50 protein-coding genes, 1 tRNA gene and 3 rRNA genes (1 of these 54 cut by a window edge) are annotated in these 57,671 nt (G+C 55.7%); 34 read left to right on the plus strand and 20 right to left on the minus strand.

Annotation, left to right across the window (positions count from 1 at the left end; translation table 11 throughout):
* A protein-coding gene (gene hemN, locus K7H94_RS18380; RefSeq protein WP_222951448.1) for an oxygen-independent coproporphyrinogen III oxidase crosses the window boundary here: on the minus strand, positions 1-169 show its beginning. The gene continues 1,205 nt to the left of window position 1, outside the view; only the first 169 of its 1,374 coding nucleotides appear in the window; the start codon lies at positions 167-169; the stop codon falls past the left edge of the window.
* A 237-nt stretch (positions 170-406) separates the two neighbouring features.
* Positions 407-925, minus strand: a complete 519-nt coding sequence (gene yihI / locus K7H94_RS18385) for a Der GTPase-activating protein YihI (RefSeq protein WP_222951449.1) — start codon at positions 923-925, stop codon at positions 407-409.
* A 555-nt stretch (positions 926-1,480) separates the two neighbouring features.
* On the opposite strand from yihI, the gene yihA reads away from it, so the two are divergent.
* A complete protein-coding gene (gene yihA / locus K7H94_RS18390; RefSeq protein ID WP_222951450.1) occupies positions 1,481-2,122 on the plus strand; it encodes a ribosome biogenesis GTP-binding protein YihA/YsxC in 642 nt (213 codons plus the stop codon).
* Between the two features lie 87 nt (positions 2,123-2,209).
* On the opposite strand, the gene spfP is transcribed toward yihA, so the two are convergent.
* The 5 genes from spfP to K7H94_RS18410 all read right to left on the minus strand — a co-directional run bounded on the left by spfP (position 2,210) and on the right by K7H94_RS18410 (position 7,710).
* Positions 2,210-2,257: a small protein SpfP gene (gene spfP, locus K7H94_RS23365; RefSeq protein ID WP_071892919.1), complete on the minus strand. Its 48-nt coding sequence runs from the start codon at positions 2,255-2,257 to the stop codon at positions 2,210-2,212.
* Between the two features lie 275 nt (positions 2,258-2,532).
* Positions 2,533-5,322 (minus strand): DNA polymerase I, encoded by a 2,790-nt coding sequence (polA, locus tag K7H94_RS18395; RefSeq protein WP_059011683.1) that lies wholly within the window; start codon positions 5,320-5,322, stop codon positions 2,533-2,535.
* Between the two features lie 423 nt (positions 5,323-5,745).
* Complete coding sequence (gene dsbA, locus K7H94_RS18400; RefSeq protein WP_021507125.1) at positions 5,746-6,375, minus strand: thiol:disulfide interchange protein DsbA; 630 nt, start codon at positions 6,373-6,375, stop codon at positions 5,746-5,748.
* Between the two features lie 26 nt (positions 6,376-6,401).
* Positions 6,402-7,388, minus strand: coding sequence for a serine/threonine protein kinase (locus K7H94_RS18405; RefSeq protein ID WP_222952067.1), 987 nt, complete (start codon positions 7,386-7,388; stop codon positions 6,402-6,404).
* Positions 7,389-7,434: 46 nt separating this feature from the next.
* Entirely contained in the window at positions 7,435-7,710 is a 276-nt protein-coding gene (locus K7H94_RS18410; protein WP_021313943.1) for a YihD family protein, read from the minus strand.
* 71 nt (positions 7,711-7,781) lie between these two features.
* Between K7H94_RS18410 and mobA the strand changes: the two genes are divergently transcribed.
* Both mobA and mobB read left to right on the plus strand, forming a co-directional pair.
* Positions 7,782-8,354, plus strand: coding sequence for a molybdenum cofactor guanylyltransferase MobA (gene mobA, locus K7H94_RS18415; RefSeq protein WP_021507127.1), 573 nt, complete (start codon positions 7,782-7,784; stop codon positions 8,352-8,354).
* Complete coding sequence (mobB, locus tag K7H94_RS18420) at positions 8,354-8,857, plus strand: molybdopterin-guanine dinucleotide biosynthesis protein MobB (protein ID WP_222951451.1); 504 nt, start codon at positions 8,354-8,356, stop codon at positions 8,855-8,857. Before mobA ends, mobB begins: the two co-directional genes overlap by 1 nt.
* Before the next feature lie 86 nt (positions 8,858-8,943).
* Here the strand turns inward: mobB and rrf are convergent.
* The 4 genes from rrf to K7H94_RS18440 all read right to left on the minus strand — a co-directional run bounded on the left by rrf (position 8,944) and on the right by K7H94_RS18440 (position 14,081).
* Positions 8,944-9,059: ribosomal RNA gene (gene rrf / locus K7H94_RS18425) — 5S ribosomal RNA — on the minus strand.
* Between the two features lie 197 nt (positions 9,060-9,256).
* A 23S ribosomal RNA gene (locus K7H94_RS18430) occupies positions 9,257-12,162 on the minus strand.
* A 214-nt stretch (positions 12,163-12,376) separates the two neighbouring features.
* Positions 12,377-12,451: transfer RNA gene (locus tag K7H94_RS18435), tRNA-Glu, on the minus strand.
* 88 nt (positions 12,452-12,539) lie between these two features.
* Positions 12,540-14,081, minus strand: a 16S ribosomal RNA gene (locus tag K7H94_RS18440).
* The 16S, 23S and 5S rRNA genes sit together here with 1 tRNA gene alongside, the layout of an rRNA operon.
* Before the next feature lie 545 nt (positions 14,082-14,626).
* Here K7H94_RS18440 and mdtD point away from each other — a divergent pair.
* Positions 14,627-16,030 (plus strand): multidrug transporter subunit MdtD, encoded by a 1,404-nt coding sequence (gene mdtD / locus K7H94_RS18445; protein ID WP_021508168.1) that lies wholly within the window; start codon positions 14,627-14,629, stop codon positions 16,028-16,030.
* Here mdtD and rbsR read toward each other — a convergent pair.
* The 7 genes from rbsR to K7H94_RS18480 form a co-directional block, all read right to left on the minus strand.
* Positions 16,027-17,019: a ribose operon transcriptional repressor RbsR gene (rbsR, locus tag K7H94_RS18450; protein ID WP_369597187.1), complete on the minus strand. Its 993-nt coding sequence runs from the start codon at positions 17,017-17,019 to the stop codon at positions 16,027-16,029. The two genes, mdtD and rbsR, sit on opposite strands and share 4 nt — an antisense overlap.
* Positions 17,020-17,023: 4 nt before the next feature.
* Entirely contained in the window at positions 17,024-17,953 is a 930-nt protein-coding gene (rbsK, locus tag K7H94_RS18455) for a ribokinase (RefSeq protein ID WP_058770712.1), read from the minus strand.
* 64 nt (positions 17,954-18,017) lie between these two features.
* The gene (rbsB, locus tag K7H94_RS18460; protein WP_021508171.1) at positions 18,018-18,893 is read right to left on the minus strand and encodes a ribose ABC transporter substrate-binding protein RbsB; all 876 of its coding nucleotides are present in this window, start codon (positions 18,891-18,893) and stop codon (positions 18,018-18,020) included.
* A 27-nt stretch (positions 18,894-18,920) separates the two neighbouring features.
* Complete coding sequence (gene rbsC, locus K7H94_RS18465) at positions 18,921-19,892, minus strand: ribose ABC transporter permease (RefSeq protein WP_222951452.1); 972 nt, start codon at positions 19,890-19,892, stop codon at positions 18,921-18,923.
* Positions 19,889-21,397, minus strand: a complete 1,509-nt coding sequence (rbsA, locus tag K7H94_RS18470) for a ribose ABC transporter ATP-binding protein RbsA (RefSeq protein ID WP_058758228.1) — start codon at positions 21,395-21,397, stop codon at positions 19,889-19,891. The genes rbsC and rbsA overlap by 4 nt, the downstream gene beginning before the upstream one ends.
* Positions 21,398-21,404: 7 nt before the next feature.
* Positions 21,405-21,824, minus strand: a complete 420-nt coding sequence (rbsD, locus tag K7H94_RS18475) for a D-ribose pyranase (protein ID WP_021313542.1) — start codon at positions 21,822-21,824, stop codon at positions 21,405-21,407.
* Positions 21,825-21,996: 172 nt separating this feature from the next.
* Entirely contained in the window at positions 21,997-22,392 is a 396-nt protein-coding gene (locus tag K7H94_RS18480; RefSeq protein WP_058758226.1) for a YgiW/YdeI family stress tolerance OB fold protein, read from the minus strand.
* 170 nt (positions 22,393-22,562) lie between these two features.
* Here K7H94_RS18480 and qseB point away from each other — a divergent pair, with 170 nt between their 5' ends.
* Positions 22,563-23,225, plus strand: coding sequence for a quorum sensing response regulator transcription factor QseB (gene qseB, locus K7H94_RS18485; protein WP_222951453.1), 663 nt, complete (start codon positions 22,563-22,565; stop codon positions 23,223-23,225).
* Entirely contained in the window at positions 23,222-24,553 is a 1,332-nt protein-coding gene (gene qseC / locus K7H94_RS18490; RefSeq protein WP_222951454.1) for a quorum sensing histidine kinase QseC, read from the plus strand. The genes qseB and qseC overlap by 4 nt, the downstream gene beginning before the upstream one ends.
* An 11-nt stretch (positions 24,554-24,564) precedes the next feature.
* Here qseC and kup read toward each other — a convergent pair whose 3' ends face one another.
* Positions 24,565-26,433, minus strand: coding sequence for a low affinity potassium transporter Kup (kup, locus tag K7H94_RS18495; RefSeq protein ID WP_021508177.1), 1,869 nt, complete (start codon positions 26,431-26,433; stop codon positions 24,565-24,567).
* Positions 26,434-26,732: 299 nt separating this feature from the next.
* Between kup and ravA the strand changes: the two genes are divergently transcribed.
* The 19 genes from ravA to K7H94_RS18590 all read left to right on the plus strand — a co-directional run bounded on the left by ravA (position 26,733) and on the right by K7H94_RS18590 (position 48,934).
* Positions 26,733-28,229, plus strand: coding sequence for an ATPase RavA (gene ravA, locus K7H94_RS18500; RefSeq protein WP_058758223.1), 1,497 nt, complete (start codon positions 26,733-26,735; stop codon positions 28,227-28,229).
* Positions 28,226-29,686, plus strand: a complete 1,461-nt coding sequence (gene viaA, locus K7H94_RS18505; protein ID WP_058770715.1) for an ATPase RavA stimulator ViaA — start codon at positions 28,226-28,228, stop codon at positions 29,684-29,686. Before ravA ends, viaA begins: the two co-directional genes overlap by 4 nt.
* 71 nt (positions 29,687-29,757) lie before the next feature.
* Positions 29,758-31,896: a 5-histidylcysteine sulfoxide synthase gene (ovoA, locus tag K7H94_RS18510; RefSeq protein ID WP_245001383.1), complete on the plus strand. Its 2,139-nt coding sequence runs from the start codon at positions 29,758-29,760 to the stop codon at positions 31,894-31,896.
* A gap of 105 nt (positions 31,897-32,001) precedes the next feature.
* Positions 32,002-32,463 (plus strand): transcriptional regulator AsnC, encoded by a 462-nt coding sequence (gene asnC, locus K7H94_RS18515; RefSeq protein WP_007893613.1) that lies wholly within the window; start codon positions 32,002-32,004, stop codon positions 32,461-32,463.
* 154 nt (positions 32,464-32,617) lie between these two features.
* Positions 32,618-33,058 (plus strand): FMN-binding protein MioC, encoded by a 441-nt coding sequence (gene mioC / locus K7H94_RS18520; protein ID WP_021508182.1) that lies wholly within the window; start codon positions 32,618-32,620, stop codon positions 33,056-33,058.
* Positions 33,059-33,499: 441 nt separating this feature from the next.
* Entirely contained in the window at positions 33,500-35,389 is a 1,890-nt protein-coding gene (mnmG, locus tag K7H94_RS18525; protein ID WP_058758220.1) for a tRNA uridine-5-carboxymethylaminomethyl(34) synthesis enzyme MnmG, read from the plus strand.
* A 48-nt stretch (positions 35,390-35,437) separates the two neighbouring features.
* The gene (rsmG, locus tag K7H94_RS18530) at positions 35,438-36,055 is read left to right on the plus strand and encodes a 16S rRNA (guanine(527)-N(7))-methyltransferase RsmG (protein ID WP_021508184.1); all 618 of its coding nucleotides are present in this window, start codon (positions 35,438-35,440) and stop codon (positions 36,053-36,055) included.
* Positions 36,056-36,768: 713 nt separating this feature from the next.
* The gene (atpI, locus tag K7H94_RS18535) at positions 36,769-37,149 is read left to right on the plus strand and encodes a F0F1 ATP synthase subunit I (RefSeq protein WP_021508185.1); all 381 of its coding nucleotides are present in this window, start codon (positions 36,769-36,771) and stop codon (positions 37,147-37,149) included.
* An 8-nt stretch (positions 37,150-37,157) separates the two neighbouring features.
* Positions 37,158-37,976: a F0F1 ATP synthase subunit A gene (gene atpB / locus K7H94_RS18540; RefSeq protein ID WP_031279833.1), complete on the plus strand. Its 819-nt coding sequence runs from the start codon at positions 37,158-37,160 to the stop codon at positions 37,974-37,976.
* A gap of 49 nt (positions 37,977-38,025) precedes the next feature.
* The gene (gene atpE, locus K7H94_RS18545; protein ID WP_003849523.1) at positions 38,026-38,265 is read left to right on the plus strand and encodes a F0F1 ATP synthase subunit C; all 240 of its coding nucleotides are present in this window, start codon (positions 38,026-38,028) and stop codon (positions 38,263-38,265) included.
* 108 nt (positions 38,266-38,373) lie between these two features.
* Positions 38,374-38,844 carry a F0F1 ATP synthase subunit B gene (gene atpF / locus K7H94_RS18550; RefSeq protein ID WP_021313757.1) on the plus strand — a complete coding sequence of 157 codons (471 nt, stop codon included), beginning with the start codon at positions 38,374-38,376 and terminating at the stop codon, positions 38,842-38,844.
* A gap of 14 nt (positions 38,845-38,858) precedes the next feature.
* Positions 38,859-39,392: a F0F1 ATP synthase subunit delta gene (atpH, locus tag K7H94_RS18555; protein WP_021508187.1), complete on the plus strand. Its 534-nt coding sequence runs from the start codon at positions 38,859-38,861 to the stop codon at positions 39,390-39,392.
* 14 nt (positions 39,393-39,406) lie between these two features.
* The gene (gene atpA, locus K7H94_RS18560) at positions 39,407-40,948 is read left to right on the plus strand and encodes a F0F1 ATP synthase subunit alpha (RefSeq protein ID WP_021508188.1); all 1,542 of its coding nucleotides are present in this window, start codon (positions 39,407-39,409) and stop codon (positions 40,946-40,948) included.
* A gap of 52 nt (positions 40,949-41,000) precedes the next feature.
* A complete protein-coding gene (gene atpG / locus K7H94_RS18565; RefSeq protein ID WP_021508189.1) occupies positions 41,001-41,867 on the plus strand; it encodes a F0F1 ATP synthase subunit gamma in 867 nt (288 codons plus the stop codon).
* A gap of 63 nt (positions 41,868-41,930) precedes the next feature.
* The gene (atpD, locus tag K7H94_RS18570) at positions 41,931-43,328 is read left to right on the plus strand and encodes a F0F1 ATP synthase subunit beta (RefSeq protein ID WP_021508190.1); all 1,398 of its coding nucleotides are present in this window, start codon (positions 41,931-41,933) and stop codon (positions 43,326-43,328) included.
* Between the two features lie 24 nt (positions 43,329-43,352).
* A complete protein-coding gene (locus K7H94_RS18575; RefSeq protein WP_021508191.1) occupies positions 43,353-43,772 on the plus strand; it encodes a F0F1 ATP synthase subunit epsilon in 420 nt (139 codons plus the stop codon).
* 514 nt (positions 43,773-44,286) lie between these two features.
* On the plus strand, positions 44,287-45,657 hold the full coding sequence (gene glmU, locus K7H94_RS18580) for a bifunctional UDP-N-acetylglucosamine diphosphorylase/glucosamine-1-phosphate N-acetyltransferase GlmU (protein ID WP_031279605.1): 1,371 nt from the start codon (positions 44,287-44,289) through the stop codon (positions 45,655-45,657).
* Positions 45,658-45,837: 180 nt separating this feature from the next.
* On the plus strand, positions 45,838-47,667 hold the full coding sequence (glmS, locus tag K7H94_RS18585; protein WP_215800516.1) for a glutamine--fructose-6-phosphate transaminase (isomerizing): 1,830 nt from the start codon (positions 45,838-45,840) through the stop codon (positions 47,665-47,667).
* A 448-nt stretch (positions 47,668-48,115) separates the two neighbouring features.
* Complete coding sequence (locus K7H94_RS18590; protein ID WP_058758215.1) at positions 48,116-48,934, plus strand: winged helix-turn-helix domain-containing protein; 819 nt, start codon at positions 48,116-48,118, stop codon at positions 48,932-48,934.
* A 49-nt stretch (positions 48,935-48,983) separates the two neighbouring features.
* Here the strand turns inward: K7H94_RS18590 and K7H94_RS18595 are convergent, their stop codons facing one another.
* Positions 48,984-49,634, minus strand: coding sequence for a LuxR C-terminal-related transcriptional regulator (locus K7H94_RS18595; RefSeq protein WP_058758214.1), 651 nt, complete (start codon positions 49,632-49,634; stop codon positions 48,984-48,986).
* 591 nt (positions 49,635-50,225) lie between these two features.
* Between K7H94_RS18595 and K7H94_RS18600 the strand changes: the two genes are divergently transcribed.
* From K7H94_RS18600 to K7H94_RS18640, 9 genes are all read left to right on the plus strand, one after another.
* The gene (locus K7H94_RS18600; RefSeq protein ID WP_058758213.1) at positions 50,226-50,759 is read left to right on the plus strand and encodes a fimbrial protein; all 534 of its coding nucleotides are present in this window, start codon (positions 50,226-50,228) and stop codon (positions 50,757-50,759) included.
* A 66-nt stretch (positions 50,760-50,825) separates the two neighbouring features.
* On the plus strand, positions 50,826-51,350 hold the full coding sequence (locus tag K7H94_RS18605) for a fimbrial protein (protein ID WP_058758212.1): 525 nt from the start codon (positions 50,826-50,828) through the stop codon (positions 51,348-51,350).
* On the plus strand, positions 51,350-53,869 hold the full coding sequence (locus K7H94_RS18610; protein WP_222951456.1) for an outer membrane usher protein: 2,520 nt from the start codon (positions 51,350-51,352) through the stop codon (positions 53,867-53,869). Before K7H94_RS18605 ends, K7H94_RS18610 begins: the two co-directional genes overlap by 1 nt.
* A 24-nt stretch (positions 53,870-53,893) precedes the next feature.
* Positions 53,894-54,640, plus strand: coding sequence for a fimbria/pilus periplasmic chaperone (locus K7H94_RS18615; protein WP_222951457.1), 747 nt, complete (start codon positions 53,894-53,896; stop codon positions 54,638-54,640).
* 56 nt (positions 54,641-54,696) lie between these two features.
* Positions 54,697-55,200, plus strand: coding sequence for a fimbrial protein (locus K7H94_RS18620; RefSeq protein WP_222951458.1), 504 nt, complete (start codon positions 54,697-54,699; stop codon positions 55,198-55,200).
* Positions 55,201-55,220: 20 nt separating this feature from the next.
* Positions 55,221-55,709, plus strand: a complete 489-nt coding sequence (locus K7H94_RS18625) for a fimbrial protein (protein WP_072209954.1) — start codon at positions 55,221-55,223, stop codon at positions 55,707-55,709.
* 1 nt (position 55,710) lies between these two features.
* A complete protein-coding gene (locus K7H94_RS18630) occupies positions 55,711-56,193 on the plus strand; it encodes a fimbrial protein (protein ID WP_141496839.1) in 483 nt (160 codons plus the stop codon).
* On the plus strand, positions 56,193-56,714 hold the full coding sequence (locus tag K7H94_RS18635) for a fimbrial protein (protein ID WP_222951459.1): 522 nt from the start codon (positions 56,193-56,195) through the stop codon (positions 56,712-56,714). The genes K7H94_RS18630 and K7H94_RS18635 overlap by 1 nt, the downstream gene beginning before the upstream one ends.
* Positions 56,715-56,729: 15 nt before the next feature.
* On the plus strand, positions 56,730-57,560 hold the full coding sequence (locus tag K7H94_RS18640; protein ID WP_222951460.1) for a hypothetical protein: 831 nt from the start codon (positions 56,730-56,732) through the stop codon (positions 57,558-57,560).
* The last annotated feature ends 111 nt before the right edge of the window (positions 57,561-57,671 follow it).

Here is a 57,671-nt window from a genome sequence, read left to right on the forward strand (position 1 = left end):
CATACAGCGACAGGGCGCGCTCGGGATAGCGCTCAACCGCGCGCTGAAAATCGCACGCGCCAAAGCTTTCACTGAATTCCAGCGCGGTGGGATAGGAGGTGTAACGCGGACCGGCGTAATTGTATTTTTCGATAAGCCGCTGATCCCACTCAATCTGCTGCGATGACATGCTCACTCCTTACGGTGACGTCGTCTGAGGGCGGGTCGCGTGGCAGAAGAGGAGACGAAGCGCTGGGCGGAACGCCGCCGTAAGCGCGATTTCAGCCGCGACAGGCGGCGTAGTTTAAACAATAACCACAGCAGATAACATGTCAGCAGCAGCGCTAAAATTGATCCAGGCCAAAACATAGGTGAATACCTGTTTAGCGCGGCATGCGCAAAGCCGCATGCCGATCAAAAATGGCGGTTAGTGGCCCTTAAGCAGGCGCATCATATCCTCTTCTGCCTGCTCATCTTCGGCGTCGTCGTCCAGCGCAATGCCCAGCGTTTCCATCAGCTCGTCGATGCGATCCAGCGTCTCATCCAGCCACGCCTGATCTTCTGCGCTCAGGGTTTCGCCGCTCTCAAGGCGATCGAGCAGCGTGTCGAGACGCTCATCGTTCTCCAGCTTCGCCAGCTCTTCCTGCGGCGTCAGACGCACTTTTTCGGCTTTGGGCTTTGGCTTCGCCACTTTCTTCTCGGGCAGGGTTTTGCCGTCCGCCACCAGCGCGACCGGCTTTTTGCTGCCCACGCGCGGATCGGCGCTCTTTTTGCTGTGCCCTTTACCGGCGCTTTGCGTTTCCGGGTTGGCGCGGCTGCCGGATTTGTGGCCGCTGTGCTTTTTATCGCGCTTGCGATCGCGGGCTTCCTGGTTCAGTTCTTCACGCGATTTGCGTTTCGCTTTAGCAGCAAGTTTGCCACGCTGGGCTGGTGCAGGTTGCTTCATGTGTTCGGTCTCGGCGATGCCTGGTGAGTTCAGTATAGAATTGCGGCGAAATCTAGCAGAAAGATGACAAAGAAAAAAGGCGATAGCCTGTGCTATCGCCTTATTTCGCACCTTCATATGAAGGAAACACGCGTCAAATCCTTTACGGCTCACAACGTCCCGGTTGCTCCATCGCCACATCGCTCCTGCGAGTAATCCCTGTCCCTGTCCGATTCCTGCCTGAATCGCTCTCCTGCCATGCTCGCGGTCATCCCCGACGCTCCTGAGCTCATCATCCTGATGGGTGCTGCCGTGCACTGACAACAAATGTAGACCAAACAGTAAATTGAACAAGTGAGACTTGTCTCTAATTTAGAGCGGTCTTTTTCATATTTAGCGTAAGACCATGAAAATAAACAGTAATATAATGAATGAATGTTGCATGAATCCGTCATCACTGGTAGCTGTTAGCGGCGATCTCTTACAAAATGGCGCGTTAAGACGCCTGTCGGGCACTTTTGCGCCATAACAGGTATAATCAGCGCCATTGCCCGATCATTCTGCTGGAGTTTTACATTGTCTGCTTTGAACTATCACGTCACCCATTTCATGCTCAGCGCGCCGGATATTCGTCATCTACCGGCGGATACGGGCATTGAAGTTGCCTTTGCCGGGCGCTCAAATGCAGGCAAATCCAGCGCGCTGAATACCCTGACCAACCAGAAAAGCCTGGCGCGTACCAGTAAAACACCAGGCCGCACGCAGCTGATTAACCTGTTTGAAGTGGTGGAAGGCAAACGCCTGGTGGATTTACCAGGTTACGGTTATGCGGAAGTCCCGGAAGAGATGAAGCGTAAATGGCAGCGCGCGCTGGGTGAATATTTGCAGAAACGTCAGGCCCTGAAAGGACTGGTGGTGCTGATGGATATCCGCCATCCGCTTAAAGATCTCGATCAGCAAATGGTTGAATGGGCGGTGCAGAGCGGTATTCCGGTTTTGATTCTGCTGACTAAAGCCGACAAGCTGGCTTCCGGTGCCCGTAAAGCGCAGTTGAACATGGTGCGTGAGGCATCGCTGGCATTTATGGGCGATGTCCAGGTCGAGATGTTCTCATCGCTAAAAAAACTGGGCGTCGATAAGCTGCGTCAGAAACTTGATACCTGGTTTAGCGAGCTGACTCCGGCGCAGGAAGGCGACGGTGAAGCGCTGTCAGAATAGCGCCAGAGCGGGCCTTTGCGTCCGCTTTTTTTCAGAAAAAGCCCAATAAAAAACGCCCCAGTCATAAATGACTGGGGCGGCTAATATTCAGCCAAATCCGATTACGTGAAGTAAAAGGTCTGAAAGATAGAACATCTTACCTCTGTACCCTACGCGATGAACTTTACCCGATTTTTTCTGACCAACAAAGGGTTTTTTGTTGTTAAGTTTCAGAATTCGACATCTTTTTTACCAGCTTCGTCACATTTTCGCGCAGGGCATGTAGTTTAATTACCAAAAAAATGCTTAGCCGATAAGCAGTTACTTAACCTGTATTTTACCGGCAGTTTTGATGACCGGCTGAACCGATTAAGTAAACTTTTTTCTTATGACGCTACCCGCCACCAGCATCTGTGGCGGGCAGCAGGCCCTTAGTGCGCCTGATCCCAGTTATCGCCGGTTCCCACTTCAACCTGCAGCGGTACATCCAGCTTCATGCTGTTCTCCATCAGTTCGCGGATCGTCTGGCTGGCACCTGCGACGGCATCTTTGTGGATCTCAAATACCAGTTCATCGTGTACCTGCATGATCATTTTCACCTCGTCACTGTTCTGCTGCAGCAGCCAGCCGTCAACGGCGATCATGGCACGTTTGATGATGTCCGCTGCGGTGCCCTGCATCGGTGCGTTGATCGCCGCACGTTCGGCAGCTTTACGGCGAATGGCATTGCTGGAGTTGATGTCCGGCAGCCACAGACGACGACCATCCAGCGTCTCGACGTATCCCTTATCCGCGGCTTGCGCGCGCGTCGCTTCCATATAACGCAGCACGCCCGGATAGCGCTCAAAGTAGAGATCCATGTACTTCTTCGCTTCGCCGGCACCAATGTTCAGCTGACGCGACAAACCAAATGCGCTCATGCCATAAATCAGTCCGAAGTTGATTGCTTTCGCACTGCGGCGCTGCTCACCGGAAACCTTGCTCAGCGCCACACCAAACACTTCAGACGCCGTGGCGCGGTGGATATCCTCACCCTGCGCAAACGCATCCAGCAGGCCTTTGTCCTGCGACAGGTGCGCCATAATTCGCAGCTCAATCTGCGAATAGTCGGCAGCCACGATGCGCTTATCCGCGCCCGCAATAAACGCCTGACGGATGCGCCGTCCCTCTTCGTTGCGCACCGGAATGTTTTGCAGGTTCGGGTCGGTCGAGGAGAGTCGTCCGGTGGCCGTCACCGCCTGGTGATAAGAGGTGTGTACCCGGCCGGTGATCGGATTGATCATCTGCGGCAGCTTATCGGTGTAAGTGGATTTCAGCTTTGACAGGCCGCGATGCTCAAGAATCACTTTCGGCAGCGGATAGTCGAGCGCCAGCTCAGCCAGCACTTCTTCACTGGTCGATGGCGCGCCGCCCGGCGTTTTCTTCGTCGGCTTAATCCCCTGCTTCTCAAACAGAATGGTTTGCAGCTGTTTGGTGGAGGAGAGGTTGAAAGGCTCGCCGGCCAGCTCGTGCGCCTTCTGCTCCAGCTCGGCCAGACGCGTGGTCAGCTCCTGCGAATGTTTCGCGAGGATGTTCTGATCGATCAGCACACCGTTGCGCTCTACGCGGGAAATGACCGTCACCAGCGGCATCTCAATCGCCTCGAATACCTGTTTCGGACCAGCTTCCTGCTCCAGCTTCGGCCACATCTGCAAGTGCAGCTGCAGCGTGACGTCAGCGTCTTCTGCCGCATAGTGCGCCGCCTGCTCAAGCGCGATCTGATTGAAGGTGAGCTGATTTTTACCTTTACCGGCGATTTCTTCGAAAGTGACGGTTTTGTGGTTAAGCCAGCGGGCCGCCAGGCTGTCCATGTCATGCTTGCCGCCGACGCTGTTCAGGCAGTAAGACTCCAGCATGGTGTCGAATTTGATGCCGTTCAGCTCAATATCGTAATTTTTCAGCACGCCACGATCGTACTTCAGATTCTGCCCGACCTTCGCTGCTTTACTGTCCTCCAGCAGCGGTTTCAGCTGCTTCAGCACCGCGGCGCGATCCAGCTGCGGTGGCGCGTCAAGATAGTCATGCGCCACCGGCAGGTAAGCGGCCTCGCCCGGTGCCACGGCGAAGGCAATGCCGACAATATTGGCGCTCAGGGTATCCAGCGAATCGGTTTCCAGGTCAAAAGCAAACACGTCGGCGCTTTGCAGTTTTTTCAGCCAGTCGGCAAAGGTCGCCTCGTCGAGGATGGTGACATAGCCGTCGGATGACAGCACGCTGACCGTTTCCGCTGCGGCCACGACGGGTTCATCCGGCAACGATTTCTGCGCCTGGCTATTACTCTTTTTACCCTGCAGCCATTTTCCTTCCTGCAGATCGGCTAGCCAGCGTTTGAATTCATAGCGGCTGAACAGCGTCTGCAATGCTTCAACGTCAGGCTCGTTAACCGTCAGCTGCTCGCAGGCCAGCTCCAGTTCCACATCGGTTTTGATGGTCGCCAGCTGGTAGGAGAGAAACGCCACATCGCGATTCTGCTCCAGCTTCGCCGCCATGGTTTTTGCTCCACGGAAGGAGAGCCCGGCCACTTTATCAAGGTTGTCGTAGATGGATTGCATGCCGCCCAGCCCCTGCAGCAGCGCCTGTGCGGTTTTCTCGCCCACGCCCGGTACGCCCGGGATGTTGTCCGAGCTGTCGCCCATCATGGCGAGGAAATCGATAATCAGCGAAGGCGGTACTCCGTATTTCTGCTCGACTTCTTCCGGACCGAGCACGGTGTTGGTCATGGTGTTAATCAGAGTAATGCCCGGCGTCACCAGCTGCGCCATGTCTTTATCGCCGGTGCTGATCAGCACCGCACGCCCCTGCTTTTCCGCTTCCAGCGCCAGCGTGCCAATCACGTCATCGGCTTCCACGCCGGACACCGCCAGCAGCGGCAGCCCCATGGCTTTTACCATTTCATGCAGCGGCGCGATTTGCGCGCGTAAATCGTCCGGCATCGGTGGACGATGCGATTTGTAATTTTCAAACAGCTCATCGCGGAACGTTTTGCCTTTGGCATCGAAGACCACAGCCACATGGCTGGGTTGATACTGCATCAGCAGGCTTTTCAGCATGTTGAGCACACCATACATGGCGCCGGTTGGCTCACCCGCACTGTTGGTCAGCGGCGGAAAGGCATGATATGCACGGTAGAGGTAGGAAGAGCCATCTACCAGAATCAGGGGATTTTCTGCAATTTGCGCCATAGGTTTGTATTTTCTTCGTTGCGATAATCAGGGTTATAAGGATGCCACAACCAGCGAACAATGTTGAAGTAACAGCAGAAAGTGAGGATCTTTTTCGCGGTTACGCGGCGCGGATCGCAAGGATCATCTTGTGGATAACTTTGTGCGTAAAATTCATAACGTATTGTTATTTACGTTAATTGCAATCATTTTACGGTTAAAATTCTTTTACAATCAGTCAGTTATAATCTTGCCGTGATACGAAACACCTTTTTAAAAAGGCGATCGTCTATGTGGATATTAAGCGAAAGGGTAATCAAAAAACGCTGGCGGTAAGGGATGAATGGCTTAGTGAATTAAGGATATGGTGTGGGTTGGTTTCACTGTAGCGGCGGGTGATAACCGCGCCGCTACAGCATAAGCCATCGCGTTGTCAGCGCTTAATTACTTTTTCTCAACCAGGAATTTCACGACGTTGGCATAATCCGCCACGAAGTTATCCATTGAGCTGGTGTCCAGGCCGCCGTTGTTAACCATGTATTTGCCGTTAACGAAAATCGCCGGTACGCCCTGCAGATTAACATCCGAGGCCGCTTTCTGCTGCTGTGCGACCAGCGCCTTCACGGCGAAGCTGTTCCACGCTGCATCGTAATCTTCAGAGGTGATACCCGCTGCTTTAATAAAGGTTTCTTTCAGGCTGGCTGCGTCGGTAATGGTCTGGGTCTTCTGGATGCCGTCGAAAATCGGTGCGGTCACTTTATCTTCCACACCCAGCGCCATTGCCACTGCCCACGCATGCGTGACCACCGGACCGAAGTCGCCGCCGAGAAAATCAACGTGATATTTGGTCACTTTGGTATCCGCTGGCAGATTCTTTCTCACCGCATCGCTGACGTGGTAAATGCGTTCAAACTGGTAGCAGTGCGGGCAGAAGAAGGAGAAGAATTCCATAACCTGCGGCTCACCGGCGACCGGTTTTGGCAGCGTAACGTACTGTTTACCGTCGTTGAACTGTGCCGCTGAGGCGCTAAATGCCAGCATCAAACCTACCAGCGCAAACCAAATCTTTTTCATCGTGAGAACATCTCCTGAGTACTTCATTAAAATTGCGGGCTAAGCTGTAACGGCGGTTCGTGTAACAGCCTTTCCTGCTCGATAAATAGTGCAATCTGCCGGCGCCAGAAGTCCTCATCGGTCATCCAGGGGAAGGCGCGCGGAAAAGCGGGATCCTGCCAGCGGCATACCACCCAGGCCAGATAATAAACCATGCGCATGGCGCGTAAAGACTCAATCAGTGTCAATTCGTGTAAATCGAAATCACCAAATTCGTTATACGCTTCCAGCAAAATATCCCACTGGATCAATTGCTCCTGACGGCTGCCGTTCACCAGCATCCACAAATCCTGCACTGCCGGACCGGTGCGCGCGTCATCGAGATCGACAAACATCGGCCCATCGCGCCACAGAATATTGCCGGGATGGCAGTCACCGTGCAGCCGGAGCGGTTGCCACTGGCTATGCCAGCTCTGCTGCAGCGTGGCGCTGAGTTTATCTAACGCCTTCAGTAGCGCCTCCTTCAGCGAGGCAGGCACCAGCGTGCTCTGTTCCAGCTGCAGACGTGGCTCAACCACATACTCCTGCAGGCCCAGAGTGGGCCGCTGGCGGAACGGGCTGTGGCGTCCGGTTTGATGGATACGGCCAAGGAAACGACCTACCCACTCCATCTGCTCTTCATTGTCGGTTTCATACTGCCGGCCACCGAGGCTGGGGAACACCGCGAACATAAAGCCAGCGTGCTGATTGAGCGTAGTGCCCTGTAGCGCCAGCGGTGCGGCAACCGGCACTTCATCGTCCAGCAGATCCTGAGCAAACCGATGCTCTTCAGCGATCTGCGCGGCGCTCCAGCGCTGCGGACGATAGAACTTAGCGACATAGCGTCGCTTATCCTCATCGCTGAACTGATAGACGCGGTTTTCGTAGCTGTTCAGGGCGGTTAAGCCGGACTCGACCCGCAGACCGGCATCCCAGAGCGCATCGAGGATGACGTCGGGATTCAGCGTCTGAAAATTAAAAGCGGCTTCGCTCATCATTGTGCCTGTGTGTTACCTGTGCGTTGAACGCGCAAGGATAACACTACTCATCATCCTTGATCACACCGCGCGCACGTAATAGCGCGCTTTTGAAGTCCACTTCATAATCTTTCTTCAGACCCGGGATCACAGCCTGACTACCGGCATCACGCATTTTGAGATGGTAAATCAATACGTCATCGCTTAATTCACTTAATGGGCCACTGAAACCTGATTCCTGCGCCAGTTTTTGTAAAAATGCCAGCAGGTTGAGATCGGGTTCTTGCTGCCAGGCAGGCTGCAGCAGTTCGAGCAGTTCATTGAGTCGGTGATATTTCATCATTGATTCCTTTGCGCAGGTGGTTCGCTACCGCGAGTTAAGTATCGTCCAGAATAAACAGGGAGACGAAGATGACCGCATTTACCGGTGTGATCCTCGCAGGCGGGCAAGGCAGCCGTATGGGAGGTCAGGATAAGGGCTTGCTGCCATTACAGGGCAAACCGCTTTATCAGCACGTTCTGCAGCGTTTACAGCCGCAGGTCAATATTGTGTTGATTAGCGCCAACCGTAACATTGATCGTTATCAGGCAAGTGGTTGTCAGGTTATTCGTGATTCGCTGCCTGATTATCCCGGTCCGCTGGCAGGAATGCTCAGCGGCCTGCGGCACAGCCAGACCGAATGGGTGGCGTTTTGCGCCTGCGATACGCCGTGGCTACCGCAGGATTTTGTTGCACGGCTGTGGCAGCAGCGTGGTGCAGCCGCCGCCGTGTGGGTGACATCGGGTCAGCGTGATCATCCGGCGCTGGCCCTGGTGCATCGTGCGCTGGCCGATGATCTGGAAGCGTGGCTGCTGCGCGGAGAACGTCGTCTGATGCAGTTTATGCGAGAACATGGCGGACACGGCGTACTGTTTGATGATGATGAAGCCGCCTTCCGCAATATCAATACGCCTGACGATTTGGTTAATGAGGAAAGTGCGTGATGAGTGTGCCGTTACTGGCGGTGGTGGGCTGGAGTGGCACCGGCAAAACCACCCTGTTACAACAGGTGATTCCGCTACTGAGAGCGCAGGGCATTCGCCCCGGGCTGATCAAGCATACCCATCATCAGATGGACATCGATACGCCGGGAAAAGACAGTTATCTGCTGCGCAAAGCGGGAGCCGATCAGGTGATCGTCGCCAGCGAACAACGCTGGGCGTTAATGTGTGAAACGCCACAACAGCCGCTTAGTTTAGCGCAGCTGGCAAGCCGTATGGACGCTGCATCGCTGGATCTGGTGCTGGTCGAGGGGTTTAAACAGGAACCCGTGCCCAGGATGGTGCTATGGCGGCGCGGCGTTAAGGGGGAAATTGACGAATTACTGGACGAGTGGGTGATTGCCGTTGCGACGGATGAAGCGTTAGCGCTTCAGGTACCGGTGCTGGATATTAATCAGCCTGATCAGGTTGCAGAGTATATTGTTCAATGGCTAAAAAACCGCTAATCACGCGGTTTTTGGCGGGAAATTTGCCGGAGTACGGACGTAAAAAAGCCCCGGACTCTCGTCCGGGGCTTCTTCACGGGTTTGATGCCTGGCAGTTCCCTACTCTCGCATGGGGAGGCCCCACACTACCATCGGCGCTACGGCGTTTCACTTCTGAGTTCGGCATGGGGTCAGGTGGGACCACCGCGCTGTTGCCGCCAGGCAAATTCTGTTTTCGTCCGCGTCTTTCGCGCTCTGACTGCGTTACCCCGCTCGCGCCGCTCAGTCACATACTCGTGTATGCTCCTTCACGTCGTCTCGCGTGCCGCCTTGTCACAGCACAAAATCCACTGGACGTAATCCGGTGAACAAAGCTGAAAATTCTTTCGGTCTCTCAGACCAAAACGCCTCTGGCGTTGTAAGGTTAAGCCTCACGGGTCATTAGTACCGGTTAGCTCAACGCATCGCTGCGCTTACACACCCGGCCTATCAACGTCGTCGTCTTCAACGTCCCTTCAGGACCCTTAAAGGGTCAGGGAGAACTCATCTCGGGGCAAGTTTCGTGCTTAGATGCTTTCAGCACTTATCTCTTCCGCACTTAGCTACCGGGCAGTGCCATTGGCATGACAACCCGAACACCAGCGGTGCGTTCACTCCGGTCCTCTCGTACTAGGAGCAACCCCCCTCAATTCTCCAGCGCCCACGGCAGATAGGGACCGAACTGTCTCACGACGTTCTAAACCCAGCTCGCGTACCACTTTAAACGGCGAACAGCCGTACCCTTGGGACCTACTTCAGCCCCAGGATGTGATGAGCCGACATCGAGGTGCCAAACACCGCCGTCGATATGAACTCTTGGGCGGTATCAGCCTGTTATCCCCGGAGTACCTTTTATCCGTTGAGCGATGGCCCTTCCATTCAGAACCACCGGATCACTATGACCTGCTTTCGCACCTGCTCGAGCCGTCACTCTCGCAGTCAAGCTGGCTTATGCCATTGCACTAACCTCCTGATGTCCGACCAGGATTAGCCAACCTTCGTGCTCCTCCGTTACGCTTTGGGAGGAGACCGCCCCAGTCAAACTACCCACCAGACACTGTCCGCAGCCCGGGTAACGGGCCTACGTTAGAACATCAAACATTAAAGGGTGGTATTTCAAGGTTGGCTCCACGCAGACTGGCGTCCGCGCTTCAAAGCCTCCCACCTATCCTACACATCAAGGCTCAATGTTCAGTGTCAAGCTATAGTAAAGGTTCACGGGGTCTTTCCGTCTTGCCGCGGGTACACTGCATCTTCACAGCGATTTCAATTTCACTGAGTCTCGGGTGGAGACAGCCTGGCCATCATTACGCCATTCGTGCAGGTCGGAACTTACCCGACAAGGAATTTCGCTACCTTAGGACCGTTATAGTTACGGCCGCCGTTTACCGGGGCTTCGATCAAGAGCTTCTCCTTGCGGATAACCCCATCAATTAACCTTCCGGCACCGGGCAGGCGTCACACCGTATACGTCCACTTTCGTGTTTGCACAGTGCTGTGTTTTTAATAAACAGTTGCAGCCAGCTGGTATCTTCGACTGGCCTCGGCTCCGGGAGCAAGTCCCTTCACCTACGCGCCAGCGTGCCTTCTCCCGAAGTTACGGCACCATTTTGCCTAGTTCCTTCACCCGAGTTCTCTCAAGCGCCTTGGTATTCTCTACCTGACCACCTGTGTCGGTTTGGGGTACGATTTCGTGTTACCTGGAGCTTAGAGGCTTTTCCTGGAAGCAGGGCATCAGTTACTTCACCGCCGTGGCGGCTCGTCGTCACGCCTCAGTGTTAAAGAAGACCGGATTTGCCTGGTCTTCACACCTGCACGCTTAAACCGGGACAACCGTCGCCCGGATAACCTAGCCTTCTCCGTCCCCCCTTCGCAGTAACACCAAGTACAGGAATATTAACCTGTTTCCCATCGACTACGCTTTTCAGCCTCGCCTTAGGGGTCGACTCACCCTGCCCCGATTAACGTTGGACAGGAACCCTTGGTCTTCCGGCGAGCGGGCTTTTCACCCGCTTTATCGTTACTTATGTCAGCATTCGCACTTCTGATACCTCCAGCGTGCCTCACAGCACACCTTCAGCGGCTTACAGAACGCTCCCCTACCCAACAACACATAGTGTCGCTGCCGCAGCTTCGGTGCATGGTTTAGCCCCGTTACATCTTCCGCGCAGGCCGACTCGACCAGTGAGCTATTACGCTTTCTTTAAATGATGGCTGCTTCTAAGCCAACATCCTGGCTGTCTGTGCCTTCCCACATCGTTTCCCACTTAACCATGACTTTGGGACCTTAGCTGGCGGTCTGGGTTGTTTCCCTCTTCACGACGGACGTTAGCACCCGCCGTGTGTCTCCCGTGATAACATTCTCCGGTATTCGCAGTTTGCATCGGGTTGGTAAGCCGGGATGGCCCCCTAGCCGAAACAGTGCTCTACCCCCGGAGATGAGTTCACGAGGCGCTACCTAAATAGCTTTCGGGGAGAACCAGCTATCTCCCGGTTTGATTGGCCTTTCACCCCCAGCCACAAGTCATCCGCTAATTTTTCAACATTAGTCGGTTCGGTCCTCCAGTTAGTGTTACCCAACCTTCAACCTGCCCATGGCTAGATCACCGGGTTTCGGGTCTATACCCTGCAACTTAACGCCCAATTAAGACTCGGTTTCCCTTCGGCTCCCCTATGCGGTTAACCTTGCTACAGAATATAAGTCGCTGACCCATTATACAAAAGGTACGCAGTCACCTAACAAGTAGGCTCCCACTGCTTGTACGTACACGGTTTCAGGTTCTGTTTCACTCCCCTCGCCGGGGTTCTTTTCGCCTTTCCCTCACGGTACTGGTTCACTATCGGTCAGTCAGGAGTATTTAGCCTTGGAGGATGGTCCCCCCATGTTCAGACAGGATACCACGTGTCCCGCCCTACTCGTCGGACTCACAGCTCATGCATCTTCGTGTACGGGGCTGTCACCCGGTATCGCGCGACTTTCCAGACGCTTCCACTGATGCACAAGCTGATTCAGGTCCTGGGCTGCTCCCCGTTCGCTCGCCGCTACTGGGGGAATCTCGGTTGATTTCTTTTCCTCGGGGTACTTAGATGTTTCAGTTCCCCCGGTTCGCCTCGTTAACCTATGTATTCAGTTAACGATAGTGTGTCGAAACACACTGGGTTTCCCCATTCGGACATCGACGGCTGTAGCGGTTCATATCACCTTACCGTCGCTTTTCGCAGATTAGCACGTCCTTCATCGCCTCTGACTGCCAGGGCATCCACCGTGTACGCTTAGTCGCTTAACCTCACAACCCACAGGCGTTTTGCAACGCTGCAGACTGCAAGCATTTGAGAGACCCGAACGCATCGCCATTTCATTCTTATTACGGAGAATGAACACGACGCGTCGTTTCAAATTTTCAGCTTGTTCCGGATTGTTAAAGAGCAATATCTCAAACACGACGTTACCGTCAGTTTTGAGATATTCTGTGGAGACACCTTTCACCTGTCACCAAGCAGTGGCGTCCCCTAGGGGATTCGAACCCCTGTTGCCGCCGTGAAAGGGCGGAGTCCTAACCGCTAGACGAAGGGGACACAAAGTGTCACGACTTCGCAGCCGTCCTGCTCGTTACTTTTCTATCAGACAATCTGTGTGAGCACTTCGCGGGAAGGTATCTTCAGGTAAGGAGGTGATCCAACCGCAGGTTCCCCTACGGTTACCTTGTTACGACTTCACCCCAGTCATGAATCACAAAGTGGTAAGCGCCCTCCCGAAGGTTAAGCTACCTACTTCTTTTGCAACCCACTCCCATGGTGTGACGGGCGGTGTGTACAAGGCCCGGGAACGTATTCACCGTAGCATTCTGATCTACGATTACTAGCGATTCCGACTTCATGGAGTCGAGTTGCAGACTCCAATCCGGACTACGACGCACTTTATGAGGTCCGCTTGCTCTCGCGAGGTCGCTTCTCTTTGTATGCGCCATTGTAGCACGTGTGTAGCCCTGGCCGTAAGGGCCATGATGACTTGACGTCATCCCCACCTTCCTCCGGTTTATCACCGGCAGTCTCCTTTGAGTTCCCGGCCGAGCCGCTGGCAACAAAGGATAAGGGTTGCGCTCGTTGCGGGACTTAACCCAACATTTCACAACACGAGCTGACGACAGCCATGCAGCACCTGTCTCAGAGTTCCCGAAGGCACCAAAGCATCTCTGCTAAGTTCTCTGGATGTCAAGGCCAGGTAAGGTTCTTCGCGTTGCATCGAATTAAACCACATGCTCCACCGCTTGTGCGGGCCCCCGTCAATTCATTTGAGTTTTAACCTTGCGGCCGTACTCCCCAGGCGGTCGACTTAACGCGTTAGCTCCGGAAGCCACGCCTCAAGGGCACAACCTCCAAGTCGACATCGTTTACGGCGTGGACTACCAGGGTATCTAATCCTGTTTGCTCCCCACGCTTTCGCACCTGAGCGTCAGTCTTCGTCCAGGGGGCCGCCTTCGCCACCGGTATTCCTCCAGATCTCTACGCATTTCACCGCTACACCTGGAATTCTACCCCCCTCTACGAGACTCAAGCCTGCCAGTTTCAAATGCAGTTCCCAGGTTAAGCCCGGGGATTTCACATCTGACTTAACAGACCGCCTGCGTGCGCTTTACGCCCAGTAATTCCGATTAACGCTTGCACCCTCCGTATTACCGCGGCTGCTGGCACGGAGTTAGCCGGTGCTTCTTCTGCGGGTAACGTCAATCGGCAAGGTTATTAACCTCACCGCCTTCCTCCCCGCTGAAAGTACTTTACAACCCGAAGGCCTTCTTCATACACGCGGCATGGCTGCATCAGGCTTGCGCCCATTGTGCAATATTCCCCACTGCTGCCTCCCGTAGGAGTCTGGACCGTGTCTCAGTTCCAGTGTGGCTGGTCATCCTCTCAGACCAGCTAGGGATCGTCGCCTAGGTGAGCCATTACCCCACCTACTAGCTAATCCCATCTGGGCACATCCGATGGTGTGAGGCCCGAAGGTCCCCCACTTTGGTCTCGCGACGTTATGCGGTATTAGCTACCGTTTCCAGTAGTTATCCCCCTCCATCGGGCAGTTTCCCAGACATTACTCACCCGTCCGCCACTCGCCACCCAAAGAGCAAGCTCTTCTGTGCTGCCGTTCGACTTGCATGTGTTAGGCCTGCCGCCAGCGTTCAATCTGAGCCATGATCAAACTCTTCAATTTAAGTTTGATTTGCTGCAACCAGTGCAGCGATGCTCTGTGAATTAAACTTCGTAATGAATTACGTGTTCACTCAGCAAAGACTTGATATTTTTTAAAGCCCGGTTAGGCTTGTGATATCAATCCTGCGAGTGCCCACACAGATTGTCTGATAAATTGTTAAAGAGCGGTGCGACGCGGCGTTCGGCCTGCTGTCGCGAGGTGGCGTATATTACGCTTTCCTCCTTCAGAGTCAAACACTTTTTTCAGCGTTTTTCTCCGGCGGGGTGAATCACTTCACGCCCTGCTGAGCCGTCTGCGTTGCCGCTTTGCCGTCTCAGTGGTGGCGCATTATAGGGCGTTAATCTGAAGTGACAAGCATTTCCTGAAAAAAATTGACTGAAAGCTACTTTTTTATACGAACGCGGTAAAAACAGACATTTCCCGTCTAATAATCAGGCAAATCAGCTCTCACAGCGGCACAAATCAGCGCCATCGTCGCAGCGACCGATGCTATCCTGTTTAACTTACGCTCTTTGCTGACCGATTTTCTTCAAGAAGGATTTTCAATGATTCGCTCCGCGCGCAGTATGGCCGGCCTGCCCTGGATCGCCGCCATGGCGTTTTTTATGCAGGCTCTCGACGCCACCATCCTGAATACCGCGCTTCCCGCCATTGCCACCAGCCTTGAACGTTCCCCACTCGCCATGCAGTCCGCTGTCATCAGTTATACGCTCACGGTCGCGATGTTGATTCCGGTCAGCGGCTGGCTGGCCGATCGCTTTGGCACGCGTAAGGTGTTTATTGTGGCGGTTTCCCTGTTCACGCTCGGGTCACTGGCCTGTGCGCTGTCCGGATCGCTGAGCATGCTGGTGGTTTCGCGCGTGGTGCAAGGCGTTGGCGGAGCAATGATGATGCCGGTAGCGCGTCTGGCGCTGCTGCGCGCCTATCCGCGCAGCGAACTGCTGCCGGTACTCAACTTCGTCACCATGCCCGGCCTGGTCGGACCGATTCTTGGCCCTATGCTCGGCGGTCTGCTGGTCACCTACGCCAGCTGGCACTGGATCTTCCTGATTAATATTCCTATCGGCATCGCCGGCATCTTCTATGCACGCAAATATATGCCAGACTTCACCACGCCAAAACGCCGCTTCGATTTCGGCGGCTTTATGCTGTTTGGTTTTGGCCTGGTGCTGATCTCCATCGGTATTGAGCTGTTTGGCGAGCGTATCGTATCGCCGTGGCAGGCGGTGCTGGTGCTGGTCAGCGGCGTGGTATTGCTGCTGCTCTATATTATGCATGCGCGCCGCCATCCGGCTCCGCTGATTAGTCTGCCGATGTTTAAGACACGCACGTTCTCCGTCGGGATTATCGGTAATATTGCCGCGCGTCTCGGTACTGGCTGTATTCCGTTCCTGATGCCGCTGATGTTACAGGTAGGATTTGGCTATCCGGCGATCATCGCCGGCTGCATGATGGGCCCTACGGCGATTGGCTCGCTGCTGGCTAAATCCACCGTGACTCAGGTGCTGCGCCGCTTTGGCTATCGTAAAACGCTGGTGGGCATTACGGTTATCATCGGCGTGCTGGTCGCCAGCTTCGCGCTGCAGTCGCCGGACGGAAGCATCATCATGTTGCTGGTGGCGCTGTTTGTACTGGGCATGGCGATGTCCACCCAGTTTACCGCCATGAATACCATCACGCTGGCGGATTTGAATGATGAGAACGCCAGCGGCGGCAATAGCGTGCTGGCGGTAACGCAGCAGGTGTCGATCAGTTTTGGCGTGGCGGTCAGCGCCGCCGTGCTGCGCTTTTACCAGGATTTTGAGAGCACCACGGTGCAGCAGTTCCACGCCACCTTCTTTACCATGGGCGTGATTACCGTGCTGTCGGCGCTGGCGTTTCTGATGTTACGGCCGGGTGATGGCCGTAACCTGATCGCCAACCGCGAGAAAACGCGTAAAAGCAGTTAAACCGAACCGCGCTCCACCAGCTCCGGCGTCAGCACCAGCGTTTGCTGGCTGGCGTCGGGATCGCTCATACGATGAATCAGCGTATCAATGGCCAGCTCGCCCAGCTCATCTTTCGGCTGATGAATGGTACTGAGCGGCGGCGTCAGATAGCGCGCCAGCTCAATGTTGTCATAGCCCATCACCGCCATATCCTGCGGCACGCGCAGTCCCGCCTGATACAGGGCGTGATAGACGCCCACCGCCATCGCATCGTTGCTGGTAAACACCGCCTGCGGTGGCGGATCGAGCGCCAGCAGCTGATTCATGGCGTTAAAACCGCCCTGAAATTCGAAATCGCCGTCCACCACATAGCCCGGCGGCACCGCCAGCCCACTGGCAGCCATCGCCTGATGAAAACCGTCCAGACGCAGGCGCGCCGGGGTTTTATCCAGCGGCCCGGCAATACAGGCGATGCGGGTGTAACCGCGATCAATCAGATACTGCGTAGCCAGTTCGCCGCCCAGCAGCGCGTTATCCTGAATAATATCGCCGCGCCCTTCAAACGGCGCCCAGTCCATCATCACCATCGGCACCGAAGGATAGCGATTAAGGATGTCGGCGGAGGGCAGATGGGTTTCCGTGCACATCATCAGCAGGCCATCCACGCGCTTCTGCATCAGCGTTTCAAGGCTGCGATTCATGCGCTCTTCATCGCCTTCGGTATTGCACAGAATCAGGCTGTAGCCGCGTTCATAGCAGCTGTTCTCTACACCGCGCACCACCTCCGAGTAGAACGGGTTGCTGCTGGCGGTCAGTAACATGCCAATGGTGCGCGTTTGCTTGATCTTCAGGCTGCGCGCCAGCGCCGACGGCGCGTAGTTTAATTCGCGAATCGCCTGTTCCACTCGGTCGCGCACCTGTTCACTAACAAAACGGTTGTTGTTGATAACGTGCGAAACGGTGGAGGTGGAGACGCCCGCCAGACGGGCGACATCTTTCATGGTAGCCAAGCGCTTAACCCTGTTGCTGCAGGAATGCGTCAATCTCAGTGCGCCACGGCACTGAGGGCTGTGCGCCCGGGCGCGTCACGGCAATGGCTGCCGCCGCATGGGCAAAACGGACCGCATCCTGCATCGCCACGCCTTCCAGCCGCGCGGTAATGAAGGCACCGTTGAAGGTATCACCGGCAGCGATGGTATCCACCGCCTGCACGCTGAAGCCGGGAATACGCTGTCCCTGGCCCTGCTCGCTGAGCCATACGCCGCGCCGGCCCAGCGTAATCAATACGGTATCGATGCCTTTGGCGTGCAGCGCCTGGGCTGCCCGCGCCGCGTCGTCGTCGTCGTTGACGGCGATACCGGTGAGGATTTCCGCTTCGGTTTCATTCGGCGTAATGATGTCGATCAGCGCCAGCAGCTCATCAGAGAGCTGGGTCGCCGGTGCCGGATTGAGGATCACCTGAGTGTGACTGGCGCGCGCGATGCGGGCCGCAGCCAGCACGCTGTCCAGCGGCGACTCCAGCTGCATCAGCAGCGCATCGGCCGAACGAATTACCTGCTGGTGGCGCTCCACACAGGCTGGCGTCAGCGCCGCGTTCGCGCCTGAGTAGATGCCAATGTTATTTTCGCCTTCGCCATTCACGAAGATCATCGCCACGCCGGTGGCTTCCTGCGCCACGGTTTCCACCGGAGCGGTATCAATCTGGTCCTGCTGCAGCTGCTGGCGAATACGTTCGCCGATGTCATCAGCACCCACGCAGGCAATAAAAGCAATGTCAGCGCCGGCCCGGCCAGCCGCGACGGCCTGGTTGGCCCCTTTACCGCCAAAGGCAACCTGATACTGTTTCCCGATCACCGTTTCACCCGGACGGGGAAAATGGGCGAGGTTGAGGATGTGGTCGGCGTTGATGCTGCCGAGTACCGCCAGTTTTGCGCTTTTGCTCATAGGGAGTTATCCAGGAAGTTGCGCCACCGCGAGGGTGGCGCGTTGCCATGCTTTTCTTTGGGTTTTATTTAGTAACCAGTTTCAGGTCAACCGGGTTGATCGCCTGCACTTTTTCGCCCTTCAGAACTTTATCTGCGGTATCGACGCCAATCATACCAATCTTGTCTGGCATCTGTGCAACGGTCGCGCTGAGTTTACCGGATTCTACCGCCTTCACGCCGTCCGCGGTGCCGTCAAAGCCCACCACCAGCACGTCGGTTTTGCCTGCGGTCTGTAGCGCACGCAGTGCACCCAGCGCCATTTCGTCGTTCTGGGCAAAGACTGCCTGCACGTCCGGATGCGCCTGCAGCAGGTTCTGCATCACGTTCAGACCTTTAGTACGGTCGAAGTCGGCTGGCTGGCTGGCCAGCACGTTGAATTTGTGCGCGTCAGCGGCCTGCTTAAAGCCTTCACCACGTTCGCGGGCAGCGGAGGTGCCGGCAATACCCTGCAGCTCAATGATTTTCGCGCCGTCGCCCAGTTTCTTCGCGATGAAATCGCCAGCCATTTTGCCGCCGAAGCGGTTATCAGACGCCACGTGGCTGACAACTTTCCCCTGCGCCGCCATACGGTCCAGCGTAATCACAGGGATGTTCGCCTGGTTAGCCATTTTCACGGCGTTACCGACCGCGTCAGAATCCGTTGGGTTGATCAGCAGCAGTTTGGTGCCGCGCACGGTGAGATCCTGCACGTTTGCCAGCTCTTTTGCCGGGTTGTTCTGTGAGTCGAGCACCACCAGGTTATAGCCCAGCTTATCGGCTTCTTTCTGTGCGCCATCTTTCAGCGACACAAAGAACGGGTTATTCAGGGTTGAGACCACCAGCGCAATCGTATCCTTAGCCATCGCGCCAGCACTGAGGGTGGCGCCAAGGATGACGGCCAATGCAGTTAACTTTTTCATTTCTTTAATCCTGTGTGAAGGTCAGAGTTACTTACTGCTTTTGTTATCCACCAGCACCGCCAGCAGAATGACGACGGCTTTGACAATCATCTGGTAGTAAGACGATACGCCCATCAGGTTGAGGCCGTTATTGAGGAAGCCGAGAATCAGCGCACCGATCAGCGTGCCCATAATGCGCCCTTTACCGCCCGCGAGGCTGGTCCCGCCCAGCACCACCGCAGCAATCGCATCCAGTTCATAACCGGTGCCCGCCGTCGGCTGCGCCGAAGAGAGACGCGCCACTTCGATGGTGCCCGCCAGCGCCGCCAGCAGGCCGCACAGCGAATAGACGATGACTTTAACGCGGTTAACGTTGATGCCGGACAACCGCGTGGCCGCTTCGTTACCGCCCAGCGCATAGATATAGCGGCCGAGGCGGGTGTGATGCAGCATGTACCACGCCAGCGCGAACACCACCGCCATCAGCCATACCGGCGTCGGAATGCCCAGCGGACGGCCAATGCCGAGCCAGCCAAACAGATCGGCGTTATCGCTGAAGCCGGTGTTGATCGGACTGCCGTTGGTGTAAACCATGGTGACGCCGCGCAGCAGCAGCATCATCACCAGCGTAGCGATAAACGCCTGCACCTTGCCGCGCGCCACAATCACGCCGGTAATGGCACCAATAAAGGCGCCGAGCGCCAGCGATGCCGCCACGGCCACCAGCGCATTAACTTCCAGCCCGACAATCGATGCCGCTACCGCGCCGGTCAGCGCCAGCAGCGAGCCGACCGAAAGGTCGATGCCTGAGGTCAGAATCACCAGCGTCATGCCCACCGCCATGATGGCGTTGACCGACGTCTGCTGCAGGATGTTGAACATGTTGGGCAGCGTGAAGAAGTTCGGGCTCTGGCTGGCGACCACGGCGATCAGCACAATCAGTGCGATCAGCGATTTCTGCTCCAGCAGCCAGGCTTTGCTGAACCAGCGACGGCTGGCAGGTAAGGTTTGGGTACTCATACAACTAACTCCTCGCTGTGTTGCTTACCGACCGCCGCTGCCATCAGGGATTCCTGGGTAGCCTGCTCACGGGAAAATTCGCCACTCAGATGGCCTTCATGCATCACCAGAATGCGGTCGCTCATGCCCAGCACTTCCGGCATTTCCGACGACACCAGGATGATGCTCAGCCCTTCGGCTTTAAACTGGTTAATTAACTGATAGATCTCTTTTTTCGCCCCGACATCGACGCCGCGCGTCGGCTCGTCGAGGATTAGCACATCCGGGCGCGTCATCAGGCCACGCGCAATCGCCACTTTTTGCTGATTACCGCCAGACAGCAGACCGATCGGCTGCATCATTGACGGCGTTTTCACATTGAACAGGCGGATAAAATCGCCCACCGCCAGCTGCTCTTCGGCGTGCTTCAGGCCGCCATCGGCGCGGCTGAAGTAGCGCAGCGCGGTCAGCGACATGTTCTCTTTGACCGACATACCGAGCACCAGTCCGTCACGCTTACGGTCTTCCGAGATATAGACGATGCCGTTGGCCAGGCCGTCCTGCGGCGAGCGGGTGACAATCTCGCGGCCGTTGAGCGTCACTTTGCCGTGCGTACGCGGCAGCGCGCCGTACAGCACCTTCATTAATTCGGTGCGGCCCGCGCCCATCAGACCGGAGATGCCCAGAATTTCGCCCTTACGCAGGGTAAAGCTGACATCTTCTACGCCCGGTCCGCTAACGTGCTCGACCCGCAGCCGCACCTCGCCCGGTGTCTGATCGAGATGCGGATACTGATCCTCAAGCTTGCGGCCGACCATCATTTCGATCAGGCCCTCTTCGCTGAGATCGCCTACCGCGCGCTCGGCAATAAACTGGCCGTCACGGAACACGGTGACGTCATCGCAAATCTCAAAGATCTCTTTCATGCGGTGGGAGATATAAACAATGCCGCAGCCCTGCGCTTTCAGCTCATTGATGACGCGGAACAGCGACAGGGTTTCGGTATCGGTCAGCGCGTCGGTCGGTTCATCCATAATGATGACCTGCGACTCGAAGCTGAGCACTTTGGCGATCTCCACCATTTGCTGGTCGCCAATCGACAGATCACCCACCAGCTTGTGGCTGCTGAAGCGCAGATTGAGGCGCTTTAACAGCGCATCCGCCGCGGCATACATCTGTTTCCAGTCGATGCGGCCAAAGCGGTTAACGAATTCACGGCCGAGGAAAATATTTTCCGCAACGGTCAGCTGCGGGATCAGGTTCAGCTCCTGATGGATGATGCCGATGCCGGCTTCCTGAGACGCTTTCGGCCCGGAGAACGTCACTTCTTTGCCCAGCCAGTGCAGCGAACCGGCGTCCATGCTGTAGATGCCGGTCAGCACCTTCATCATGGTGGATTTGCCCGCGCCGTTCTCTCCCACTAACGCCATCACGCGCCCGGGATAAACCGCCAGCGACGCGCCGTTGAGCGCCTTCACGCCGGGAAATGATTTTTCAATTCCCCTGAGTTGCAATAACGGTTGCATAGCGGCCTCAGAAAGTGACGCCCGCGCTCAGGATGACATTCGCATACGGAGAGCACTCTCCGCTGCGAATGACCGCCTGACTGCGCTGAGTGTGTTGTTTGAACTGTTCATGGCTGGTGTAACGAACGCTAATCACATTCCCCTGGTGCTGTTGCAAGGCTTCGAGCACGGCGATCAGCTGGCTATGGAGTTGCGGATTGTGTTGTTGGATCTCTTCCGCTATCAGGGCGCTCTCAACCTGCATCTCCTGCGTGATGACCTCCACCACCTGTAAAAAATCGGGCGTACCGGGCGTAAGCGCCAGATCGATGCGCTGTGGACCGGCCGGGATCGGCAAGCCCGCATCGGCAATCGTCAGCGTATCGGTATGCCCGAGGCGGGCAATCACATGAGAGACTTCAGCGTTTAACAGGCGACCTTTTTTCATTTATTCCACTCCACAGCGAAACGTTTCGCTGTCTGGCAGTGTATTAAATGTACATGGCAACTCAATGACGGGATCACGGAAATGTGATCCCCATCGAAACGTTTCGCCTGGGCCGGGGAAAATTTGAGTTTGGCGGGATGGCGGAGCCCACGACGTGGCTCCGCAGGGGAGGTTAGGGCAGTTTACGCACCTGTTTAACGTCCAGTTCAATCGAATTGAAATCCTTATCCAGTTCGCCGGTCAGCTCGACCTGATCCTTCGGCGTAATGGTCTGGCCGTTCCAGCGTTTGTGGTCGATCTCCACTTTCATGCTGCCGCTGCTGTCGCGGAACAGATAATCTTCATCGCCGATCTGCTTATCAAGCTGGCCGCGCACGGTGATCCAGCTGTCATCCTTCATCTCTTCGGCCTGTTTTACCGTCACCACACTGCTGTTATCGGCCTTAAAACCGCCGGCTTTAGCCTGAGCGGCTGGCGCGTTAGGGTCGACAAAGCCACCCTGCTGGGCGGCTAACACCGGGGTTGCCGCCAGGGCGATAATGGCGAACAGCGCTGCACTCTTTTTCATTTTTCACCTCATTTCCATGTCTGTGCGGATTACGGGAGCTATTTCACCACAGGGTTCTTAACAGGATCTTAAGGGAAAAAAAGAGGGAAAAAATAAGCTAAAACGGGCGAATGACGCTGTACAAGCGCGCATCTGCTTCGTATAAACCCCCAGGTAACCGGGAGAAACGCATGCGCATTTTATTAATTGAAGACGATACGCTGATTGGCGATGGCCTGAAGGTCGGCCTGACCAAACTGGGTTTCAGCGTCGACTGGTTTGTCAGCGGCGAAGCCGGATTTCAGGCGCTCAACGCGGCGCCATGGGATGCCGTGGTGCTGGATCTGTCGCTGCCGCAACGTGACGGGCTGGACATCCTGCGCCAGTGGCGTGAGCAGGGCGCGGATGTCCCGGTGCTGATCCTCACCGCACGCGATGCGCTGGACCAGCGCGTGCAGGGCCTGCAACTCGGTGCCGACGACTATCTGTGCAAGCCGTTTGCGCTGACGGAGGTGGCCGCGCGTCTGCAGGCGCTGATTCGTCGCCGTCACGGTCAGCTGCAGCCAGAGCTGCGTCACGGCGGGCTGGTGATGGCTCCCGGCAGCCACAGCGTGACGTTGGATGGCGAACCGCTCAGCCTGAAAAGCCGTGAGCTGGCGCTGCTGGAGCTGTTCCTGCGCAATCCCGGTCGCGTGCTGACGCGCGCGCAGCTGGAGGAGAAACTGTACAGCTGGGACGACGACGTCTCCAGTAACGCGGTCGAAGTGCACATCCACCATCTGCGTAAAAAGCTTGGCAGTCAGTTCATCCGCACCGTGCACGGCATTGGTTACACGCTGGGAGCGGCAGAATGAGTCTGTTCCTGCGACTGGCCATCGGCTTTCTGCTGTTAATAATTCTGTGTGGTGCCAGCGCCACCTTTAGCGCATGGCAGCAGACGCGCGACACCGTTAATGAGCTGTTTGATACCCAGCAGATGCTGTTCGCCAAACGCCTGCTGGCGCTGGATGCCAGCCGTCTGCAGGCCGCCTCGCTGCCAAAAACCAAAGCGATTTTGCGCCACCATCGCGGCGATCAGGATGACGACGCGCTGGCCTTTGCGCTGTTCAGCGCCGACGGCAAACCGCTGCTGAACGACGGCGAAAACGGCCGCGATTTGCAGTTTACAGCGGATCGTGACGGCTTCCACGATGGTCGCCTGCGTGGCGATGACGATCGCTGGCGGCTGCTGTGGCTGACCTCAGCCGATAAGCAGTGGCGCGTGGTGGTCGGACAGGAGTGGGAATATCGTGATGACATGACGCGCGATCTGGCACTGAGCAGTCTGCTGCCGTGGCTGGTAGCCATGCCGCTGATGCTGCTGTTGCTGCTGGCGCTGGTGTGGTTTGAGCTGCGTCCGCTGAAACGCCTGACTGCATCGCTGCAGCAGCGCGCGCCGGATGATGCCACCCCACTGACGCCGCAGCGCCTGCCGCTGGAGGTGAAGCCGCTGGTGGCGGCGCTTAATGGCCTGTTTGCCCGCATGGCACAGCTGGTCCAGCGCGAGCGACGGTTTACCTCCGATGCGGCGCACGAGCTGCGCAGCCCGCTAGCGGCGCTGCGCGTGCAGAGTGAGGTGATTCAGCTGGCCGGCGATGACGAGGCGATGCGTAACCATGCGCTGCAGCAGCTCGACAGCGGCATCCTGCGCGCCACGCGGCTGGTCGATCAGCTGCTGACGCTGTCGCGCGTCGAAGCAGACGATCTGCGCAGCGAATTTCAGCCGGTCCCCCTCGCGCCGTTGCTGCACCAGTTGGTCACCGAACACCAGGCACAGGCGGCAGCGCAGCACACCAGGCTGACGCTGACGGCTGACGCGGAACCGGTGATGAACGGTCATCCACTGCTGCTGGGTTTACTGCTGCGCAATCTGCTGGATAACGCGCTGCGCTACACGCCTTCCGGCAGTGAGATTCAGCTGCGGCTTAGCGCCCGCAGGCTGGAGATCGCGGATAACGGACCGGGCGTCAGCGCAGAGCAGCTGGCGCGGCTGGGCGAACGCTTCTGGCGACCGCCGGGGCAGGCGCAAACCGGCAGCGGGCTTGGCTTGTCGATTGTGAAAAATGTGGCTCAGCTGCACGGCATCCGGCTAACCTTCAGCGCGGTGCAGCCGCAGGGGCTGCGCGTCACCCTCAGCTGGTGACGCGCGATGCGTCAGATTTCGACCTGAGTACCGAGCTCGATTACCCGGTTCGGCGGAATTTCAAACTGATCCGGCGCGCGCAGGGCGTTGCGCTGCAGCGCAAGGAATAGCTTGCCGCGCAGACGCAGATACCACGGGCGTTTGCCGATGATCAGCGACTCGTGTGACATAAAGAACGAGGTTTCCATCATGCGGCAGTTGAGCCCTTCGAGGCCGCAGCGGTGGAAAATCTCCTCGACGTTCGGCGTTTCGCGCCAGCCGTAGCTTGCCACCACGCGCCAGAAGGTGGGCGACAGCTGCTCAATGGTCACGCGACGCACGTTGTGCACATAAGGCGCATCTTCGGTACGCAGCGTCAGCAGCACCACGCGCTCGTGCAGCACCTTGTTGTGCTTCAGGTTATGCAGCATGGCAAAGGGGATGACATTGAGCGCCCGCGACATGTAGACCGCCGTGCCCGGCACGCGCACCGGCGGCGATTTCTCCAGCGAGGCGATCATCGCCTCCAGCGAATTGCCATGCTCATGCATACGACGCAGCAGGCGGAAGCGCTCGCTCTTCCACGTGGTCATCACGATAAACATCATCAGCGCCAGCGTCAGCGGCAGCCAACCGCCGGAGAACACTTTGACCAGGTTGGCGGAGAACAGCGAAACGTCGATGCACAGCATCGCGATGAGAATCAGCACCACCAGATAGCGATTCCAGTGCCAGTTCTGAATCGCCACCGTTGAACACAGAATGGCGGTCAGCACCATGGTACCGGTCACCGCAATCCCGTAGGCGGCCGCCAGATTACTGGAGTGCTCAAAGCCGACGATCACAATCACCACAGAGAAATAAAGCAGCCAGTTGATCACCGGAATATAAATCTGGCCGGATTCCTCTTCGGACGTGTGCACGATGCGCATCGGCGGCAGATAGCCAAGACGCACCGCCTGGCGCGTCAGCGAGAATACGCCGGAGATCACCGCCTGCGAGGCGATCACCGTGGCCAGCGTCGCGAGAATCAGCATCGGAATCAGCGCCCAGTCCGGTGCCAGCAGGAAGAACGGGTTTTTGATGGCCTCCGGATGCTCCAGCAGCAGCGCGCCCTGGCCGAAATAGTTGAGCACCAGCGACGGCAGCACCACCACAAACCATGCCAGGCGAATCGGAAACTTACCAAAGTGGCCCATATCGGCATACAGCGCTTCAACGCCGGTGATCGCCAGCACCACCGCGCCCAGCGCGAAGAACGATACCGTTTTGTACTGAATGAAGAAGTGCAGCGCCCAGTACGGGTTCATGGCGTGCAGCACCTCAGGATTATTGATGATACTGCGCGCGCCCAGCACCGCCAGAATGATGAACCACAGCAGCATCACCGGCGCGAACAGCTTACCGACAATGCCGGTGCCGTGTTTCTGAATCACAAACAGCAGCGTCAGTACCGCAATCGCCAGCGGCACAATGTAGCTATCAAGGCTCGGTGCGGCGATCTCCAGCCCTTCGATGGCCGAAAGCACGGATACCGCTGGCGTGATCACTACTTCCCCGTAGAAGAAGCTGCCGCCAATCAGCCCCATGATCACCAGAATCGCCGTGGCGCGTGCGCCGGTATTGCGGCCCGCCAGTGACATCAGCGTCAGGATCCCGCCTTCACCGGCGTTGTCGGCGCGCATCACATAACTGATGTATTTAAGCGAAACCACCAGAATCAGCAGCCAGAAGATCAGCGACAGAAAGCCAAACACCGCCTCGCGTTCCACGCCAAAGCCGAACTGACCAGAGAGACACTCGCGCAGGGTATAGAGCGGGCTGGTGCCGATATCGCCATACACCACACCGATCGCCGCCAGAGTGACTGCGCCAAGGGACTGTTTCTTATCCGAGCTCATAAGTTGTCTTTTGTTGGAGCCGCGCAGGCCTCAGCCCGGCGCTCAGATCATCAAAAAGCGCACAGTATGCACATATTCCCGAAAAAACCTACTTTTACCGTCTGGCATTACGCCGTCTGCGCAGCGTTTTTTCGCCGAAAATCGGCGCGAAATACGCTGAAAACCCGCGATTTGCCTCACCTCAACCTTCTGAAACAAAAAAGCTGACGGCTATCAACGCTTTCACGCATGATAAACAGTAGAGTATTGCGCTCGCCAGAATATGACGGCACCAGGATCAGAAGGACAATGATGTGATTATGGCTCAACCCCATCTTTTGGCAGAAAGAATTTCTCGCCTCAGCAATGCCCTGGAGAAAGGGCTGTATGAACGGCATCATGCCATTCGTCTCTGCCTGCTGGCAGCGCTGAGCGGCGAAAGCGTGTTTCTGCTCGGGCCACCGGGCATCGCCAAGAGCCTGATTGCCCGCCGCCTGAAATACGCTTTCCAGCACGCCCGTGCCTTTGAATACCTGATGACCCGATTTTCCACACCTGAAGAGGTGTTTGGCCCGCTGTCGATCCAGGCGCTGAAAGATGAAGGACGCTATCAGCGTCTGACCAAAGGCTATCTGCCGGATGCCGAAATTGTCTTTCTGGATGAGATCTGGAAAGCCGGTCCGGCGATTCTCAATACGCTGCTCACCGCCATCAACGAACGTCGCTTCCGCAACGGCGACAGCGAAGAGCCGATCCCGATGCGTCTGCTGGTCACCGCCTCCAACGAACTGCCGGAAGCCGACAGCGGTCTGGAAGCGCTGTACGACCGTATGCTGATCCGGCTGTGGCTCGACAACGTGCATGAAAAGCAGAACTTCCGCAGCATGCTGACCCACCAGCAGGATGAAAACGCCAACCCGGTGGCGGAATCGCTGTGCATCAGCGATGAAGAGTATCAGCAGTGGCAGAAAGGCATCAGCCAGGTCAGCCTGCCCGATCATGTGTTTGAACTGATCTATCAGCTGCGCCAGCAGCTGGAGAACCTGCCAGAGGCGCCGTATATCTCCGATCGCCGCTGGAAAAAAGCCATCCATCTGCTGCAGGCCAGCGCGTTTTACAGCGGCCGCGTGGCGATTGCCCCGCTTGATCTGATCCTGCTGAAAGATTGCCTGTGGCACGACGTGGCGTCGATGCAGCTGCTGGATCGTGAAATCGATGCGCTGATGACGCAGCACGCGTGGCAGCAGCAGGCGATGCTGCACACGCTGCAGCAGATCAAAGCGCGCCGGCTGGCGCTGCAACAGCAGCAGAGCGTGGCGCAGGCGCTGACGCTGGAGAAGCACAGCGGCATGTTCAGCCGCAAACCGCACTATGAATTACCGGCCTCCATCACGGACGAACAGCTGACCCTGATGCTACAGCAGCCGCTGACGCTGCACGACATGCAGGTCACGCACGTGGTGGTGGCACGCGATGCGCTCAATCAGTGGCTGCTGAAGGCGGGCGAGATCCGCGGCAAGCTCAACGGCATCGGCTTTGGCCAGACGCTCGACCTGCTGGTGGATGCGCACCACTGTCTGACGCTGCGCGACGTCAGCCTGCAGTCCACGCGCCTGACGCTGCCGGGTGCCGCCAGCAGCAGCGACGTGCCGCAGGAAATCATTGAAGAGTACGACGCGCTGGAGGCCCAGCTGCGCGCGCAGCGCACGCTGTTTAGCCAGCACCAGCGCTGCCTGTTTATCAGCGACGACTGGCTGGCACGCGTCGAAACCAGCCTGCAGGATGTGGCGGAACAGCTGAAACAGGCGAGAAAATGATCTCGCTGGAGACGCTCAGCACGCTGCTGTCGATTGGCGAAACCGAGCTGATCGAAGAGCTGATCGTGGCACTGCTGGCCTCGCCGCAGCTGGCGCTGTTCTTTGAAAAATTTCCGCGCCTGAAACAGGCGATGATGGGCGAGCTGCCGCGCTGGCGCGCCGAGATTGCCGCCCAGATGAAAACCACGCCGGTGCCGGACGCGCTGGCACGCGAATTTCAGCTCTTCCAGCAGATGCAGCTGCTCAGCAGCCACGCCTTCAGTGAGCAACTGCCGGCCATCATGACGCAGCTGAAAGCGCTGCCGTCCCCGTTTATCGAAGAAGCCAGCAAACTGCTGCTGCATACCGACAGCGCCCAGCTGAGCAATGCGCAGCACACGCTGTTCCTGCAGCGCTGGCGCCTGAGCCTGACGCTGCAAACCCTGACGCTGAACGAAACCCTGCTGGAAGAGCAGCGGGAACGCCTGATGGCCGAGCTGCAGCAGCGCATGGCCATCAGCGGCCAGCTGGCGCCGATTCTGACCGATGACGACGAAGCCGCCGCCGGACGCTTGTGGGATCTGAGCAAGGCACCGCTGCAGCATGGCGACTATGAGTTGATTGTGCAGTACGGCGATTTCCTCGCTCAGCAGCCGGAACTGATGAAACTGGCGCAGCAGCTGGGACGCAGCCGCGAAGCGAAATCGGTACCGTCACAGGATGCGCCGCTGGAAGCGTTTCATCAGCTGGTGCGCGAGCCGGACAACGTGCCGGAAGAGGTCAGCGGCATCCATCAGAGTGACGATGTGCTGCGTCTGTTGCCGCCGGAGCTGGCGGCGCTGAGCATCAGCGAACTGGAGCTGGAATTTTATCGCCGGCTGGTGGAGAAACGCCTGCTGACCTACCGGTTACAGGGCGATGCCTGGCACGAGAAAGTGACGCTGCGCCCGGCCAGCCATCAGCAGCACGAAGCGCAGCCGCGCGGCCCGTTCATCGTCTGCGTGGATACCTCTGGTTCGATGGGCGGTTTCAATGAACGCTGCGCCAAAGCGTTTTGTCTGGCGCTGCTGAAGGTGGCGCTGGCCGACAGGCGGCGCTGCTACATCATGCTGTTTGCTCATGAAGTGATTGGCTACGAGCTGACCGCCGATAATGGCATCGAGCAGGCAATCCGTTTTCTCAGCCAGCGTTTTCGCGGCGGCACCGATCTGGCCGCCTGCCTGTCTGCGGTGGTCACGCGTATGGAGGGCAGTCAGTGGCAGGAAGCCGATGCGGTGATCGTTTCCGATTTTATCGCCCAGCGTCTGCCGGACGACATCGTCAGCACCATTAAACAGCGCCAGCGTCACCACCAGCAACGCTTCCACGCCGTGGCGATGTCGGCGCACGGCAAACCCGGCATTCTGCGCATTTTCGATCACATCTGGCGCTTTGATACCGGCCTGAAAAGCCGCCTGCTGCGCCGCTGGAAACGCTAATTCATCAGGCAGAAATGCTAATTTGCTATAGTGAATTACCCGCTGTGTTTAATCAGCTTACGGAGTTCACTGTGACAACCGCTCATCTTCATGATCAATTGCCTGCGCCCACCCGCACCGTCCGGCTTTCCGGCAGCAGCAGCGACGCCAAACGCGCCGAACTGCTGGCCTATTTCACCCAGACCTGGGAGCTGTATGAAAGCCTGTTCGACTGCCTCGCCGATGAGCGCGCGTACTTTAATAAAGCCATCACCCTGCGCCATCCGCTGATCTTTTACTTTGGCCATACCGCCACTTTCTACATTAATAAGCTGATGGCGGGCGGTTATCTGCAGCAGCGTATTGACGATCGCATCGAGGCGATGATGGCGATCGGCGTGGATGAGATGAGCTGGGACGATCTCGACGACAGCCATTACAGCTGGCCGGACGTAGCCGAGGTGCGCGACTACCGCGGCAAAGTGAAAACCGTGGTAAGTGAATTCATCCGCACCATGCCGCTGGAGCTGCCGATTGACTGGGACAGCCCGGCGTGGGTGATTCTGATGGGCATTGAGCATGAGCGTATTCACCTCGAAACCTCCAGCGTGCTGATCCGCCAGCTGCCGCTTGAGTGGGTAAAACCGCAGCCGCACTGGCCGGCGTGTCCACAGGCGCGCCACGATCGTGCCTCGGTACCGGCCAATACATTGGTGGCGATGCCAGGCGGACGCGTCACGCAGGGTAAAACCGATGATACCTACGGCTGGGATAACGAATACGGCAGCCTTTCAACGGAGCTGAAACCGTTCAAAGCCAGCAAAATGCTGGTGAGCAACGCCGAGTTCTTTCATTTTATTGCCGCCAACGGCTATAACGAACGCCGCTGGTGGGATGACGAAGGCTGGGGCTGGCGCGAGTTTGCCCAGCCGCAGATGCCGACTTTCTGGGTCGGCGACATCGCGCAACCTGACGATCTCCGGCTGCGCCTGATGACCGAAGAAGTGGCGATGCCGTGGGACTGGCCCGCCGAAGTGAATCAGCTGGAAGCGGCGGCGTTCTGCCGCTGGCTGGCGGAAGAGAGCGGCAAAGCGATCCAGCTGCCGTGCGAAGCCGAGTGGATGCAGCTGCGCGAGCAGGTTGCCGGCGATCAGCCGGACTGGATCGACGCGCCGGGCAACATCAATCTCGCCCGCTGGGCCTCTTCCTGCCCGGTAGACCACTTTGCCCAGGGTGACTTCTTCGACATCGTCGGCAACGTCTGGCAGTGGACCACCACGCCGACCAACGGCTTTGAAGGCTTCAGGGTACATCCGCTGTATGACGATTTCTCCACGCCCACCTTTGACGGCAAACATGCGCTGATCAAAGGCGGCAGCTGGATCTCCACCGGCAACGAAGCGCTGAAATCCTCACGCTACGCCTTCCGGCGCCACTTCTTCCAGCATGCCGGTTTCCGCTACGTGGTTTCCTCGCATCAGGAGAGCATGGCGCTGAATCCGTATGAAACCGACAGCATGGTGTCGCAGTACCTCGACTTCCAGTACGGCCCCGGCTATTACGGTGTGCCGAACTACGCGGCGGCGCTGGTCGACATCGTGCTGCCGCACTGCGCGCAGCGCGGCCACGCGCTGGATATCGGCTGCGCCACCGGCCGTGCCAGCTTTGAACTGGCGCGCCATTTTGCTGCGGTCACCGGCATGGATTACTCGGCGCGCTTTATCGACGTGGCGCTGCAGCTGACCTCGGGCGAGGATTTCCGTTACGTGGTGCCGGAAGAGGGAGAGCTGGTGGAGTATCGCCAGGTGCGGCTAAAAGAGTTTGGTTTCGATGAGACCCTGGCACAGCGCATTCAGTTTGTGCAGGGCGATGCCTGTAACCTGAAACCGCAGCCCGATGGCTACGATCTGGTACTGGCCTCTAACCTGATCGATCGCCTGCGCCAGCCGAAGCGCTTCCTGCAGGACATCACGCCGATGATCCGCTCCGGCGGTTTGCTGGCTATCTCCTCACCTTACACCTGGCTGGAAGAGTTCACGCCGAAGGAGAACTGGCTGGGCGGTTTCCGTGAAAACGGTGAAGCGCTCACCACCTGGCAGGCGCTGCAACGACTGCTGCGCGATGCCTTTGAGGAGGTTGCGCCGCCGCAGGACGTGCCGTTTGTGATTCGCGAAACCGCGCGTAAGTTCCAGCACACACAGGCCCAGCTGACGCTGTGGCGTAAGCGCTAAAAAGCGTGCAGACAGCGGCAGCTCCGCTGTCTGCGCCTTGCCTGTCCCGCTAATTTGCTGCACATTCTCCCTGTTCAGAGAAGAAGAACCTAATGAGGATGGATGATGGCGGAACACCTGCAACTGGATAATCTCGACCGCGGCATTTTAAATGCGCTGCTGCAAAACGCGCGCACCGCGTACGCCGAACTCGCCAAGCAGTTCAACGTCAGCCCCGGCACGATTCACGTGCGCGTCGAGAAGATGCGTCAGGCGGGGATTATTCTGGGTACGCGCGTGGAGATCGATCCACGGCAGCTCGGATTTGATGTCTGCTGTTTTATCGGCATCATTTTGAAAAGCGCGCGCGACTATCCGGCCGCGCTCAGCAAACTGGAAGCGCTGGACGAAGTGGTGGAAGCCTGGTACACCACCGGCCACTACAGCATTTTTATTAAAGTGATGTGCCGCTCCATTGACGCGCTGCAGCAGGTGCTGATCAACAAGATCCAGACCATTGATGAAATCCAGTCCACCGAAACGCTGATCTCCCTGCAAAACCCGATCATGCGCACCATCAAGCCGTGATCGGCTTCCCCGCTGTGCATAACCTTATCCCGGGCGGATCGCTTTTGTGATGCGCCTTGTCGCCTGATGCTATCGGCGATTAACCCTGTTTTCCACAGGTGGATCACCGCTTGATCACAGCGTACAATGCTCGCCTTTAGTGCGGGAGAGCATCATGGCCGATATTACCTTAATCAGTGGCAGTACCCTTGGCAGCGCCGAATATGTCGCTGAACATCTGGAAGAGAAACTGCAGGAAGCGGGCTTTTCAACCGAACTGCTGCACGGACCCGAGCTGGATGAGGTGCCGCAGGAGGGCGTCTGGCTGATTGTCAGCTCAACGCACGGTGCCGGCGAACTGCCGGACAACCTGCTGCCGTTTTATGAAGCGCTGCAGGAGAGCCAGCCGGATCTGTCAGGCGTACGCTTTGGCGCAGTGGGTATCGGTAATCATGAATACGATCTGTTCTGCGGTGCGATCAAACTGCTGGAGACGACGTTAACGCAGCTGGGCGCCAAACGTATTGGCGATCGGCTGGAGATCGACGTGCTGGAACATGAGATTCCGGAAGATCCGGCGGAAGTGTGGGTTGCCAGCTGGCACCCGCAGATTTAAGACGATCTTTGCTGGTCGGGGATCGGGTATTTATGTCGATCCCCAGTTGATTCCGCTGTTTTATCGCCTTTTACCTGCGTCGCTCTGTGGATAAGATCCGTTATTTCATGCGTATAACCAGTAGTTATCCAAAGAACAACCGCTGATGCTTTTTTACGCTGTGTATAAGTAGCAAAGTTGATCTCAGCTTATACGGATCAGGATCACCGATCATTCACAGTAAACGATCCTCGCTAATCCCCTGTTGCCACAGCGCTTTTCCGGGTTATCAACAGACAGGGGCGATCCTAATAAGAGATCTAACAGAGAGATCATATAAAAGACTTAAGATCCTTTCTTTTAAACCGCAGGATCCCGCGACTTTCGCCCTGAACAGAATTTCAGTAGAATCCACCGCCCAGGGCAACGATCCCTGTCCGAACACTAACGAGGACCCACTTCATGTTTTATCCAGATCCTTTTGACGTCATCGTAATCGGTGGTGGTCATGCGGGCACAGAAGCCGCGATGGCCGCTGCCCGAATGGGTCAGCAAACCCTGTTACTCACCCATAATATTGATACGCTGGGACAAATGTCCTGTAACCCGGCGATCGGTGGCATCGGGAAAGGACACCTGGTTAAGGAAGTGGATGCCTTAGGCGGTTTGATGGCCAGCGCGATCGATCAGGCCGGTATTCAGTTTAGGATACTAAACGCCAGCAAAGGCCCGGCGGTGCGTGCCACGCGTGCACAGGCAGACCGGGTACTGTATCGCCAGGCGGTACGCACTGCGCTGGAAAACCAGCCGAACCTGATGATCTTCCAGCAGGCGGTTGATGATCTGATTGTGGAGAACGATCGCGTTGTCGGCGCCGTGACCCAGATGGGCCTGAAGTTCCGGGCGAAAACCGTCGTTCTGACGGTGGGCACTTTCCTGGACGGCAAAATCCACATCGGCCTCGATAACTACAGCGGTGGTCGTGCAGGCGATCCTCCGTCGATTCCGCTGGCTAAACGTCTGCGTGCGCTGCCGCTGCGCGTAAACCGCCTGAAAACCGGTACGCCACCGCGTATCGATGCCCGCACCATCGACTTTTCGGCGCTCACGCCGCAGCACGGGGATGACCCGATGCCGGTGTTCTCGTTTATGGGCCATGCCGGACAGCATCCGCAGCAGGTGCCATGCTGGATAACCCACACCAATGAGCAGACACATGAAGTGATCCGCAATAACCTCGATCGCAGCCCGATGTATGCCGGGATCATCGAGGGGATCGGGCCACGCTACTGCCCGTCGATTGAAGACAAAGTGATGCGCTTTGCCGATCGTAACGCGCATCAGATTTTCCTTGAGCCGGAAGGGCTCACCAGCAACGAAATCTACCCGAACGGTATCTCCACCAGCCTGCCGTTTGATGTGCAGATGCAGATCGTGCGCTCGATGAAAGGTCTGGAGAACGCGAAGATCGTGCGTCCGGGCTACGCCATCGAGTATGACTTCTTCGATCCGCGCGATCTCAAGCCGACGCTGGAGAGTAAATTTATCCATGGCCTGTTCTTTGCCGGCCAGATCAACGGCACCACCGGTTATGAAGAAGCGGCAGCGCAGGGGCTGCTGGCCGGCCTTAACGCTGCGCGTCAGTCTGCGGACAAAGAGGGCTGGGCGCCGCGTCGCGATCAGGCCTATCTTGGCGTGCTGGTCGACGATCTGTGTACGCTGGGCACCAAAGAGCCGTATCGCATGTTTACCTCGCGCGCCGAGTATCGTCTGATGCTGCGTGAAGACAACGCCGATTTGCGCCTGACCGAAACCGGACGTGAACTCGGCCTGGTCGACGACGCGCGCTGGGCTCGCTATAACCAGAAGCTGGAAGCGATTGAGCAGGAGCGTCAGCGTCTGCGTGACCTGTGGGTGCATCCGAAGTCTGAAAACGTCAGCGAAGTGAACACGGTAATCAGCGCGCCGCTGACCAAAGAGGCCAGCGCGGAAGATCTGCTGCGTCGTCCGGAGATGACCTACGAACTGCTGATGTCGCTGCCGAGCTACGGTCCGGCGCTGGCGGATGAGCAGGCCGCAGAGCAGGTAGAGATTCAGGTGAAGTATGAAGGTTACATCGCGCGTCAGCAGGAGGAGATCGATCGCCAGCAGCGCAATGAAAACACCTTACTCCCGGCCGACCTCGACTATCGCCAGGTGAATGGGCTGTCGAATGAAGTGATCGCCAAACTCAACGACCACAAACCGACCTCCATTGGCCAGGCATCGCGTATTTCCGGCATCACGCCGGCGGCGATTTCAATTCTGCTGATTTACCTGAAAAAACAGGGCCTGCTGCGTAAAAGCGCCTGATCGACCCCCGGGGCGGGCACGCTCGCCCCTGTTAATGGAATTCTCGTCGTGATTAATAAACTCTCCCGGCTGCTGCAAGCGGCAAACATTTCCCTCTCCGATCAGCAAAAACAGCAGCTGGTGGGTTATGTCGAACTGCTGCACAAGTGGAATAAAGCCTACAACCTGACCTCGGTGCGCGATCCGCAGCAGATGCTGGTGCGCCACATTCTCGACAGCATCGTGGTAGAACCCCACCTGCAGGGTGAGCGCTTTATTGATGTCGGTACCGGACCGGGTCTGCCGGGGATCCCGCTGGCGATTGTCCGCCCGCAGGCGCACTTTACGCTGCTGGATAGCCTCGGGAAACGCGTGCGTTTCCTGCGTCAGGTGCAACATGAGTTAGGACTCACTAACGTCACGCCGGTGCAGAGCCGGGTGGAAGAGTTTCCTGCTGAGCCACCGTTTGACGGGGTGATCAGCCGCGCCTTTGCGTCGCTGGAGGACATGCTGAACTGGTGTCACCATCTGCCGGGCGCGACAGGCCACTTCTATGCGCTGAAAGGCGTCAGGCCGGATGACGAAATTGCCGCGCTGCCTGCTGGCTTCGCCATCGAAAAAATTGCGCCTCTGCGGGTGCCGGAACTGGAAGGTGAGCGTCATCTGGTGGTGATCAGGCGGCAATAGTCGCGCAAACGGTGTGGATTTATCGTGATTCATGCCGTTTGGCTTAGCGCAGCAGCCGGCTAAAAAAACAGCGGTTGAACGCGTCACGATAAACGCTTTTATTCAACAGGGCAGGGGAAGCGGGTTAACATCCGCCGCGGAAATTATCCGAAAACCTCTGTTACATTTAACGAATAATTCACATTTCATTATCAGTTACATCACTTTAACCGCTGTATTTACTGTGACGAATAGTCACGGCGGAAAATATAACTCTGCAATAAATCGGCGGACGTAATATCAGTTTTACGTTTTTATTGCTGTGGGTGATGTCAATAGAGTGTTTTTATCGAAAATCTGGCGCTAATCCTGGAGCAATAATTCTATCTTACTGATAGAAAAGTAAATTACGGGTTTCATTAATTGCGCGGCAGGGGTTAAAAAGCAAATTATCGCTGCCGGGGGTGCTTATAATGTGATCTGAAGCACGCTTTAAAAGCAAGTCTGCCGGGCAATTTCAAGCCTGTTTCGTCAGGCAGGCCGAAGCGGATGTTTTGAAAAATAGCCCTCCAGAAAGAAATTTAAATAATTGTTCACCTTTTCGCTACTTACCGATTGAAATCGCAGGTGCGGCCCGTATAATTTGCACGGCTTTTGCTGCTTGACTCAAAAGAGTAAAGGCAGTCTTATACGACACGCGACATACCCCGTTCGGGGCAGGAGAGTTAAGCGTCATGTCAGTGTCTCTTTACAGTGTGAAATTAGCCCGAACCGTGCTGGTGATCCAGCTGGTGACCTTTGTCGTAATCGGTGCGCTGTTTGCCCTGAAAGATGTCACCTGGGGCGCCTCTGCCATCGCGGGTGGTGCGGCAGCCTGGCTGCCAAACGTACTGTTTATGTTTTTAGCCTGGCGCCTGCAGGATCAAACTCCGGCAAAAGGGCGTGTCGCCTGGAGCTTCGCCTTTGGTGAAGTGCTCAAGGTGTTTGCCACCGTTGTTTTTCTCGTTGTGGCGTTAGGTGGATTTGGAGCGGTCTTCTGGCCACTCGCAATCACCTGGTTATCGGTGCTGGTGGTACAAATCGTCGCGCCGGCTGTAATTAACAACAAAGGGTAAGAGGCATCATGGCCGCAGGAGAGATCTCAACGCCGCAGGAATACATAGGTCATCATCTGACACATCTTCAGATGGACCTGCGTACTTTCGAGCTGGTGAATGCACACGACGCGCCAGCAACGTTCTGGACGTTAAACCTGGACTCCATGTTTTTCTCTGTTGTACTGGGACTGGTGTTCCTGGTGCTGTTCCGTAAAGTGGCGAAAAGCGCCACCAGCGGTGTGCCAGGGAAAATGCAGGCGGCTATCGAGCTGGTCGTTGGCTTTGTTGATAGCAACGTCCGCGACATGTACCACGGTAAGAGTAAAGTTATCGCCCCGCTGGCTCTGACGATTTTCGTCTGGGTCTTCCTGATGAACTTCATGGATCTGCTGCCTATCGATTTGCTGCCGTTTATCGGCGAGCACTATCTGGGCCTGCCGGCGCTGCGCGTCGTGCCGTCTGCAGACGTGAACATCACGCTGTCTATGGCGCTGGGCGTATTTATTTTGATTCTGTTCTACAGCATCAAAATGAAAGGTGTAGGTGGCTTCGCCAAAGAGCTGACGCTGCAGCCTTTTAATCACCCGATCTTCATCCCCATCAACCTGATTCTTGAAGGTGTTAGCCTGCTGTCCAAACCGGTTTCGCTCGGTCTGCGACTGTTCGGCAACATGTATGCGGGTGAGCTGATCTTTATCCTGATTGCCGGTCTGCTGCCGTGGTGGTCGCAGTGGGTGCTGAATGTGCCATGGGCCATTTTCCACATCCTGATTATTTCGCTGCAGGCTTTCATTTTCATGGTCCTCACGATTGTCTATCTGTCGATGGCATCTGAAGAGCATTGATTTTTATCTCAACAACTTAGCTTTTAACTGAAACAAACTGGAGACTGTCATGGAAAACCTGAATATGGATCTGCTGTACATGGCTGCCGCTGTGATGATGGGTCTGGCGGCAATCGGTGCTGCGATCGGTATCGGCATCCTCGGAGGTAAATTCCTGGAAGGCGCAGCGCGTCAGCCGGATCTGATTCCTCTGCTGCGTACGCAGTTCTTTGTTGTAATGGGTCTGGTGGATGCAATCCCAATGATCGCTGTTGGTCTGGGTCTCTACGTGATGTTTGCTGTCGCCTAAAGCCTGTAGCCGTGGTTCACTCATGGCACGCAGTGTGATGAGGAACGGATTCTGCCGTTTATCGCTGATAGCGGCAGAGCAAGTTAACTTAATAAGAGGCATTGTGCTGTGAACATTAATGCAACAATCCTCGGCCAGGCCATCGCGTTCATCCTGTTTGTCGCGTTCTGCATGAAGTACGTATGGCCGCCGATTATGGCTGCCATCGAAAAGCGCCAGAAAGAAATTGCTGAAGGCCTTGCTTCTGCTGAACGCGCGAAGAAAGATTTGGATCTCGCGCAGGCCAATGCGACCGACCAGCTGAAAAAAGCCAAAGAAGAAGCTCAGGTCATTATCGAGCAGGCGAACAAACGCCGTGCCCAGATTCTGGACGAAGCCAAAACTGAAGCTGAGACTGAACGTAACCGCATCGTGTCTCAGGCGCAGGCAGAAATCGAAGCCGAGCGCTCACGTGCACGTGAAGAGCTGCGTAAGCAAGTCGCGCTGCTGGCCTTAGCTGGCGCCGAGAAGATCATCGAACGTTCCGTGGATGAAGCTGCTAACAGCGACATCGTTGATAAACTGGTCGCTGAACTGTAAGGAGGGAGGGGCTGATGTCTGATCTGATTACTGTAGCTCGCCCCTACGCCAAAGCAGCTTTTGACTTTGCTGTTGAGCATCAAAGTATCGACCGCTGGCAGACCATGCTGGCGTTTGCCGCAGAAGTGGCTCGCAACGAACAGATGGCAGAACTCCTTTCCGGTGCATTGGCACCGGAAGCCTTGTCTGCTTCTTTCAACGCAGTCTGTGGTGATCAACTTGATGAACACGCTCAGAACCTGATTAAGGTTATGGCGGAGAACGGACGTTTGACAGCGCTTCCAGCGGTACTGGAACAGTTCATTCAACTGCGTGACGCTTATGAAGCGACAGCCGAAGTTGATGTGATCTCCGCCAGTGCGCTGAGTGACAGCCAGCTGAGTAAAATCAGCGCCGCGATGGAAAAACGTCTGTCACGCAAAGTTAAGCTGAATTGCAAAATTGATAAGTCTGTAATGGCAGGTGTGGTTATCCGTGCGGGTGACCTGGTGATTGATGGCAGCGTGCGCGGCCGTCTTGACCGTCTGGCAGACGTCTTGCAGTCTTAAGGGGACTGGAGCATATGCAACTGAATTCCACCGAAATCAGCGAACTGATCAAGCAGCGCATTGCTCAGTTCAATGTCGTGAGCGAAGCTCACAACGAAGGTACTATTGTTTCTGTAAGTGACGGTATCATCCGCGTACACGGCCTGGCCGATGTGATGCAGGGTGAGATGATTGCTCTGCCGGGCAACCGTTACGCTATCGCACTGAACCTCGAGCGTGACTCTGTAGGTGCAGTAGTGATGGGTCCGTACGCTGACCTCGCCGAAGGCATGAAGGTGAAGTGTACTGGCCGTATCCTGGAAGTGCCGGTTGGCCGTGGCCTGCTGGGCCGCGTGGTTAACACCCTGGGTGCACCGATCGACGGTAAAGGCGCTATCGACAACGATGGCTTCTCACCAGTTGAAGTGATTGCACCAGGCGTTATCGACCGTCAGTCAGTCGACCAGCCTGTTCAGACCGGTTACAAATCTGTTGATGCGATGATTCCAATCGGCCGTGGCCAGCGTGAGCTGATCATCGGTGACCGTCAGACCGGTAAAACTGCGATGGCCATCGACGCCATCATCAACCAGCGCGATTCTGGCATCAAGTGTGTCTACGTCGCGATCGGTCAGAAAGCCTCTACCATCTCTAACGTGGTACGTAAGCTGGAAGAGCACGGTGCGCTGTCTAACACCATCGTGGTTGTCGCTTCCGCTTCTGAATCCGCTGCGCTGCAGTACCTGGCTCCGTATGCCGGTTGCGCGATGGGTGAATACTTCCGTGACCGCGGTGAAGATGCGCTGATCGTTTATGATGACCTGTCTAAGCAGGCTGTTGCTTACCGTCAGATTTCTCTGCTGCTGCGCCGTCCGCCGGGTCGTGAAGCATTCCCGGGCGACGTGTTCTACCTCCACTCTCGTCTGCTGGAGCGTGCATCACGCGTAAGCGCTGACTACGTTGAGCGTTTCACCAACGGTGAAGTGAAAGGCCAGACCGGTTCTCTGACCGCGCTGCCGATCATCGAAACCCAGGCGGGTGACGTTTCTGCGTTTGTTCCGACCAACGTAATCTCGATTACCGATGGTCAGATCTTCCTGGAATCGAACCTGTTCAACTCCGGTATCCGTCCAGCCGTTAACCCGGGTATTTCGGTATCCCGTGTTGGTGGTGCTGCACAGACCAAGATCATCAAGAAACTGTCCGGTGGTATCCGTACCGCGCTGGCACAGTATCGTGAACTGGCAGCGTTCTCTCAGTTCGCTTCCGATCTGGACGATGCAACGCGCAAACAGCTGAGCCACGGTCAGAAAGTGACCGAGCTGCTGAAGCAGAAACAGTATGCACCGATGTCTGTTGCACAACAGGGTCTGGTACTGTTCGCTGCCGAGCGCGGCTTCCTGAACGACGTTGAACTGGCGAAAATCGGCAGCTTCGAAGCCGCTCTGCTGGCGTTCGCCGATCGCGAACACGCGGAGCTGATGGCTGAAATCAACCAGGCGGGTAACTACAACAACGAAATCGAAGAGAAGCTGAAAGGCCTCCTCGAAACGTTTAAAGCAACCCAGTCCTGGTAATGTCTGGCGGCTTGTCTGAAAAGGCAGGCCGCAAGGCTTTGAGGAGAAGCTAATGGCCGGCGCAAAAGAAATACGTACCAAGATCGGAAGCGTGAAAAACACGCAGAAGATCACCAAAGCGATGGAAATGGTCGCCGCCTCCAAAATGCGTAAAACGCAGGAACGCATGGCGGCCAGCCGTCCGTATGCAGATACCATGCGCAAAGTGATTGGTCACCTTGCTCTGGGTAATCTGGAATACAAGCACCCTTACCTGGATGAGCGCGACGTTAAGCGCGTCGGCTACCTGGTCGTTTCGACTGACCGCGGGCTTTGTGGTGGTTTGAACGTTAACCTGTTCAAAAAATTGCTGGCAGAAATGAAAGGCTGGTCTGATAAAGGCGTGCAGAGCGATCTGGCGATTATCGGTTCCAAAGGCGTTTCTTTCTTCGGCTCTGTAGGTGGCAACGTCGTGGCTCAGGTTACCGGCATGGGCGATAAGCCTGCGCTGTCCGACCTGATCGGCCCGGTAAAAGTGATGTTGCAGGCTTATGATGAAGGCCGCATCGACAAGCTGTATATCGTCAGCAATAAGTTTAATAACACCATGTCTCAGACTCCGACCATTACCCAACTGCTGCCGTTACCGCCAGCGGAAGGTGAAGAAGAGATGAAGGCGAAGACCTGGGATTACCTGTACGAACCCGATCCGAAAGCGCTGCTGGATACCCTGCTGCGTCGTTATGTCGAATCGCAGGTTTATCAGGGTGTGGTGGAAAACCTGGCCAGTGAGCAGGCTGCACGTATGGTGGCCATGAAAGCGGCAACCGATAACGGCGGAAACCTGATCAAAGAGCTGCAGTTGGTGTACAACAAAGCTCGTCAGGCCAGCATCACTCAGGAACTTACCGAGATCGTCTCGGGAGCCTCCGCGGTTTAACCAGGCATATATCCCGTCGCGCGAGCGCGGCCGGATATTCTCGTATTAGGTAGAGGATTCAAGATGGCAGCTGGAAAGATTGTCCAGATTATCGGCGCCGTAGTTGACGTCGAATTCCCTCAGGACGCGGTACCGCAGGTATACAGCGCTCTCGAGGTAAAAAATGGTGATGCTCGTCTGGTGCTGGAAGTTCAGCAGCAGCTGGGCGGTGGCGTGGTGCGTACCATCGCCATGGGTTCTTCTGACGGCCTGAAGCGCGGTCTGGAAGTCACCGACCTGAAAAAACCTATCCAGGTTCCGGTTGGTAAAGCAACACTCGGCCGTATCATGAACGTGCTGGGTGAGCCAATCGACATGAAAGGCGACCTGAAAGAAGAAGACGGCAGCGCTGTAGAGGTTTCCTCTATTCACCGCGCAGCGCCTTCTTATGAAGATCAGTCAAACTCGCAGGAACTGCTGGAAACCGGCATCAAGGTTATCGACCTGATGTGTCCGTTCGCGAAGGGCGGTAAAGTCGGTCTGTTCGGTGGTGCGGGTGTAGGTAAAACCGTAAACATGATGGAGCTGATCCGTAACATCGCGGCTGAGCACTCAGGTTATTCGGTCTTTGCCGGCGTGGGTGAGCGTACTCGTGAGGGTAACGACTTCTACCACGAAATGACGGACTCCAACGTTATCGATAAAGTAGCGCTGGTGTATGGCCAGATGAACGAGCCGCCGGGTAACCGTCTGCGCGTAGCACTGACCGGTCTGACCATGGCGGAAAAATTCCGTGATGAAGGCCGTGACGTTCTGCTGTTCATCGACAACATCTACCGTTACACCCTGGCCGGTACAGAGGTTTCTGCACTGCTGGGTCGTATGCCATCGGCGGTAGGTTATCAGCCAACGCTGGCTGAAGAGATGGGTGTGCTGCAGGAGCGTATTACCTCCACCAAGACCGGTTCAATCACCTCCGTACAGGCCGTTTACGTTCCTGCGGATGACCTGACTGACCCGTCACCAGCAACCACCTTTGCTCACTTAGACTCAACCGTTACGCTGAGCCGTCAGATCGCGTCACTGGGTATCTACCCGGCCGTTGACCCGCTGGACTCTACCAGCCGTCAGCTGGATCCGCTGATCGTCGGTCAGGAGCACTACGACGTCGCGCGTGGCGTTCAGTCGCTGCTGCAGCGTTACCAGGAGCTGAAAGACATCATCGCCATCCTCGGTATGGACGAGCTGTCTGAAGAAGACAAACTGCTGGTGGCACGTGCGCGTAAGATTCAGCGCTTCCTGTCTCAGCCGTTCTTCGTAGCCGAAGTCTTCACCGGTTCTCCGGGTAAATACGTGACGCTGAAAGACACCATCCGTGGCTTCAAAGGCATCATGGAAGGCGAATTCGACCACCTGCCAGAGCAGGCGTTCTACATGGTCGGCGCGATCGAAGAAGCTGTCGAAAAAGCGAAGAAACTGTAATAACGGTTTCCCAGGAGGAGTGGTATGGCTATGACTTATCATCTGGACGTGGTCAGCGCGGAGCAGCAAATGTTCTCCGGTCTGGTGCAGCGTATCCAGGTGTCAGGTAGCGAAGGTGAGCTGGGTATTTACCCGGGTCACGCCCCGCTGCTGACTGCCATCAAGCCTGGTATGATTCGCATCGTTAAACAGCACGGCGAAGAGGAGTATATCTACCTCTCTGGCGGCGTGCTGGAAGTACAGCCGGGCAGCACGACCGTTCTGGCCGACACTGCAATTCGCGGTGAAGACCTCGACGAAGCGCGCGCGCTGGAAGCGAAACGTAAAGCAGAAGAGCACATGAACAGCAGCCACGGCGACGTGGACTATGCTCAGGCCTCTGCGGAGCTGGCGAAAGCTATCGCGAAACTGCGCGTCATCGAGCTGACCAAAAAAGCGATGTAATCAGGCTTTATGCGTCACGAAATGCCAGCCCCCGGGCTGGCATTTTTTTTGCCTACTGCCGGTGCGCATAAATGCGCACCCTACGAATAGCTGTGCTGGTGCCCTGTATGAACGCTATTTATGGCGACGAATCTGCCGGTGCGCATAAATACGCACACTGTCCAAAACCGCACAATTACCCCGTAGGGGCGCCATTCATGGCGACCAAATGTCGGTACGCATAAATGCGCATGCTGTCCAAAACCGCACAATCACCCCGTAGGGGCGCCATTCATGGCGACCAAATGTCGGTGCGCATAAATACGCACCTGTCCAAAACCGCACACTTACCCGCAGGGGCGCCATTGATGGCGACCGAAAATGGCACAACGCCCTTACCTCATGCTCTCCCCGGCGACCCGTGCTGGCCACTCACCGCCGCTGATCCTCTTCCGCTAATTTCGCACGGAGAAAAATGTAGTAATCTCAGGGGTAAACCTTACACTTTCGAAAGCTAAATTGAGTCAGGATAGTTATGTCGACAAGCGCAATGAGCGTGGTGATCCTCGCCGCTGGCAAAGGCACCCGCATGTATTCCGATCTGCCCAAGGTGCTGCACAGCCTGGCAGGTAAACCGATGGTGCAACACGTTATTGATGCCGCTACCGGCCTCGGCGCACAGCAGGTGCATCTGGTCTACGGCCACGGCGGTGAATTGCTGCAGGAGAAACTGGCGCATAACCCGCTGAACTGGGTATTGCAGGCGGAACAGCTCGGCACCGGCCATGCCATGCAGCAGGCGGCACCGTTCTTCGCCGATGACGAAGATATCCTGATGCTGTACGGCGATGTCCCGCTGATCGCCCAGGAAACCCTGCAGCGTCTGCGCGACGCCAAACCTGCTGGCGGCATCGGGCTGCTCACCGTGGTGCTGGATAACCCCACCGGCTACGGACGCATCGTGCGTGAAAACGGCACCATCACCGGCATCGTGGAGCAAAAAGATGCGTCAGCCGAACAGCTGAAGATTCAGGAGATCAACACCGGCATCCTGATTGCCAACGGTGCCGATCTGAAGCGCTGGCTGGCGCAGCTCAACAACCACAATGCGCAGGGCGAATTTTACATCACCGATATCATCGCTATGGCGCATCAGGAAGGCCGCGTGATCAACGCAGTACACCCGGCGCGCATCAGCGAAACCGACGGCGTGAACAATCGTCTGCAGCTTTCCACTCTGGAGCGCACTTATCAACGCGAGCAGGCAGAAAAGCTGCTGCTGGCTGGCGTCATGCTGCGCGATCCGGCGCGCTTCGATCTGCGCGGTACGCTGCAGCACGGTCGTGATGTCGATATTGATACCAACGTGATCATTGAAGGTAACGTCACGCTGGGCCATCGGGTAAAAATTGGCGCTGGCTGCATCATTAAAAACAGCGTGATTGCCGATGACTGCGAAATCAGTCCTTATTCGGTGATTGAAGATGCCACGCTGGCCGCCGCCTGCACCGTCGGGCCGTTTGCGCGCCTGCGTCCGGGCAGCGAACTGGCCGAACAGGCGCACGTCGGCAACTTCGTCGAGATGAAAAAAGCGACGCTGGGCAAAGGCTCGAAGGCCGGCCATTTGTCCTATCTCGGGGATGCGGAGATTGGCGCGGGCGTAAATATCGGTGCTGGCACCATTACCTGCAACTACGACGGTGCCAATAAGTTTAAAACCATTATCGGCGACAACGTGTTTGTCGGCTCGGACACCCAGCTGGTGGCTCCGGTCAGCGTGGCGGCGGGCGCCACCATCGCCGCCGGTACGACGGTGATGAAAGACGTTACCGCTGCCGATCTGGTCTATAACCGCAAAGAGCAAAATCAGAAGTCTGGCTGGCAGCGTCCGGTTAAGAAAAAATAAATGTCAGGGCCGGCAAAGATCGGCCCGGTATTAAAAACCCGACATATTCCGGTTTTCAGGCAACTAACGCACCTGCAACCTGGAATAGGAAGGGATCTCCCCCACTCTCTACAAGGCTCGGGGAACAATCAGGTCAGATGACAACGCAATGGCCGAAAGCCATGACGTCAGGAAATTACTATGTGTGGAATTGTTGGTGCAGTAGCGCAGCGTGATATCGCAGAAATTCTGCTGGAAGGGCTGCGTCGTCTTGAGTATCGCGGTTATGACTCTGCCGGTCTGGCGGTTGTCGATCGCCAGGGCCACATGACGCGGTTGCGTCGTCTGGGTAAAGTGGCCAATCTGGCAGAAGCGGCGGAGCAGCAGCCGCTGATTGGCGGAACCGGCATCGCGCACACCCGCTGGGCGACGCACGGTGAGCCGTCGGAAGCGAATGCGCATCCGCACGTCTCAGAGCACATTATTATTGTGCACAACGGCATCATTGAGAACCACGAACCGCTGCGTGAGCAGATGATCGCACGCGGTTACCGCTTTGCCTCCGAAACCGACACCGAAGTGGTGGCACACCTGGTGCACTGGGAGCAGAAACAGGGCGGTACGCTGCGCGAAGTGGTACTGCGGGTGATCCCGCAGCTGCGCGGGGCGTATGGCATGGTGATCATGGACAGCCGCGATCCGTCGGTGCTGGTGGCCGCGCGTTCCGGCAGCCCGCTGGTGATTGGCCGCGGCGTGGGCGAAAACTTTATCGCTTCCGATCAGCTGGCGCTGCTGCCGGTGACCCGCCGCTTTATCTACCTCGAAGAGGGGGATATTGCCGAAATTACCCGCCGCGAAGTGGCGATTATCGATCGCCACGGTAACCAGGCACAGCGCGCAGAGATCGAATCTAATGCGCAGTACGATGCCGGCGATAAAGGCGTCTACCGCCATTACATGCAGAAAGAGATCTACGAACAGCCGAACGCCATCAAAAACACGCTGGCCGGCCGCTTCCATGACGGCATTGTTGATCTCAGCGAGCTGGGCGCTAACGCGGAAACGCTGCTGAGCCAGGTGGAACATATCCAGATCATCGCCTGTGGCACCTCCTACAACTCCGGCATGGTGTCGCGTTACTGGTTTGAGTCGCTGGCCAACATCCCGTGTGACGTGGAAATCGCCTCCGAATTCCGCTATCGCAAATCGGCGGTGCGTAAAAACAGCCTGCTGATCACCCTGTCGCAATCCGGTGAAACCGCCGATACGCTGGCAGCGCTGCGCCTGTCCAAAGAGCTGGGCTATCTCGGTTCGCTGGCCATCTGCAACGTGGCGGGTTCGTCGCTGGTGCGTGAGTCAGATCTGGCGCTGATGACCAAAGCCGGTACCGAAATCGGCGTGGCCTCGACCAAAGCGTTCACCACCCAGCTGACGGTACTGCTGATGCTGGTGGCGAAGCTGGGCCGTCTGCACGGCATGCGTGCTGACACCGAGCATGAGATTGTTCATGCACTACAGGCGTTGCCGAGCCGCATTGAACAGATGCTGGCGCAGGATAAAGTGATCGAGAATCTCGCCGAAGGCTTCTCTGACAAGCATCACGCGCTGTTCCTCGGCCGTGGCGATCAGTATCCGATTGCCATGGAAGGGGCGCTGAAGCTGAAAGAGATCTCCTACATCCACGCCGAAGCCTATGCGGCGGGCGAGCTTAAGCACGGTCCGCTGGCGCTGATTGATGCCGATATGCCGGTGATTGTGGTGGCACCAAACAACGAGCTGCTGGAGAAGCTGAAATCCAACATTGAAGAGGTGCGCGCGCGCGGCGGTCTGCTGTACGTGTTTGCCGACCAGGATGCCGGTTTCAACGACAGCGAAGGCATGAAAATCATCCCGCTGCCGCACGTCGAAGAGGTGATTGCCCCAATCTTCTATACCGTGCCGCTGCAGTTGCTCTCCTACCACGTGGCGCTGATCAAAGGCACCGACGTCGACCAGCCGCGTAACCTGGCGAAATCGGTCACGGTGGAATAAGCGCCGCATCGTCAGTCAATACAAACCACAGCCTGCCAGCATGAGCGGCAGGCTTTTTTTTAGAAAAAAATCTTCCGCGTTCATTTTTTTGCAATATGTTTCATGCACTATGGCTGGCAATAAAAGGAAGTGACTTTACGATTTATTACCTGACGGTTGCATAATTATTTAACCGCCTGTGCTAAAACTCCTTTTTCAGGCCGCTTATCACCGGTTTATTGTTCTCATGTTTTAATTCCCCTTCGCAGTACAGATAATTTTTCATAAAAACACCCTTCCAATAACCTTATGATTGTAAAGGTTTAATTTTTTCTTGATAAAAAATAAGGAATATTCACAACTGTTTTTATTTCCTTCACGCAACTTATCGCGTATAGGATGGCCCAGCTTTATATCCACGCGGAGGCGAGGGTCTCTTATAAAGCCTCGTGCTTAAAAAGGAGCTGTTGTGAATATCTATCTTATTAATGATGACGTCATTTTTGATAGTGCAGCGGGTATACTGAAATCGATATCTCAGCCAGAAAATGACATCACGCTGCCGACATCTGCCGTCAGCTGTCTTGAGTTACTGCTTGTTAGCCAGGGAGAGCCGGTTAAAAAAAGCACGCTTCTTGAAGGAGCATGGCACCAGCGCGGATTTTTTGTGTCGGACAACAGCCTGAATCAGGTTATTGCCCTGTTACGTAAAAGCTTTACTCAGCTCCATCAGGATAAAAACCTGATTGTAACGGTGCCGCGGGTGGGCTACCAGTTCAGCTATGGTGTCAGCGTGGAGCTACTGGATAAACAGCGCCACGAGGAAACCCTGCAGCGCGTCAGCGTCGGGGATGCGCAGAAAGTGACGGTGGCAATACCCGACAGTAACTGCGAGCAGTATCGCCAGTCCGCTCAGCGTAATAAATTAAAGCTGTGTCTGGTCACGGTTTTATTGCTGGGAACGCTAGGGCTATTGTGGGACAGTCAGCCTTTTCACCGCTGGGTTGCCGAAGAGCAGGTGTTCATCCGGGAAGGCTTTTTAATCAATGATGTAGAGTTGTACGTCAGCGAAAAGATCATCAGAGACAGTACAAAAATCGCGCAGGCTAAGTCGTTAATACACCAGAACGAAGCGTTTAATCACCTGCTGGAAAACAAAAAAGAGATGAAGAAGGTCTACGTTGAAGATGCGATAGAAGCTAACGCATTTAGCTATTTTCTTTGTGATAGCGATATTCATCGCGTCAGGGCGCTTTGCCAGAACATCATCATATTGCAGCATCAGTAACCAGCCAGTTTTTACTGCACACAGCGGGAAGAGCTGTGTGCAGTTCCTCTCAAAACCATTCTAATTTCATTTTGGCCAGCGTTGAATTGCCCTCAATTCCCAGCTTTCTGAAAGCTGAGTATTTATAGCTGGCTGCCGTTTTGACATTGATAGCATGTTTATAGGCGATCTTGCTCAGTGAAATACCGGTTAACAGTTCGCGAATCACCGTATGCTCCCGGCGGGAAAGGCTGGATATCTTGCGGGCCAGCGCATCCTGATGCGGATCGGCATTTAATTGCTGCTCCAGGCGCGGACTGAGTGCGGTTTGTCCCTGAATACTGCTCTGCAACATCTCATTGACGGTGGTCAGCGGCTCGCGCTTGGAGATGACGGAATAAAAGGTGCGTTCACTCATCTTACGCGCAACAAAACTATCAATCGAGGTAAAGACGACGCCCCGGATGCTCGGGCATGCCGTTGAGAAGCTTAAAATGAAGTTCTTCTCTTTTGCGAAGTTTTTCGCTTCATCAGAAAAATAAAAGATGACGGCATGCGGTCGATTGCGCGATTTGCGGCAGTAGTCAATCAGCTCGATCAATTCAACCGGATGATGCCAGATATTCACTTTGCAGTGCTTTAAGTGGCTATTGGTAAAGGTATATAAGGCCGGTGCCATATAACCACTGAAATCAACGATAGCAACGCGGTAATTTTTCATCTGGATTCCTTTTGGTGAAATTACCGCTCCATAGTGTTTTTGCCCGGCAATTAACACAAGTTAATAGCTGTGATAAATGCTGAAGCGCCGGGGAATCCATTTGCCCGGGTACACATCTATAAAAAAACGTAGTCAGCACCGGTTTGGTCTTTTTGCCAGAATTGCACCTTAGGTAACTAAAGTTATTACCTGTAAAACAGACCTGTCGTGTTTTATGTTATGGTGAGTTGTGTTTGTTTTTTGTTGCAATTAACAATGCGATAATATTAATTTGATTATTATTTACATATCCCCGCTTAATTCCGAAAAAACCAAGCGCGATTAATGCCCTCATAACTGATCTGCATCATTCCAGTCCTGTGGGGTTGTGAATCACAAATTGTAAAAACACTATAAAAACAGGCAGTTAAGTTGTTAATTTTGTCAATAATTGTTTTTGCTCTCTGAGTTTGTGAATAGTTGTTTTTGATCTGGGATGTGTATTGCTTAACTTTCTCGTTTATCGAAAATGGGCGCCGAAGCAAACGGCATTGCTGTTGCGATTTAAATAAAACTTGATGACTCACTTTACTTAAACGGGAATGTATAAAAATGAAACTGAACAAAATCATGCTGGCTTCTGTAATGGCATTTGGTGTAGTAGCAGGCGCTCAGGCTGCAGGTAATGGTGCAGGTACCGTAACCTTCACCGGTTCTATTATTGATGCGCCTTGCTCAATCACCCCTGAAACCGTTGATCAGACTGTAGAACTGGGTCAGGTATCTAAAGCTCAGCTGGAAACCGCGAACAAAACCGGTAGCTCTAACCCGCGTCCTTTCCAGATCAAACTGGAAAACTGCGATACCGCGACGCTGAAAACCGTTACCACTACTTTCACCGGTGCCAGCTCACAGTATGACAAAGACCTGCTGGGCATGACCGGTACTGCTACCGGCGCCAGCATCGCCATCACCGACGGTTCTGGTAAGAAAATCGCACTGGGCCAGGCAACGGATGCACAGACTTTACAGGATGGTAACAACACCCTGAGCTTCGCAGCCTTCCTGCAGGGCGGCGGTGCTTCTGCCACCATCAATCCAGGTGAATTCCAGTCTATCGCTGACTTCTCTCTGGCCTACCAGTAATTCAGCACCCTTAGCTGGGGTGTGGCGTGTGGTTATTCACACGCCCGATATAATCAGGCGGAAATTATGAAAGCGTTTATCACTTTTGCCCTCAGTTCAGCGTTGTTGTCTCTTCCGGTATTTGCCACTGAAAGTGATAATGATAATGGTCGGGTAAAAATGCGCGGCGCGATCATTGTTTCCGCCTGTACCATTGATGCAGGTAATCAGGATCAGACGGTTGATTTTGAACAGACATCAATTACCGATGTGATGCGCGATCAGCGCAATGCGACCCAGGCATTTTCGCTGCGCCTGACCAACTGTATTCTGAGCGATACATTAATTAATTATAATAAGCGCAACTTTGACATTTCTTTTGATGGTGAAAAGCGTGACGGTTTGTTTAATGTCAGCGGCAAAAGCCGCGGCCTTGCTTTCAGCATTGATGATGCGCAATCCCATCAGCTTCAGCACTATTTAAGCAGCCACACCGTGGATGATTCCGGTATGGCGCTGAACTATATCGTACACTTTCAGCATAATCATCAAACGCTGGTTGAAGCGGGTGATTATTACAGCTCAGTACGCATGAAAATGGATTATCATTAATGCATCAGATTGCGAATAATAGCCCGCGCTTCCGCTTATCTGGTGCGCACATTCTCAGCGCGTTAATCAGCGTTGCCTTATTCTGGCCGGATTGTGCTCTGAGCGCCGAACTGCAATTTAACACTGACATGCTGGATATTAAGGAACGCGAGAATATTAATATTCAGCAGTTTTCGCAGAAAGGTTATATTCTGCCGGGGACTTACCCGATGGTGGTGTATCTCAACCAGAGTGAACTGCCAGAACAGGACATCACCTTTTTAGCTCCCGAGAATGATCCCGCCGGCAGTGAAGCCTGTATTACCCCTGCGCTGGTGGAACAGTGGGGGCTGCGCCCGGATGCGCAAAAGAAACTCAGCTGGTGGCATAACGGCCAGTGCCTGACCCTCAGCAGCCTGGAAGGCGCAGAAGCGCGCGGCGATCTGGGTAACTCAGCGCTGCGCATCAACCTGCCACAGGCTTATCTGGAGTACAGCTCGCCAGACTGGGATCCGCCTGCGCGCTGGGATGAGGGCGTGCCCGGCGTTTTGTTTGATTACAACCTGTATGCCCAGGCCAGCCGTCAGCAGGCCAGCGGCAGCAAATATTACAACCTGAGCGGTAACGGCACCAGTGGTGCTAACGTTGGGCCGTGGCGCGTGCGCGCCGACTGGCAGGCGTCGCACGTCCAGAACTCTACCGGCATGTCAGACACCCGCTGGGACTGGAGCCGCTTTTATGCCTATCGCGCGCTGCCGCACCTGCGTGCGCAGCTGTCGCTGGGCGAAAATTACCTCTATTCAGACGTGTTTGACAGTTTCCGTTTTACCGGCGTCAGCCTGAACTCCAACGATAATATGCTGCCACCGAACCTGCGTGGCTATGCGCCCGAGGTAACCGGGATTGCCAAAACCAATGCCAAAGTGGTGATCAGCCAGCAGGGACGTGTCATTTATGAAACGCACGTCGCCACCGGGCCGTTCCGTATCCAGGACATTAACGATGCGGTCAACGGTACGCTGGATGTGCGCGTTGAGGAGCAGGACGGCACGGTACAGAAATTTACCGTCAATACGGCGTCGGTGCCGTACTTAACCCGCCCGGGACGCGTGCGCTACAAATTAGCCACCGGCAGACCGTCGGATTTCCGCCATCACATTAACGGCCCAACCTTTGCTGCCGGTGAGTATTCGTGGGGGATCAATAACGGCTGGTCGCTGTACGGCGGCGGTATCGCCAGTGCGCGCTACGGCGCGGTTTCCGTGGGGCTGGGGCGTGACCTGCTGTTCCTCGGCGCGCTGTCGTTTGACGCCACCCAGTCGCAGGCAAAGCTGCCGCACACTGGTACCCAGAGCGGTCGCTCCTACCGCCTGAGCTACTCCAAGCGGTTTGAAGAGTATGACAGCCAGGTGACGTTTGCCGGCTACCGCTTCTCACAGCGCAACTTTATGACCATGGGCGATTATCTCAATGCGCAGCGTGATGCGCGCCGTAACGGGCGCAACAAAGAGATGTACACCGTGACGCTGAACAAATCGTTTCGTGATTTGGGTGTTACCGCTTACCTCAGTTACACCCATCAGAGCTACTGGAACCGTCCGGCGAGCGATAACTTCAGCCTGTCGATGTCGCGCTACTTTGACATTGGCCGCCTGAAAAACGTCAGCGTTTCGCTGGCGGCCTATCGCAACAAATTTAATAAAGTCACCGATGATGGCGCTTATATTTCGCTGTCGTTCCCGTTCGGCAACAGCAGCAATATCAGCTACAGCGCTGATGTGAAGCGCGATGACACCAGTCACGACGTCAGTTATTACGATCGCGTCAACGAAAACAGCAGTTATCAGCTGCGCGCAGGCCACAGCCGGCGCGGTAACAGCATGGGCGGTTACGTGTCGCATCACGGCGATATCGCTGATACCACCGCCAGCATCAACTATCAGGAAGGGCAGTACAGCAGCCTGAGTGTGTCTGCCCAGGGCGGCGCGGTGCTGACCCCTGAAGGCGGCGCGCTGCACCGCAACATGATGCTGGGCGGAACCCGACTGTTAGTGGATACCAGCGGCGTGCCTGACGTGCCGGTGCGCGGCTTTGGTGCACCGGTATACACCAACCGCTTTGGTAAAGCGGTGATCAGCGATGTCAACAGCTATTACCGCAGCAGCGCCCGCATTGACTTTGGCAAACTGGATGACAACGCCGAAGCCACCCGTTCGGTGGTGCAAACCACCCTGACTGAAGGCGCCATAGGCTACCGTCGCTTTAACGTAATTGCCGGTGCTAAAGCGATGGCGATCATTCGCCTGGCAGACGGCTCGGTGCCGCCGTTCGGTGCCAGCGTGATGAACAGTAAAAAGCAGGAAACCGGCATCATTTACGATCAGGGCAACATCTATTTGAGCGGTGTCCATCCGGCGGAACGGATGGACGTGAGCTGGAATGGCCAGGTGCAGTGTTCCGTCACGCTGCCTGCCACGCTGCCTGATGACCTGTACAGCGGATTACTTTTACCGTGCCTGCGGGAAGACGAAAAAATTTAATTCTTTAAAGGGGCAAAGTTAACCATGCATACCTCAGTAAAAACAGTTCTGGCGACGCTGCTCACGCTGGCGACCGCACAGCAGGCGCTGGCCGCGGTGGCGCTGGATCGTACCCGGGTGATCTATAACGGTAATGAAAAGGCGGTCAGCCTGACCATTCGTAACCAGAACGAGAAATTACCCTATCTGGCGCAGGGCTGGATTGAAGATGAGCAGGGCAATAAGCTGAATGGCCCGCTGGTGCTGCTGCCGCCGGTGCAGCGCATCGAGCCGGGTGAAAAGAGCCAGATGAAGGTGCAGGCGCTGCCGGCGGCGGCGCAGCTGCCGCAGGATCGTGAAAGCGTTTACTACTTTAACCTGCGCGAAATCCCGCCGCGCAGCGAGAAGCCTAACGTGCTGCAGATTGCGCTGCAAACCCGTGTCAAGCTGTTCTACCGGCCGGCGGCAATCGTGCCGGATCGCAAAGCGATGGAGAATCCATGGCAGGAGCAGCTGACGTTGACCCGTCAGGGCGATAGCTACATGGCACACAACCCGACGCCGTATTACATTACCCTGGTTGATGCCACGACGCACAAGGAAGGCAAAACGGTGGCGGGCTTTGCGCCGCTGATGGTGCCGCCGAAGGGCAGCATTAAGTTGGGCGGCAGCGCCAGCGCGCTGGGCAACGCGCCGGTGTTAACCTACATCAACGACTACGGTGGCCGTCCGGCGCTGACCTTCCGCTGCGCCAGCGACTGCCGTGTGGTGCCGGAAAAGCGCCAGCAGTAATCACGCGGACGAGAAAACGATGCCGTTCATCACCGCAGAGCGCAGCAGGCGAAATTATGAAGCGTAAATTAACGGGCCTGACCCTGATGCTGGCCGCACTGAACGCGACTGGGCCTTTATTCAGCCACGCCGAGACGGCTTCCACCGAAATAAGAATCAGTGGAACCGTTCAGGCCGGGTCGGGCTGCGTCATTAATAATAATCAGCCGATTACCGTTGAATTTGGCCGGGTAAATATCGATGAAATAAATGGGTTTAATTATCTGCAGCCGGTCCCGTTTACTATGAATTGTAATGAGATACCCAGTAATAGTATGAGGATTCAGGTTACCGGGACGATCTCGAGCTTTCATCCCAGCCTGCTGGCAACCACAAAAGCGAATCTCGGGATTGCTTTTTATGATCCTGATGATTACAACCTTGCGGTGAATAATAGCTGGTACAGTTTCACCTATCCTGATGTACCGAAAATTACGGCTGCGCCCTATAAGCGAAGTAGTGCGACGTTAACCAGTGGGGATTTTACTGCAACGGCGTTGCTGGTAATTGAATTACAATAACCACAGTTAAAGGATAACTAATGAATAAATTGATTTTGCTGGCGATCTTGTTTAATGCGTTTGTATTACCGGTTCACGCGTTCGATATTCAGGCTCAGTTTCACGGTACGCTGGTTGAACCCCCTTCGTGTGAGGTGAATGGAGCCAAACCGATCGATGTGGATTTTGGTAGCCAGGTGGTCACTACCGAAGTTGACGGCGTCAATTATATCAAGCCGGTGACTTTTACCCTGGACTGTAAAAATAACCCGAAAAATACCATGCGCATGCAGTTCAGCGGCACCGCGCCGTCATGGGATACCAAAGTGCTGACCACCAATAATACTAACCTGGGGATCAAACTGCTGCAGGGCAGCGGCTCCGGCACCCAGCTGAGCCTCAATACCTGGCTCAGCTTTACCTATCCGACGCTGCCGGTACTGCAGGCGGTGCCGGTGAAAAAAACCGGCAGCACGCTGACGGCCGGCGCGTTCAACGGCAACGCCACGCTAAAAGTGGAATTCATCTGATATGCAACCGCTGACGCTTCTAATGTTGCTGGCGCTGCTCGCCTGCTCTGCGCGCGCAGAGGAGGTGAGCTTTTACGGTGTGTTGGTGCCGCCGCCGCAGTGCACCATCAGCGGCGGCAATACGCTGGAAATTGATTTTGGCGATAAGCTCGGCGTCAACAAAATCGACGGCGTCAACTACCGCAAACAGGTGGAGTACCAGCTGGAGTGTCCGCCGCTCGATCCTGAGGCGCCGCCCATGCAGCTGCAGCTGGCGGTGAACGGCGTGGCCACTGCCTTCGACAACGCGGCTTTGCAAACTAACGTGGCCGATTTGGGCCTGCGGCTGACCGCTGACGATAAGCCGCTGCCGCTCAACACGCGCATTCCCCTTGATCCGCTGCGCCCGCCAGCACTGTGGGCGGTGCCTGTGAAAGATCCCAATGGCACCCTGCAGGAAGGGGCATTTGAGGCCAGCGCTACCCTGCTGGCGGAGTATCAGTAATGAAGCCTTTAATCAGAGCCGCACTGCTGTGGCTGGCATTCGGGCACGCAGCGGCGCAGGCGGCGGATAACCTGCATTTCACCGGCGCGCTGGTGCAGGAAGCCTGCACCCTCCGGCCGGGTGATGAAGAGCTACAGATCGATCTCGGCGCAACGCCGGATAAATACCTGTATCTCAATCAGCGCACGCGCGGCAAGCCATTCAGCCTGCACCTCGAGAACTGCGACCCCGCACTCGGCAATACGCTGGAGATCACCTTCAGCGGTAGAGAGAGCGCGGCACTGCCGGGGCTGCTGACGCCGGATGCCGGCAGCCAGGCGCGTGGCATCGCCATCGGGCTGGAAACGCCGCAGGGTAAAGCCCTGCCGTTTAACCAGCCGGCCAGCTTTGCCGTACAGGCGGGGATGACTCAGCTGGATTTTTTCAGCTATATCGCTGGTGAGCCTGATGCCATCAAAGATAAAAATATCGTCAGGGGGCTATTTACGCTATCCGGCACCTTTGCCATCTCTTATCATTAATTTTAGGGTGAGTTCATGATGAGTATGAAATTTTATTTTTTATTTTTTGTTTTTTATTTGTTTTCGGTAAAAACAGAAGCGGTTGTAAAGATAAACTCCATTGTTACTCCTCTGGAGGATTGTCCTTATGACAAATACCCGGATAAAAATAATAATGTTTCAGGATCTGGGGCTTGTTTATTTAATATTACAGCTACTGGCGTGAGTGGTAGTGATAACACGTATATTAAAAACGAATATCTTACTGATTTTTATGTGCATATAGCGGTGATGTATAGATATACAACACCTGTTATAGCATATAGTATTCCTATCCCTAACGTAAAGGAGGGCACGGTAAATGAAATAGCTGCACTGGCAATTAGTGAATGGGGGCTTAGAGTCGTAAATCTCCTAACGTATTCTGATAATCCCATAGCTAAAGTTTGTGTGGCGGTAGGTGAGGTAGCTAACTACACACGCCCGGAATTCGGTAATGAATGTGGAAGTGTCGATCCTGGCCCCGATCCTGACCCTAATCCCGGCAGCTGTGATCTCGGCGGCCCCTATTATTTAAGCCATGGTTCAATGGTCGTTGACTCTGTTAACGGCAACGAAGCACGCGTCAACATCAACGTCAGCTGCACCCAGGACGCTATGATGACCATTATGGCACCCAATGAGTTGGATCTGGGTCTGAACATTGTCAGCCAAATAACGCTGGACGGACTAAAACCTGACGGATTAAATCTGAGCTTCTCAAAACCGGGCCGCCCGCTGGTATTCGCTTCAAAACTGCAAACTATCGGTACGCCCGAAGCTGGCACCTTTGACAAGGTTTACCTGCTGCAGGCCACCATTCAGTAACCTGCTTCCTTTATAGTGATGACAATCGCCGCCTCGGCGATTGTCATATTACTGTCACAATTCGTACATTTCACTGTCATCAAACTGTCCTATTTTGCCTCCAGCAGCAAT

The sequence above is a fragment of the Pantoea dispersa genome (assembly GCF_019890955.1).
In the GTDB taxonomy this organism is placed as follows: Bacteria; Pseudomonadota; Gammaproteobacteria; order Enterobacterales; family Enterobacteriaceae; genus Pantoea; species Pantoea dispersa.

What these genes read in the sequence shown, in the direction of transcription:
- mobA (WP_021507127.1), top strand. Translation starts at nt 7,782, where the DNA reads ATGACCGCATTTACCGGTGTGATCCTCGCAGGCGGGCAAGGCAGCCGT.
- atpI (WP_021508185.1), top strand. Translation starts at nt 36,769, where the DNA reads ATGTCAGTGTCTCTTTACAGTGTGAAATTAGCCCGAACCGTGCTGGTG.
- ravA (WP_058758223.1), top strand. Translation starts at nt 26,733, where the DNA reads ATGGCTCAACCCCATCTTTTGGCAGAAAGAATTTCTCGCCTCAGCAAT.
- K7H94_RS18410 (WP_021313943.1), bottom strand. Translation starts at nt 7,710, where the DNA reads ATGAAATATCACCGACTCAATGAACTGCTCGAACTGCTGCAGCCTGCC.
- K7H94_RS18630 (WP_141496839.1), top strand. Translation starts at nt 55,711, where the DNA reads ATGCAACCGCTGACGCTTCTAATGTTGCTGGCGCTGCTCGCCTGCTCT.
- atpD (WP_021508190.1), top strand. Translation starts at nt 41,931, where the DNA reads ATGGCAGCTGGAAAGATTGTCCAGATTATCGGCGCCGTAGTTGACGTC.
- K7H94_RS18605 (WP_058758212.1), top strand. Translation starts at nt 50,826, where the DNA reads ATGAAAGCGTTTATCACTTTTGCCCTCAGTTCAGCGTTGTTGTCTCTT.
- glmU (WP_031279605.1), top strand. Translation starts at nt 44,287, where the DNA reads ATGTCGACAAGCGCAATGAGCGTGGTGATCCTCGCCGCTGGCAAAGGC.
- K7H94_RS18405 (WP_222952067.1), bottom strand. Translation starts at nt 7,388, where the DNA reads ATGAGCGAAGCCGCTTTTAATTTTCAGACGCTGAATCCCGACGTCATC.
- mnmG (WP_058758220.1), top strand. Translation starts at nt 33,500, where the DNA reads ATGTTTTATCCAGATCCTTTTGACGTCATCGTAATCGGTGGTGGTCAT.
- K7H94_RS18620 (WP_222951458.1), top strand. Translation starts at nt 54,697, where the DNA reads ATGAAGCGTAAATTAACGGGCCTGACCCTGATGCTGGCCGCACTGAAC.
- K7H94_RS18615 (WP_222951457.1), top strand. Translation starts at nt 53,894, where the DNA reads ATGCATACCTCAGTAAAAACAGTTCTGGCGACGCTGCTCACGCTGGCG.
- asnC (WP_007893613.1), top strand. Translation starts at nt 32,002, where the DNA reads ATGGCGGAACACCTGCAACTGGATAATCTCGACCGCGGCATTTTAAAT.
- K7H94_RS18595 (WP_058758214.1), bottom strand. Translation starts at nt 49,634, where the DNA reads ATGAAAAATTACCGCGTTGCTATCGTTGATTTCAGTGGTTATATGGCA.
- K7H94_RS18480 (WP_058758226.1), bottom strand. Translation starts at nt 22,392, where the DNA reads ATGAAAAAGAGTGCAGCGCTGTTCGCCATTATCGCCCTGGCGGCAACC.
- qseC (WP_222951454.1), top strand. Translation starts at nt 23,222, where the DNA reads ATGAGTCTGTTCCTGCGACTGGCCATCGGCTTTCTGCTGTTAATAATT.
- K7H94_RS18625 (WP_072209954.1), top strand. Translation starts at nt 55,221, where the DNA reads ATGAATAAATTGATTTTGCTGGCGATCTTGTTTAATGCGTTTGTATTA.
- mobB (WP_222951451.1), top strand. Translation starts at nt 8,354, where the DNA reads ATGAGTGTGCCGTTACTGGCGGTGGTGGGCTGGAGTGGCACCGGCAAA.
- K7H94_RS18640 (WP_222951460.1), top strand. Translation starts at nt 56,730, where the DNA reads ATGATGAGTATGAAATTTTATTTTTTATTTTTTGTTTTTTATTTGTTT.
- kup (WP_021508177.1), bottom strand. Translation starts at nt 26,433, where the DNA reads ATGAGCTCGGATAAGAAACAGTCCCTTGGCGCAGTCACTCTGGCGGCG.
- dsbA (WP_021507125.1), bottom strand. Translation starts at nt 6,375, where the DNA reads ATGAAAAAGATTTGGTTTGCGCTGGTAGGTTTGATGCTGGCATTTAGC.
- qseB (WP_222951453.1), top strand. Translation starts at nt 22,563, where the DNA reads ATGCGCATTTTATTAATTGAAGACGATACGCTGATTGGCGATGGCCTG.
- atpH (WP_021508187.1), top strand. Translation starts at nt 38,859, where the DNA reads ATGTCTGATCTGATTACTGTAGCTCGCCCCTACGCCAAAGCAGCTTTT.
- atpE (WP_003849523.1), top strand. Translation starts at nt 38,026, where the DNA reads ATGGAAAACCTGAATATGGATCTGCTGTACATGGCTGCCGCTGTGATG.
- rbsK (WP_058770712.1), bottom strand. Translation starts at nt 17,953, where the DNA reads ATGAGCAAAAGCGCAAAACTGGCGGTACTCGGCAGCATCAACGCCGAC.
- rbsB (WP_021508171.1), bottom strand. Translation starts at nt 18,893, where the DNA reads ATGAAAAAGTTAACTGCATTGGCCGTCATCCTTGGCGCCACCCTCAGT.
- atpG (WP_021508189.1), top strand. Translation starts at nt 41,001, where the DNA reads ATGGCCGGCGCAAAAGAAATACGTACCAAGATCGGAAGCGTGAAAAAC.
- atpA (WP_021508188.1), top strand. Translation starts at nt 39,407, where the DNA reads ATGCAACTGAATTCCACCGAAATCAGCGAACTGATCAAGCAGCGCATT.
- mdtD (WP_021508168.1), top strand. Translation starts at nt 14,627, where the DNA reads ATGATTCGCTCCGCGCGCAGTATGGCCGGCCTGCCCTGGATCGCCGCC.
- rbsA (WP_058758228.1), bottom strand. Translation starts at nt 21,397, where the DNA reads ATGCAACCGTTATTGCAACTCAGGGGAATTGAAAAATCATTTCCCGGC.
- K7H94_RS18635 (WP_222951459.1), top strand. Translation starts at nt 56,193, where the DNA reads ATGAAGCCTTTAATCAGAGCCGCACTGCTGTGGCTGGCATTCGGGCAC.
- mioC (WP_021508182.1), top strand. Translation starts at nt 32,618, where the DNA reads ATGGCCGATATTACCTTAATCAGTGGCAGTACCCTTGGCAGCGCCGAA.
- yihI (WP_222951449.1), bottom strand. Translation starts at nt 925, where the DNA reads ATGAAGCAACCTGCACCAGCCCAGCGTGGCAAACTTGCTGCTAAAGCG.
- polA (WP_059011683.1), bottom strand. Translation starts at nt 5,322, where the DNA reads ATGGCGCAAATTGCAGAAAATCCCCTGATTCTGGTAGATGGCTCTTCC.
- K7H94_RS18610 (WP_222951456.1), top strand. Translation starts at nt 51,350, where the DNA reads ATGCATCAGATTGCGAATAATAGCCCGCGCTTCCGCTTATCTGGTGCG.
- viaA (WP_058770715.1), top strand. Translation starts at nt 28,226, where the DNA reads ATGATCTCGCTGGAGACGCTCAGCACGCTGCTGTCGATTGGCGAAACC.
- rbsD (WP_021313542.1), bottom strand. Translation starts at nt 21,824, where the DNA reads ATGAAAAAAGGTCGCCTGTTAAACGCTGAAGTCTCTCATGTGATTGCC.
- K7H94_RS18575 (WP_021508191.1), top strand. Translation starts at nt 43,353, where the DNA reads ATGGCTATGACTTATCATCTGGACGTGGTCAGCGCGGAGCAGCAAATG.
- glmS (WP_215800516.1), top strand. Translation starts at nt 45,838, where the DNA reads ATGTGTGGAATTGTTGGTGCAGTAGCGCAGCGTGATATCGCAGAAATT.
- rbsC (WP_222951452.1), bottom strand. Translation starts at nt 19,892, where the DNA reads ATGAGTACCCAAACCTTACCTGCCAGCCGTCGCTGGTTCAGCAAAGCC.
- K7H94_RS18600 (WP_058758213.1), top strand. Translation starts at nt 50,226, where the DNA reads ATGAAACTGAACAAAATCATGCTGGCTTCTGTAATGGCATTTGGTGTA.
- atpB (WP_031279833.1), top strand. Translation starts at nt 37,158, where the DNA reads ATGGCCGCAGGAGAGATCTCAACGCCGCAGGAATACATAGGTCATCAT.